Raw genomic sequence first — 56601 nt, 5'->3', positions numbered from 1 at the left:
GGGACTCCTCGCGCTCGCCGGCATCCACACCGCCAGCGTGATCCAGGTGGCGCTGGTGATCTCCGGGCTGGGCGCGCTGATCACCAGCCACCCGGCGGTGCTGTCGGTGCTGAAGTGGATCGGCGCGGCCTACCTGGTGTACCTGGCCGCGACGATCCTGCGCGGACTCTGGCTGGCCAGGCGGGAATCCGGCGCGCTCACCGCGCCGCCCGCGGATCCGGCCAGCCCCTACCTGCGCGGCCTGCTCAGTAACCTCACCAACCCGAAGATGCTGCTGTTCAGCCTGGCCTTCCTCCCGCAGTTCGTCGGTGCCGCGGCGCAACCCGCCCTCCAGCTCGTGCTGCTGGGCGCGGTGTTCCTGCTGCTGGCCGCCGCATGGGAGCTCACCATCGTGCTCGGCGCCGCGCGTATCACCGACCGCCTCCGGCACCCCCGCGTCGCCAGGTCGCTGGACGTGGTCAGCGCCGCGGCGTTCGTGACCATCTCGGTCGGACTGGTGGCGGGCTGACACCGAGGCGCAGGTCCGCCGCCCGGCCATCACCAGCGGTGGGGCCGTGAGGGCGGACAACAGGCTGCTGGGCCTGCCCTGCCCGAGCACATGCGTCCACTGTGGAGACCGCGCGCCAGCCACACCGCCACGCGCAACGACCCCACGTTCTCCGAGCGACGGTGCGGCCGGGGCGCGCGTGGCGCCGCGGCCGCACCGATCCACCTCAGGCGCCCAGCTGCGCCTGGACGTCATCGTGGTAGGTCGCCACGCGGGTGTAGATGCCCGGCGCGTTCGGCCGCGCGCACCCGTTTCCCGTGGAGACGATCCCGGCCAGCTTGCCGTCCACCACCAGCGGTCCGCCTGAGTCGCCCTGGCAGCTGTCCACGCCGCCCTGCGGCAGCCCAGCGCAGACCATGGCGTCCGCCCGGTACTGCGGATACGCCCGCTGGCAGTCCTGGTCGCTGACCAGTGGCACCTCCGCCTTCTGCAGGTTCTCCGACGCCTGGCCGCCTTCGGCGGTCGCGCCCCAGCCGAGCACCGTACTGTTCTTGCCCGGTTGGTAGAGCTGCTCATCGGCCTTCGAGGCGACCTCGAGCGGTTGCTGCTGGAGCTCCTGGTCGAGCGTGAGCACCGCGATGTCCGAGCCGCTGTTGGCGTTGTGGTAGCCGGGATGCACCCAGATCCGTGTCACCTTCGCGACCGTGCCGTCGTTGCTCTGCTTGCTCTCGCGCCCAGCGATCACCTGCACGCCCTCCGGCTCCTCACCGGAGACGCAGTGGGCCGCGGTGACGATCTTGTTCGCCTTCGCGATCGTGCCACCGCAGAACTGGTTGCCCTGCAGGTCCGTGAGGTACACGACCCACGGGAACTCGGTGATCTTCGCGGCCTGACCGCCCACGATGGGCGGCACCTTCGCCGAAAGCCAGTCCGGTTGGCTCGCGTGCGCCGTCGCCGCCAGCAACCCCGACGACAGCGCCGCCGCCGCAAGCATCCCGACCAACGACCGCCATCCACGCCGTGTTCCAGCCATCGTTGCCTCCTCCCCCGGGGCACCCGGCACGCCTTGCGAGCGCCAGTTGCCACGTCCGGCTCAACTCGAGTGTCCATGAGAAAGAGGGCGGAAACCCGTTTTCGGATACAGGCGGACCACACGCAGCCACACGAATGGGTGGAAGATTCCCCCGGATTACCACCCGTTCGGAGGAGTGAAGTGTCCTAAGGAGACAGACAGGTCAGTCCTCCAGCTCCCCCTCCAGCTCGAGGTACACCGAACGCAGTTCGTCGAGCGTCGAGGGGTCCGGTTCGGCCCACAGACCGCGGTCCGCCGCCTCCAGCAGCCGCTCCGCCATGCCGCGCAGCGCCCACGGGTTCGACTGCCGCAGGAACTGCTGGACCTGCTCGTCGAACACGTAGGACTCGGCCAGCTTCGCGTACATCCAGTCGTCCACCACCCCGGCCGTCGCGTCGAAGCCGAACAGGTAGTCCACTGTGGCCGCCAGTTCGAACGCGCCCTTGTACCCGTGGCGCTGCATGGCCGAGATCCACTTCGGGTTCACCACGCGGGCCCGGAAGACCCGCTTGGTCTCCTCCCCCAGGGTGCGCGTCCGCACCGCGTGCGGCACGGCCGAATCCCCCACGTACGCCGCCGGGTTCCGCCCGGACAGCGCCCGCACCATGGCCACCATGCCGCCGTGGTACTGGAAGTAGTCGTCGGAGTCGGCGATGTCGTGCTCGCGGGTGTCGACGTTCTTGGCCGCCACCTGGATGCGCCGGAACGCCGTCTCCATGTCGGTGCGCGCCTCGCGGCCGTCCAGGCCGCGGCCGTAGGCGTACCCGCCCCACGTCGCGTAGACCTCGGCGAGGTCGGCATCGCTGCGCCAGTTCCGGGCGTCGATCAGCGGCAACAGCCCCGCGCCGTAGGCCCCCGGCTTGGAACCGAAGACACGGGTCGAGGCGCGCCTGCTGTCGCCATGTTCACGCAGGTCGGCCCGGTAGTGGGCGGCGACGAAATTGTCCTCGTCCGGCTCGTCGAGCTCGGCGACGGTGCGCACCGCGTCGTCGACCAGCGCCACCACGTGCGGGAAGGCGTCCCGGAAGAAGCCGGAGATGCGCACCACCACGTCGATGCGCGGGCGGCCCAGCTCGCCCAGCGGCACGACCTCGAAGCCGGTGACCCGGCGCGAGGCGTCGTCCCACACCGGGCGGCAGCCCAGCAGCCACAGGATCTCGCCGATGTCGTCGCCCTGGGTGCGCATCGCCGAGGTCCCCCACACGGTCAGACCGACCGAGCGCGGGTACGCGCCGGTGTCCTCGCGGTGCCGCGCCAGCAGCGACTCGGCCAGCGCGGAGCCGACGTCGAAGGCGTTGCGGGACGGGATCGCCTTGGGGTCCACGGAGTAGAAGTTGCGGCCGGTGGGCAGCACCGAGATCAGCCCGCGGGTCGGCGACCCGGACGGCCCGGCGGGGACGAAACCGCCGTCGAGGGCGTGCAGGACGTGCTCGACCTCGTCGGTGGTGCGCGCCAGCCGGGGCACGACCTCGGTGCACGCGAAGCGCAGCACCCGCACCACGGAGTCCCCCGGTTCGCCGAGCACGTCCGCGACGACCGCCACGGCCCGGTCGACCTGCCACTCGGCGTCGGCGAGCGCCACGACCAGCCTGCGGGCGACGGCTTCCAGCAGATCCACGGCGTCGGAGGCGGACACGGCCGGGCCCTCGACGAGCCGCGTCAGCGCCCGCGGAACGGCGACCCGGGCTCCGGGCTCGGCCAACAGCGCCTGCTCATCGAGTCCGAAGTGGACGGCCAGTGCGGCGCGCAGACCCGGCAGCGCGCCGACGGTGCCGCCGAAGACCTGGCGCGCCCGCAGGATCGCCAGCACGTCGTTGACCAGCTCCTCGTCCCGCGGGGCCCGCCCCAGCACGTGCAGGCCGTCGCGGATCTGCACGTCCTTGATCTCGCACAGGTAGCCGTCGATGTGCATCACGAAATCGTCGAAGGACTCCGCGTCCGGCTGTTCCTCCTGGTGCAGGTCGTGGTGCAGCTGCGCGGAGGTGACCAGCTCCCAGATCTGGTTGCGCAGCGTGGGTTTCTTGTCCGGGTCGAGGTCGCTGACGACGGCGTACTCGTCGAGCAGCTGCTCCAGCCTGGCGATGTCGCCGTAGCTGTCCGCGCGCGCCATCGGCGGGATCATGTGGTCGACCACCACCGCGTGTCCGCGGCGCTTGGCCTGGGTCCCCTCGCCCGGATCGTTGACGATGAACGGGTAGACCAGCGGCAGATCCCCCAGCACCGCGTCGGGCGCGCAGTCGGCGGCCAGCCCCAGGCCCTTGCCCGGCAACCACTCCAGCGTGCCGTGCTTGCCCAGGTGGACCACCGCGTGCGCGCCGAAGTCCTCGGCCAGCCACCGGTACGCGGCCAGGTACTGGTGCGACGGCGGCAGATCGGGGTCATGGTAGATGGCGATCGGGTTCTCGCCGAAGCCGCGCGGCGGCTGGATCATCAGCACCACGTTGCCGAAGCGCAGCGCCGCGACGTAGACCGAGCCCTCGTCGTCGACGTAGAGGCTGCCCGGTGGGGCGCCCCAGTGCTCGGTCATCGCCTCACGTAACGGCTCCGGCAGCGCGTCGAACCACTCGCGGTAGCGCGGCGCCGGGATGCTGATCACCGCCTGCGCCATCTGGTCCTCGGTCAGCCACTCCACGTCGTGGCCACCGGCGGCGATCAGCCGGTGGATCAGCGTGTCGCCGTCCAGCTGAGACACGTCCAGGCTGCCGAGGTCGTAGCCCGCGGCCGCCAGCGCGCGCAGCAGCACCACCGCCGAGGCCGGGGTGTCCAGGCCGACGGCGTTGCCCACCCGGGAGTGCTTCGTCGGATACGACGACAGCACGATGCCGAGCTTCTTGTCCTTGTTGTCGACGTGGCGCAGCCGGGCCAGCGACACCGCAATCCCCGCCACCCGGCGGGCGCGCTCCGGGTCCGCGACGTACACCGGGATGCCGTCCGGGCCGGTCTCCTTGAACGAGAACGGCACGCCGATCAGGCGCCCGTCGAACTCCGGCACCGCCACCTGCATCGCGGCGTCCATCGGCGACAGCGCGGCATCGCTGTCCGCCCACGCCGCGCGGCTGGTGGTCAGGCACAAACCCTGCAGCACGGGGATGTCCAGCTCCGCCAGCGCGCCCGCGTCCCAGGAGTCCTCGTCACCGCCCGCGCTGGCGTCCGCAGCCACCGCACCGCCGGCCGCCAGCACGGTCGCGACCAGCGCGTCGCACCCGCTGAGCAGCTCGCGCAGGCCCGCGACGTCCGAGAGGCCGCGCAGCGAACCGCAGAACACCGGAACGGCGTTGGCCCCGGCGGCCTCGACCGCATCGGCGAGGGAGTCGACGAAGGCGGTGTTGCCCGCCAGCGCGTGCGCGCGGTAGAAGACGATGCCGACCGTGGGCCGCGACGGGTCGTGCGGCCGGGAACCATGGCGGCCGAACTCCGGGGTCTTCTCCGGCTCGGCGAAGCCCTCCCCGGTGAGAAGCACCGTGTCGGACAGGAACCGGGCCAGCTGCGCCAGGTTCCGTGGCCCGCCCTCCACCAGGTAGGCCAGCGCCTGCGTGGCGACCCCGGCGGGCACCGTGGACAGGGCCATCAGCTCGGCGTCCGGGGTGGCCTCACCACCCAGCGCGACGGTGGGGACGCCCGAGGCGAGCACCGCGTCCAGCCCCTCCTCCCAGGCCCGCCGACCGCCCAGCAGCCGGACCACCACCAGGTCCACGCCGGTAAGCAGGTCCGGCACCTCCTCGGCGGCGACGCGGGCGGGGTTGGCGACCCGGTAGCCGGCGTCGGCGGCGCGCGCGGCCAGCAGGTCGGTGTCCGCAGTGGACAGCAGCAGGATCCGGGTGCCGGTGTGGGCAGGCTCGCTCACGGGTGGTCCTCTCTCGGGGTGCGCGCCCCGGGTCGGTCACGGCGGCCGGAGTGTCCTGGCTCCCGGATCACCGCAGGTCCCCGCCTTCCCGCCCGCTCGGGCCGTGGCGCGTTGGGGGCTGCTCCCCGGTCACAGTGGCGCGACCGCCCCGGACTCGCACCGGGTTCCTCCGCGTCACCGCCGTCTGGCTCGCGCCATCCTAACGACAGATCAACCCGCCACCCCCGGGCGATGACCAGGCTCACCCGGCGTGATCCACCGGCCGGCGGCAAGGACGAGACGCACCGGGCCGAGCCGTCGCTGCGGGCGGTGGGGGCCGGCACCTCCACGGCGTCGATGCCCAGGTCCCAGGCCCGCATGGCGAGTTCGACGGTGCGCTGCGGGTCCATGCCGCGCAGGATCGCCATGACCGGGCCGGTGAACAGCTCGTCGGGAGAAACCCACCATCACCGATTTCTGCCGAAGCGCAGGCAGCGCCACTGCTGGTCGTCGCAGCCGAGCCAGCCCGCCACCGCGTCGCGGTCCGGCAAGGGCATGTGGTCCTCGGTGCTGAGCAGGCTGTGCGCGGCCAGGATGTGCCCGAGGCGCAGGCAACGGACGCGGTCCTCGCCGCGCAGCAGACCCGAAAGGTATCCGGCGGCGAAGGCGTCGCCCGCTCCCACGGGCTCGACCACGGCCACCTCCGGTGCGGGCACCGCCACGGTGTCCGCACCGAGGGCGTAGGCGGCGTTGGCCCCGTCCTTGACCACCACGGTGTCCGGCCGGTCCAGCATTTTCCGCACGCCATCAGGGGTTTCCACGCCCCACAGAGTGGCCGCCTCGTCCAGCCCGACGAAGACCACGTCGGCGAACTGGGCGAGCTCGCGCAGCCGCGGCGCGGCCTCCGCGACCGGCCACAGGGCGGGCCGGTAGTTGACGTCGAAGGTGACGCGGCAGCGGCGGGGGCGGGTCAGCAGGTGGCGGATCAGCCGGTCGCAGCCGTCGGACAGCGCCGGGGTGATGCCGCTGACGTGCAGCAGCCGCGGCGCGTCGAGCTGCTCGTCGGTGAGGAAGTTTTCGTCCATCGTGGACGCCGCGGACCCGGATCGGTAGTAATACACCGCGGTTCCGGCCGGGCCGGGGTCCTTGAAATAGACGCCGGTCGGGGCGTCGGCGCACACCTCGACCAGCCCGGTGTCGACTCCGGCCGCGGCGAGGGAGGCGACCATGCGGCGGCCGAGCGGGTCGTCGCCGACGCGGCTGGCCCAGCCGACCCGGTGGCCCAGCGCGGCCAGGTGGACGGCCACGTTGGACTCCGCGCCACCGGCGGAGAGGGTGAACGCCGGGGCCTGCTCCAGGGGCACCGGCGCGGCCGGGGCGACCAGCGACATCGTCTCCCCCAGACACAGCACTTCCAAGCCGCTGCTCGGCTCCGCCACGTCCGCCTCCTCGCCTCGCCGTCGCCGCAGAGCCTAACCGGATTGCGCTGCGAAATACACCATTCTGTTGCACGATGTGCAATAAGCGTTGCGGTGTTCACCACGTCCACCCGGCGTGCGCTGACTGGCCGGGAGCCCGGCGACCTCTAGGCTGGGTCACGCGGTGATCAGTCACCGCACGCCTGCCCTTCAGGAAGAGAGGATGCTCGATGAGCTTGGAGCGCCCGATCGATCCGGACCCGTACTCGCTGCTACCCGCGGTCCCGGCGTTCACGGTCACCTCCGACGACGTGGCCGACGGCCAGCCGATGCCGCAGGCGCACGCCTTCGACGGCATGGGCGCCGACGGCCAGAACCGCTCGCCGCACCTGCGCTGGGAGGGCTTCCCGGAAACCACCAAGAGCTTCGTGGTGACCTGCTTCGACCCGGACGCGCCGATCCCCGGCGGCTTCTGGCACTGGGTGCTGGTCGACGTGCCCGCCGACGTCACCGAACTGCCCACCGACGCGGGCAACCGCGACGGCAGCGGCATCCCGGCCGGTTCCTTCCACGTGGGCAACGACTTCGGCGAGCGGGCCTTCGGCGGCGCCGCCCCGCCGCCCGGTGACCGGCCGCACCGCTACTACTTCGCGGTGCACGCGGTGGACACCGAGAAGCTCGGCGTGGATGAGAAGGCCACCCCCGCGGTGGTGAGCTTCAACCTGGCGTTCCACACCGTGGCCCGGGCCGTGATCACCCCGACCTACCAGCGCTGACGTCCCGCGCGAGAAGCGCCCCGCCCGCATCAGGGCCGGGGCGCTTCGCCGTTCCGGGCGAGCATCCCCTGATCGAGATGTATCCAGATTGGCCCTTCGCACCTCTTGATGAGCGGGAGGTTTTCCGCCGACGACGAGAGGGGTTCGCATGAGCGCGTTGCCCGGCTGCTACGCCGCGCTGGTCGCCACCGGCCTGGCCGCGCTGCTGTTCGCGTCCTTCGTCGCCGCGGAGCACCGCCGCCACGGCGAATTCCGCCTGGGCACGGCGGTGCTGCGCTTCGTGGTGCTGCTCTACGCGCTCGGTCTGGCGGCCTACGTACTGTTCCCGTCGACGGCCGAGTGCCTTGCGCCGCAGTGGATTCCGCTCACAGCGCTGACCAGCGGGGCCATGCTGGCGCAGTTCGCCTGCAACATCGCGCTGTTCGTCCCGCTGGGCGCGCTCGTGCGGCGCGGGGTCGCGGCGGCCGTGATGGTCGGGGCCGGGGTGTCGGCGGTGATCGAGCTGACGCAACTCACCGGAACCTGGTTCGTCCACCCGTGCCCGCACCGGGTCTTCGACATCGACGACATCATCGCCAACACCATCGGCGCCGCGCTGGGCGGCCTGCTCGCCCCGCGGTTGCGGCACCTGCCCACCGGCGGCAGCGGCCGTCCCGCCAGCGAACCCAGACCGGTCACGGCAACACGACGACTGCTGGGCATGTGCTGCGACGCACTGCTGCTGTGGTGGCTCGGCCTGTGCTGCGCCCGCCTCGCCGAGGTGGTACTGCACCTCACCCGCACCGAACCGACCCGCTGGTGGCAGGCGACAGCACTGTGGTTCGCCCCGGCCGCCCTGCTGCTGCTCGCGACGGTCACCGCGCGCGGTACCTCGCCGGGGCAACACGCCGTGCTGCTGCGGGCGCGCGCCCCGAACCGCCGCCCCGTCCCGGCGGCCTTCGTCCGCTGGGCGGTTGGCTGCGGCGGGTTGGCGATCGGGCAGGGAGCGCTCGAGGTCACGACGGGGCACCCGAGCATCGCGGTGGCGCTGCTGTGGTGCGCCGCGCACGCCTGGGGCGTGACCAGCGGCCGAGATCACCGGGGAATCACCGGCCGCGCCGCCGGGTTGGACACGATCGACGCCCGACAAAGCCAGCGCGCACCGACCACGGCGCGCTCGACCTGAGGCAGGATGGACCCGTGCGGCACTTCGATCTGGTCATCATCGGTTCCGGCTCCGGCAACTCGATCCTCGACGATCGGTTCGCCGACTGGGACGTCGCCATCGTCGAGAAGGGCATCGGACCCAACGACGCCTACGGCGGCACCTGCCTCAACGTCGGCTGCATCCCGACGAAGATGTTCGTGCACACCGCGGACGTGGCCGCCGCCCCGTCCGGCGGCGCCCGGCTCGGCGTCGATCTGGACCTGCGGGGCGTGCGCTGGACCGACATCCGGGACCGGATCTTCGGCCGCATCGACGCGATCGCATCCGGAGGTCGCCGCTACCGCGCCGAGGACAACCCGAACGTCACGCTCCACGAGGGCGTTGCCCGGTTCACCGGGGTGAAGCGGCTGGTCGTGGACACCGCCGACAGGGCGGAGGAGATCACCGCCGACCGCATCGTGGTGGCCGCCGGCGGCCGGCCGGCGATCCCGGACATCCCGGGGCTGGACAAGGTCCGCTACCACACCAGCGACACGGTGATGCGGCTGCCCGAACTGCCTCGACGCATGATCATCATGGGCACCGGGTTCGTGGGCGCGGAGTTCGCGCACGTGTTCTCCACGCTGGGCGTCGAGGTCACCATGATCGGCCGCTCCGGCCGGGTGCTGCGCTCCGAGGACGTCGACATCTCGGCCCGGTTCACCGAGCTCGCCGGGCAGCGCTGGGACCTGCGGCTGAACCGCAAGGAGATCGCCGTCGAGCAGGACGGCGAGCTGGTGCGCCTGCACCTGGAGGGCCCGGAGGGCGCCGAGGTGGTGGAAGCCGAGGCACTGCTGATCGCCGTCGGCCGGGTGCCGAACACCGACCTGATCGACGCCGCGGCGGGCGGCCTGGAGCTCACCGAGGGCGGCAAGATCAAGGTCGACGCGACGCAGCGGACCTCCGTCGACGGGGTGTGGGCGTTGGGCGACATCAGCTCCGACTACGAGCTCAAGCACGTGGCCAACCACGAGATGCGCGTCGTGCAGCACAACCTGCTGCACCCGGAGAAACCGATCGAATCCGACCACCGGTTCGTGCCGCACGCGGTGTTCTCCGCCCCGCAGATCGCCTCGGTGGGCCTCACGGAGCAGGAGGCGCAGCAGCGCGGGATCGAGCACGTGATCTCGGTCCAGGAGTACGCGGGCATCGCCTACGGCTGGGCGATGGAGGACACCACCGGGTTCGCCAAGCTCCTCGCGGACCCCGGCACCGGCCGACTGCTCGGCGCGCACATCATCGGACCGCAGGCCCCGACCCTGCTGCAGCCGCTGATCCAGGCGATGCAGTTCGGCCTGGACGCCCGGACCATGGCCCGCGGCCAGTACTGGATCCACCCGGGCATGCCGGAACTGATCGAGAACGCCCTCCTCAACCTCCCCCTGGACTGACCCCGCCCCGGGGTGGCCGCGACTCTCCGAGCAACGCGAGCCACCCCGCCGCACCATCTTCCGGCCCCTTGATAAAGGGCCGTGGGAGGGCCCCGAGTCGGGGGTGGGGTCAGATGGTGCGGGGGCGTCCGGCGATGACGCCGAAGACCGCCTGGATCATGACGATCACCACAATCGCGACCAGCGACGCCGACCAGGCGCCGGTCACGTCGTGCAGGACACCGAACAGGAACGGGCCGAACGAAGCGATCAGGTAGCCGAGGCTCTGCGACATCGCCGACAGCGACCCGGTGTCGGCCGCGTTGGTCGTCCGCAGCGGGATGAGCACCAGCGCCAGCGGGAACGCGCTCATCCCGATGCCGATCGCCAGCGCCCACACCACCGGCAGGCTCAACGGCGCGAACATCAACCCGAACACGCCGACGAGGGTGAGCACCGCGAGGCCGATGGCCCAGCCGGACTGGCTGCGGGTCCTGGTCACCAGCGGCGGCAGGATCATGTTGATCGGCACGCCGATCAACAGCAGCAGGCCCAGCAGCATGCCAGCGGTGGTGCTGTCCATCCCGGCGCCCTTGTAGACCTCCGGCAGCCAGCCCATCACCACGTAGGCGACCAGCGACTGCAGCCCGAAATAGCCGGTGATCACCCAGGCGAGCGGGCTGCGGGCCAGCGAACGCCGCGGCCCGTTCGTCCCGGACACCTCGCGCGTCGAGGCCCGTCGAGCCGTGCCCGGGATCCAGACCAGCAGCGCGGCCAGCGCCACCACGGCCCAGGTGGCCAGCGCGAGCCGCCAGCTGCCGGTGGCGGTGTTCAGGTACGGCGTGAGCGCCGACCCCGTCGACCCGCCCGCGGCCATCGCCGTGGTGTAGAGGGCGGTGGCCATGCCGACGCGCGTCGGGAACGACTCCTTGACCACCACCGGGATGAGCACGTTGCACATCGCGATCGCGGCGCACACCAGGACGGTGCCGCCCAGCACCGTCCACGGACCGTCGACGACGCGCAGCAGCATCGCGGCCGTCAGCACGGCCAGCGACACGCCGATGACCTTGTTGATGCCCAACCGCCGCGCCAGCACCGGTGCCGCGATACCGGCGAGCCCGAAGCACAGCGTGGGCACCGACGTCACCACGCTCGCCCACGTGCTCGACGCGCCGAGGGAGTCGCGAACCTCACCGAGCACCGAGGCCAGGCTGGTGACCGCGGGGCGCATGTTCGCCGCCGCGAGCGCCACACCGGCGAGCAGCAACCCGCCGCCGGCCGCGGCGGCGCCCCGGTTCGGAGGAACGGTGGCACCGGCGTTCTCCCGGGTAAAGGCGTCCGGGTGCCCAGCTCGGGACAAACGGATGGCATGCTGGTCAGCCATATGGCCAGAGACGTACTGGGACCGTGACTCGGGAGACATCGCGACCTAGTATGTCAAACATAGGATGTTTGGACGAAAGGACCTGTCAGTGCCTTTGGTCACTGCCAAACGGACCGGGCTGGTCGACCAGGTCATCGCCCAGATCCGCGAGCTCGTCGCGTCCGGGGAATGGCCGCTGGGCGGCAGGATCCCGCCCGAGACCGAGCTCGTGTCGGCACTCGGCGTCGGGCGCAACACCGTCCGCGAGGCGGTACGCGCCCTCTCCCACGCCGGGCTACTGGAGGTGCGCCAGGGCGACGGCACCTTCGTCCGCGCCACCAACGAGATCTCCGGAGCGGTCCGCAAGCTGTGCGGACCCGAACTCCGCCATGTGCTCGAGGTCCGGCGCGCGCTGGAGGTGGAGGGCGCCCGCCTGGCCGCCGAGGCCCGCACCGAGGAGGACCTGCGCGAACTACAGGAGCAGCTCGCCGAGCGCGACGAGGCGGTGCAGCAGTTGGACCCGGCCCGCGTGGTCGCCACCGACGCCGAGTTCCACCGCAGGCTCGTCGCCGCCTCGCACAACCCGGTGCTGATTTCGCTCTACGAGGGCATCATCGAGGCGGTCGCCTCCAGCGTCGCGACGACCTTCAACCCGGAAATCCCGCCGGAGCAGCACATCTCGCATACCGCGCTGCTGGCGGCGGTGCGCGACGGCGACCCGCGGCGTGCCGCGGACGAAGCGGGAGCATTCCTGGACGAGCTGCTCGCCCAGCGCAGGAATCAGGCCGAGGGGACCCCGGATTCGGGCCAGTAGTCGGTTCCCACGTCGAACGCGTCACCGGCCGCCGGTGCCACCCACGCGGCCGCGATCACACCCGTGCCGAACCCGCGGGACGCACCCGCCTGCACCGGGGCCAACCGGACCGACGGCGCACCGAACCGGGTGATCACGATCTCCTCCCCCGATTCGGCGCGGTCCAGCAGCTCCACCAGCCGCTCGCGGGCTTCGTCAACGGAGAATTCGACAGCCATGGGGACGACGTTACCCGCATCACACTCGTCGTGTCGGCGATTCCCCACGGGCATCGCCGACGGCACCGCATCCCACCATTCCCGCGGACAGGACCGGAAGTCCGCCGGGCACTCCGCCGTCGAGCAGCCTGCGCAGGGCGTCGGTGTCCAGGTACTTCTCCACCAGGTCGCCGAGCAGGTCCAGCTGCGCCGCCCGCACCTCGGCGAACACCGTGTCCGCCGCCGGTTCGAAGCCGTCCCGCCCCGCGCGCTGCGCCGCCCAGCGCAGGAACGCCCGCCGGAACCCGTCGTTTTCGAACAGGCCGTGCCAGTGCGTGCCCACCACCGAACCGGAGACCGCGCCCTCGGCTGCGCCGTCCGGCAGCTCCACCAGCGGCGCCGCCCCGCCCCGCCGGACCGCGACGCCGTGGTGGATCTCGTAGCCCGTCACCAGCTCCCCGAACGACCGCCCGCTGGGGCGAGCCAGTGTCTTGCGCGGCGCGAACTCGATCTCCAGGTCCAGCAGACCGAGCCCGTCGACCACCCCGGCACCGGACTCCACCTCGTCGTGAATGCGCCGGGTCAGCATCTGGAAACCCCCGCAGATGCCAACCACCGGCAGACCCGCGCGGGCGTGCCCGAGCACGGCGTCGGCCAGCCCGGTGCGGCGCAACCAGTCCAGGTCGGCGGCCGTGGATTTGGAACCGGGCAGCACGACGAGATCGGCGTCGGCCAGCCGCGACGGCTCGGTGACGAACCGCACCGCGACTCCCGGCTCGGCGGCCAGCGCCTCGACGTCAGTGGCGTTGGAGATCCGCGGCAGCCGCGGCACCGCCACCCGTAGCCACTGCGCACCGCGCGGCGGCGCCGGCCGCCCGACCACCCCGTCCGCCACGTAGGACAGCGAGTCCTCGGCGTCCAGCCACAGCTCCTCGGCCCACGGCAGCACGCCGTGCACCGGCCGCCCGGTCAACGCCCGCAGCTGATCCAGGCCCGGTTCCAGCAGCGCGGGATCACCGCGAAACTTGTTGACCACGAACCCGGCCACCAGCGCCTGGTCAGCGGCGTCCAGCAGCGCGAGCGTGCCGAACAGCTGCGCGAACACCCCGCCCCGGTCGATGTCGCCGACCACCAGCACCGGCAGCCGCGCCGCCTGCGCCAGGCCCATGTTGGCGATGTCGTTGGCGCGCAGGTTGATCTCGGCGGGTGACCCGGCGCCCTCGCAGATCACGTAGTCGTACTCCGCGCGCAGACCTTCGAGCGTCGACACCGCGGTGTCCAGCAGGGCGGCCTTGCGGGCCCGGTAGGACATCGCGGTGACCTCGCCCCAGACCTGCCCCAGCACCACGACCTGCGACCGGCGATCGCTGCCCGGCTTGAGCAGCACCGGGTTGAACCGGACCGACGGCTCGACACCGCACGCGGCGGCCTGCAGCGCCTGCGCCCGACCGATCTCGCCGCCATCCGGGGTGACCACCGAGTTGTTGGACATGTTCTGCGCCTTGAACGGCGCGACCCGGGCCCCGCCGCGGGCCAACCACCGGCAGATCCCGGCGGTCACCACGCTCTTCCCGGCATCCGACGTGGTCCCAGCCACCAGCAGAGCGTTCACACCCCAGTCCTACCGCACCAGATCGCCCGGCCCGGCGCGCCCCTGGCGCACGTGATCAGCGGGTGCGCTCAGGGCAGGGTGAGGATCTCGTTGCCGTCCTCGGTGATCAGAATGGTGTGCTCGAACTGGGCGGTCCAGCTCTTGTCCTTCGTGGTCACCGTCCAGCCGTCGTCCCAGATGTCGTACTCGTGGGTGCCGAGGGTGATCATCGGCTCGATGGTGAAGGTCATGCCCGGCTCCAGGACGGTCTGCACCGACGGGTCGTCGTAGTGCAGGATGACCAGTCCACTGTGGAAGGAGCGGCCGATGCCGTGGCCGGTGAAGTCGCGGACCACCCCGTAGCCGAAGCGCTTGGCGTAGGACTCGATCACGCGGCCGATCACGTTGAGCTGCCGCCCCGGCTTGGCGGCCCTGATGCCACGCATCATCGCCTCGTGGGTGCGCTCCACCAACAGCCGCGCCTCCTCGGAGACGTCGCCCGCGAGGAAGGTCGCGTTGGTGTCGCCGTGCACGCCGCCGATGTAGCCGGTGACGTCGACATTGACGATGTCACCGTCCTCGATCACCGTCGAGTCCGGGATGCCGTGGCAGATCACCTCGTTGAGCGAGGTGCAGGACGACTTCGGGAACCCGCGGTAACCGAGCGTCGACGGGTACACGCCGTGGTCGCAGAAGAACTCATGCACCACCGCGTCGATGTCGTCGGTGGTGGCACCGGGCCGCACCGCCTTGCCCGCCTCGACCAGAGCCTGGGCCGCGAGCTTGCCCGCCACCCGCATCGCCTCGATGACCTCGGGCGGCTGCACGTAGGGGTCGGTGTTGCGCTTCGGGGCCGGTTTGTCGACGTACTCGGGACGCTCGATGTGCGCGGGGACTGGGCGACGCGGCGTCTGCACGCCTGGCTTCAACGGGGCTCGAACCGGCATGTCCCCCACTGTAACCGCGCTGCCGCCCCGGACTCTGGGCGGTGACCGCTGAACCACCGCTTCCTCCTGCGGAAGGCGGCAGGTCAGTTCGCCCCGGGCGAGGCGGTTGCCAGCCCCACCTCCTCGGCCGCCGCCAGCAGCGCCGGGTCGTAGGAGACGTAGGCCACCAGGCCGCTCTTGATCTTGCAGGCCGAGGCCAGGTGGATCGCGTCCACCGGGCCGACCTTGGCGCGTAGCTCGGTCGCCGCGTCCAGCACGTCCTGCTTCACCGGCAGCTGGTCGATCTTCGACACGATGATCGAGGCGAGGTCCTCGGCCGCCGGGCCGACGTCGCGGAAGCTGCGCAGCACGTCGACCTTCGACAGCGCGCTGGTGACCCGCGGATGCTCCCAGCGCTCGCGGATCCACTGGCTCAGCGCTCTGCTCTCCGGTTCGGGGGCGATCAGCTTGATCAGCGCGGAGGAATCGAAGTAGATCAAAGCCGCTCCTGTTCACGCCTGCGCAGCAGCCGGTCGGAGACGTTCGGGGTCGGCGCCGCGGGCAACGGGTCGGGGAACTCGCCACCGTCGCCCGGCACGAGGTCGCCGGACGCGATGAGCTCGTCGTAGAGGGTCTGGTCGCGGGTGGGCGGACAGAGCACCGCGACGGTCCGACCGCGGTCGGTCACCAGGATCGACTCCCCGGCCACGACCCGCCTCAGGTAGCGACTGGCGTGCTGCCGCAACTCACGGACTCCGATCCGCTCCATGAGCTACAACGTAGCACGAAGCTGACTGTCGGTGATCACCCGATCACGTGATGCGATCAGGAGCCGGCCAGGAACCGGCGCGCCACCTCCACCGCCGGACCCGACGAGCCGGCATCCGTCACCAGCACCGCGAACGCCACGTCACCGCGGTAGCCGACGAACCAGCCGTGGGAGTGCGTGCCGTCGCCGAACTGCGCGGTGCCGGTCTTGCCGCGGACGTCGCCCGACCCGGCCAGCGCGGTCGCGGTCCCGCCCGTGACGACCTCGCGCATCATCGTGCGGAGCTGGTCCAGGGTGCGCGGCGACGGCGGCTGCGGCGTGGCGTCGGCCCTGGTCTGCATGCCGCGGATCAGCGTCGGCACCGGCAGTTGCCCGCGGGCCACCGACGCGGTGACCAGCGCCATGCCGAACGGGCTGGCCAGGATCGTGCCCTGGCCGATACCGTTCTCCACGCGTTGCACCACGGAGTCCGCCGGCGGCGCCGTGCCGGTGATCGTGGTCGCGCCGGGCATCTCGAAGTCCACGCCGATACCGAGCCGCCGCCCGGCGTCGGTCAGCGCCTGCGCGGGAAGATCGACGGCGAGCTGCGCGAACGTGGTGTTGCACGACTGGGCGAACGCGGTGTGCAGCGGCACCGTGCCCAGGTCGAACTCGTGGTCGTTCGGCAGCACGCGGCCGTCGAAGGTCTTCCGCCCGGGGCACTGCACGGGGGTGTCGACGGTGACCGCGCCGCCTTCCAGCGCGGCGGTCGCGGTCACCGTCTTGAACGTCGAGCCGGGCGGGTACCGCCCGGACAGCGCCACCGGCCCCTGGGCGTCGGCCGGTGCGTTCTGGGCGACGGCCAGCAGCTCGCCGGTGGAGGGCTGGATCGCGACCAGCATCGCGGCCTGCGGCACGGGGTCCACGGCCTGTTCGGCGGCCCGCTGGGTGGCGTCGGAGAGGGTCACGGTGGTGGGCGCGACCGGCTTCGCGGCGACGCTGTGCAGCTCGGCGGTCTCGTTGCCCGCCGCGTCGAGTGCGACGACCCGCCACCCCGCGTTGGCGGCGACCTGCTGGTCGATCACCCGCGCCACCCCGGCCAGCACCTGCGAGCCGTAGCCGCGTTCGGCGGTGACCAACCTGGTCTGGGCCGGGAAACGCACGCCGGGCAGGTCGTAGATCTGCGACTTCACCCGCTCGTAGTCGCCCCGCCGCAGGGTGACGACCGCGTAGGGCCGGCCCGGCGGCGTGCGGCCCACTCCATCCACAATGGACTGCTGGGTGATCTGCGGGTCGATGCTGCGCAACGCCCCGGCCAGCGCGGCCGCCACGCCCCGCACGTCACCGGCTTCGGCCGGGTTGAGGCTCACGGTGATCAGCTGCTCCGGCCCCATGACCTGCCGGCCGTCACGATCCAGCACCGGCCCCGGGTCAGGCCGCTGCTCGCGGAAGGCCAGGGAGTGCGCGGCGCCGAGCCGCGGGTGCAGGACCGCGGGCGCCCAGTGGACCTTCCAGCCCTGCTCCTGCTCCACCAGCCGCAGCTCAGCCGGGTAGGCCCACACCCGACCGCTGCCGAAGTCCCACGACAGGTCGTACTTCGCGGTGGGCACGCCCTGCGCGTCCTCGACGACCTCGCGGACCGTCCCGCACACGGCGGCCGGGGACAGATTCCGCCGGGTGTCCTCGATCAGCTGCCGCGCCGGTCCGGGGGCGTCGGTGAGGTTCGCCGCGCCCACGGCGTCACCGGCCGCCACGGCGTTCACGAAGGACCGGGCGACGTCCTCCTCCGAGGGTCCGGTGCCGCAGGCCGCGACCGGAACGAGCAGGAGGGCGGCCAGCGCGCCCAAGATCCGCGAGGAAACCATGCCCGCGAGTATGCCGAAACCCCCGCGCCCGCCACACCTCTTTTCCCGCACCAGCACGCGGGGTGGCGGGCCTCCTGCACCAGCTGACATGACATGACCGACGGGCACCCCGCGGCGCGCGCCGCCGCGGCGTCCACAGTGGATACGAGGTGGACGCCTCAGAGCAGGACGGTGCCGAACGTCCCGACCTGGCGGAACCCGACCTTGCGGTACGCCAGTCGCGCGGCGATGTTGTAGTCGTTGACGTACAGGCTCGCGGTGCGCCCCAGGCCCCGCACCAGCCGGTCCGCGACCGCGGCGGTGCCGGCCGTGCCCAGCCCGGTGCTGCGCCGGTCCGGATGCACCCACACGCCCTGGATCTGGCCGACGGTGCGCGACAGCGCCCCGATCTCCGCCTTGAACACCACCTCGCCGTCCTCGAAGCGGGCGAACGCGCGGCCGCTGGCGATCAGATCCGCCACCCGCGCCCGGTAGCTGGCCGCACCGCCGTCGCGGGACGGGTCGATCCCGACCTCCTCGGTGAACATCGCCACCGCCGCGGGCAGGTAGCGGTCCAGTTCGTCCGTCCGCACCGTGCGCACCAGGGGGTCCGGTGGGACATGCGGTGCCTCGGACAGCACCATGAGCGGCTGGTCGGCGCGGATCTCCCGGGCCGGTCCCCACTCCCGCGCCACCTCGTCCCACAGGGCGAGCACCTGCTCGGCCGGGCCGACCAGGGACGAGCACACCCGGCGGCGGCGCAGCGCCCGGTCGGCGAAGGCGCGGATGGCGTCCGGGCCACCGCGCAGCGGGATGAGGTTCACGCCGGAGAAGCACAACCCGGTCAACCTGCTGCCGTAGCCCCACAACTCACCGCCGAGGCGGAGCGGGTGGAGGCCCGCCTCCTCGACGCGCGCGGCCACCATGCAGGCCGCGACCGGGGCGGAATCGAGCACGGAACGGACCAGCAGCGAATCCCGTTCCTCCAACAGCCGTGCACCGGCGAGCTTGAGCACCTGCCAAGACTGCCAGAAAGAGGGACCGGAGAGCCTTCTGACCGGGACGCACCACACGCACCCCGACCTCACTCACCCGAACGGAGTACCCCAGTCGGATGGACGACCGCGCGCCGTTGCGCCGCACCGCGTCGGGGACGCCCACAGCGACCACCGGCCGCACCCACAACCGGGACAGCCGGTGGCGCCAGATCAACCAACCGTGACGATCGGGGAGCCGCCGGACTCGCCGGGCTCCATGTCCTCGGCGATCCGCATGGCCTCCTCGATGAGGGTCTCCACGATCTTGTGCTCGGGCACGGTCTTGATGACCTCGCCCTTGACGAAGATCTGCCCCTTGCCGTTGCCCGAGGCCACCCCCAGGTCCGCCTCCCGGGCCTCCCCCGGCCCGTTGACCACGCAGCCCATCACGGCCACCCGCAGCGGCACCTCCATGTCCTCCAGCCCGGCGGTGACCTCATCGGCCAGCTTGTAGACGTCCACCTGGGCCCGGCCGCACGACGGACACGAGACGATCTCCAGCTTGCGCGGCCGCAGGTTCAGCGACTGCAGGATCTGGGTGCCGACCTTGATCTCCTCGACCGGCGGCGCCGACAGCGACACTCGGATGGTGTCTCCGATGCCCTGCCGCAGCAGCGCGCCGAACGCCACCGCGGACTTGATCGTGCCCTGGAACGCCGGGCCCGCCTCGGTGACACCGAGGTGCAGCGGGTAGTCGCACTGCTCGGCCAGGATCTCGTAGGCGCGCACCATCACGACCGGGTCGTTGTGCTTCACCGAGATCTTCAGGTCGTGGAAGTCGTGCTCGGCGAACAGGCTCGCCTCCCACAGCGCCGACTCCGCCAGCGCCTCCGGCGTGGCCTTGCCGTACTTCTGCAGCAGCCGCGGGTCCAGCGAACCGGCGTTGACGCCGATCCGGATCGGCGTGCCGTGGTCCTTCGCGGCCTGCGCGATCTCCTTGACCTTGTCGTCGAACTTCTTGATGTTGCCGGGGTTGACCCGCACCGCCGCGCAGCCGGCCTCGATGGCGGCGAAGACGTACTTCGGCTGGAAGTGGATGTCGGCGATGACCGGGATCTGCGACTTCTTCGCGATCGCCGGGAGGGCCTCGGCGTCGTCCGCGCTCGGGCACGCCACCCGGACGATGTCACACCCGGCTGCGGTCAGCTCCGCGATCTGCTGCAACGTGCTGTTGACGTCCGCGGTCACGGTCGTCGTCATGCTCTGCACGGAGATGGGGTGCTCACTGCCCACTCCGACCGATCCGACCTGCAACTGCCGGGTCTTACGCCGTTCCGCCAGCACCGGAGCCGGAGCCGCGGGCATGCCCAGATCGACGGTCATCGACACCTCTCCACCTCTTCTGGTGATCTTCGGACGGCTGCCACCGCCCGCGCACCACGATACCGGCGCAGCGTCATCCGGCTGGACGTCGCGGTCCCCGACGCCCTCACGCCGCGTGATCGCCATTGCGGATTCACCGCGCGTTCGCCCCACCGCCGCAGACCGGCCTGGCCCCATCGGAGCAGAGCCCGCCAACGCCCGCCCGAAGCCGCCGACGACACTCCCGCGCGCACGGCACCGATCAGCCGTCCGGGTGAATTCCTCAGAACAGCGTCACCGGGTTCACGATGTCGGCCACCAGGACCAGCAGCGAGTAGGCGATGAACACCAGGCTCACCGCGTACGCCAGCGGCATCAGCCGCGCGGTGTCGAAGGGGCCCGGGTCCGGCCGCCGCACCAGCCTGGCGAACCGGCGGCGGATCGACTCCCACAACGCGCCCGCGATGTGCCCGCCGTCCAGCGGCAGGACCGGCAGCATGTTGAACACGAACAGCGAGAGGTTCACGCCCGCCAGCAGGTTGAACATCATCATGATGCGGTCGTCCACGCCGACGCCGTCCGAGGCCAGCACCTCACCGCCCAACCGGCTCGCGCCCACGATGCCCACCGGCGAGTCCTGGTGGCGCTCCCCACCGAAGATCGCGTCCACCAGGTCCGGCACCCGCTCGGGCAGCTCGATGACCTTCTGCGCGGTCAGCGTCACGAAACCGCCGATGGTCCTCGCCACCCCGGCGAAGTCCTGCTTGACCAGCTCGGTGGTCGGGGTCAGGCCGAGGAAGCCGACCTTCTCGAACTCACGCGGCGAGTCCAGCTTCGGCCGGTCGGTCTGCATCAGGGTGGCCTGCAGGGTGACGCGCTGGCCGTCGCGCTCGACGACCACCGGCACCGTGCCCGCCGAACCCCGGATGGCCAGCTGCAGCTCCTCCCACGACCCGTAGTGCCGGCCGTTGAACTCCACGATCCGGTCGCCGGGCCGGAAGCCGGCCGCCGCGGCCGGGGACGGCAGCGCGTCGGGCGGGCAGTGCTCGGTGTCCGGGGCGGTTGCCGGCAGCACGCAGGCGCTGACCGAGGACACCGTCAGGGTCGGGGTGTTCAGGCCATGGCCCATCAGGATCGCGGTGAAGATGGAAACCGCCAGGATGAGGTTCATCACCGGCCCAGCCACCATCACGATGATCCGCTTCCACGGGCTGCGCTGGTAGAACTGCCGGTGCGCGTCCTCGGGCGCGACCTCCTCGGCGGACATCTGCCGGGCGTCCTCGATCATCGCCCGCCACGGCGCCGAGGACGCGGTGCGGCCGTACTTCTCGTCCTTCTTCGGCGGGAACATGCCGATCATCCGGATGTAGCCGCCGAACGGGATGAGTTTGAGGCCGTACTCGGTGTCGCCCTTCCTGCGGGACCAGATGGTGCGACCGAAGCCCACCATGTACTGGGTGACCTTGATCCCGAACAGCTTGGCGGCCGCCAGGTGCCCCAGCTCGTGCCAGGCGATGGAGAACAGCAGGCCGAGGAAGAAGATCACGATGCCCACGACGACCAGCATCTACTCCGCCTTCCCCTCGGCAACCAGCTCGCGAGCCCGGGTTCGCGCCCACTCCTCGGCGGCGAACACCTCGTCCAGGCCCGCCGGATCGCGCCGCCACTGGTCGGCCGCGGCGAGCACCTCACCCACAGTGTGCACGATCCCGGTGAAGCGCAGCCGCCCGTCGACGAACGCGGCGAGCGCCTCCTCGTTGGCCGCGTTGTAGATCGCCGGGAGGCACCCGCCGCCGCTGCCGGCCGCGCGGGCCAGCTCGACGGCCGGGAACGCCTCGTCGTCGACGGGTTCGAAGGTCCACTCCTGGGCCTGGCTGAAGTCCAGTGCCTGGGCGGCCCCGGGGACCCGGCTCGGCCAGTCCATGCCCAGCGCGATCGGGATCCGCATGTTCGGCGGGCTGGCCTGGGCGATCGTGGAGCCGTCCACGAACGTGACCATGGAGTGCACGATCGACTGCGGGTGCACCACCACGTCGATGCGGTCGTAGCCGATGCCGAACAGCAGGTGCGCCTCGATCAGCTCCAGGCCCTTGTTGACCAGGGTCGCGGAGTTGATGGTCACCACGTTGCCCATCGACCAGGTCGGATGCGCCAGCGCCTGCTGCACCGTGACATCGACCAGCTCGTCGCGCTTGCGGCCGCGGAACGGGCCGCCGGATGCGGTCAGCACCAGCCGCGCGACCTCGTCGGCGCGCCCGCCGCGCAGGCACTGCGCCAGCGCCGAGTGCTCGGAGTCCACCGGCACGATCTGCCCGGGCGCGGCCTGGTTCAGCACCAGCGGGCCGCCCGCGATCAGCGACTCCTTGTTCGCCAGCGCCAGTTGGGCGCCGGTGGCCAGGGCCGCGAGGGTGGGTTTGAGGCCGCGGGAGCCGTCCACACCGTTGAGGATCACGTCGGCCGGCGTGCATTCGATAAGTTCCACCACCGCGTCCGGGCCGGCCAGCAGGCGCGGCATGCGGAACTCGCCGGTCGCGTAACCGCGCTGCTGCGCCTCCGCGTACAGGGCGAGCTGGACGTCCTCCACCGCGGTGCCGCGGGCGACCGCGACGACGGGGACGTCGAACTCCAGCGCCTGCGCGGCCAGGGCCCGCGGGTCGCTGCCGCCCGCGGCCAGCCCGGCCACCCGGAACCGGTCCGGGTTGCGCCGGATCACGTCCAGGGCCTGGGTTCCGATGGAACCGGTCGAACCGAGCACCAGGACGGTGCGCGGACCGGCGTCGCTGTGGTTCGGCTTGTCGGCGTGCATCGCCGCCATTGTCCCCGAAGAAGGTGAGCCGCTTTCGCTCGCGGTGCGGGAACCACCGCCGACGGTCACGATCAGCGCGTACGAGGCCCGGTGGATCGCTGCTGCCGAGCGGGCCCCGCGCCTGGAGGCCACCGACGCGAGGAGTGCTGCCATGGGCATCATCGGATGGATCGTTCTCGGGCTGATCGTGGGAGCCGTCGCCAAGGCCGTCATGCCCGGCGAGGACGGGAGCGGAATTGTCGCCACCATGCTGCTCGGCGTGGTCGGCGCGTTCGTCGGCGGGCTGCTCGGGAACTCGCTCTTCGGGGTGGGCATCGACCAGTTCTGGTCAGTGAGCACCTGGGTGCTGGCCGTCATCGGCGCGGTCATCGTGCTCGGCGTCTACCGCGCGATCGTCGGCCGCAGGCAGGTCGGCGGCTAGCCGACCGCCGCCGGGGTGCCGCGGAAACCGGCTCCGCGGCACCTTTTTTCGCTGTTCGCGCCCGGATGCGGCGGATCGGCGCCGGACGGCGTGTGCGAGGATGGGGGCGCGGACCGAACTCGTGGCGGTCCGGCAGCAGTCTTGGCGGGCCCGCGCGGCGGGCGTGGCACAGGAGGGGAACGTGGCGAGCACCGAGCTGGAGAAGAAGCCCAGCCAGGCCATCGACCCGGCCGAGGAACCGTCGGTCGAGTGGGGCTGGCACGGCGGTTTCCCGAAGGGGACGCAGATCGCCGGGTGGTTCTCCGTGATCGCGGTCCTGGCCATGCTCATCGGCAACCACCAGGGCATCCTCAGCGGCGGCGAGCACTTCAAGACCGAGGACGCCTACCTGATCCTGACCGCGGTGATCCTGGCCGTCGGCCTGCTGATCGACCTGCGTCGCCGCAGGACCGCCTGGCGCCGCTGAAGCGCTGAGTTGACCGAACGCCGCTCCCGCACACTCGGCGGGGCGGCGTTTCGCATGCCCGGCGGCTGCCGCGTCGCCCCGGACGGCGGTTGCGGTGGACATCCGATCTCCACCGCAACCGCCCGGGTGTCCAGCGTCGTGGACCGCGGTTCCCGGTCGAACCGCGGTCCGGCCCGCGCGCGGCGGTGCCGCGGTCGTCACACGGCGATGCCGGTGAGGACGGTGACCTTCTCCTCGGTGAGGTCCAGCATCGCCGCGTGCACGCCCTCCCGGCCGATACCGGACTCCTTGACCCCGCCGTAGGGCATCTGGTCAGCGCGGAAGCTCGGCACGTCGCCGATCACCACGCCGCCCACCTCCAGTTCCGCGGACGCGCGGAACGCCACCTGCAGGTCGCGGGTGAAAATCCCGGCCTGCAGGCCGAAGCGGGAGGTGTTGACCTCGTCGAATGCCTGGTCGATCGAGTCGACCGGCGCGACGGTGAGCACCGGCCCGAAGACCTCCTCGCAGGAGACCTTGGCGTCCGCCGGCACGTCCGCCAGCACCGTGGGCGCGTAGGTGGCGCCGTCGCGGCTGCCGCCGGTGAGCACCCGGGCACCGGCGGCGACGGCTTCCGTGACCCACTGCTCCACCCGCTCGGCGGCGGCCACGTCGATCAGCGGCCCGACCCTGGTGGCCGGGTCCTTCGGGTCCCCGGTGCCCTGCGCCTGCACCGCCTTGACGACGCGGCCGACCAGGTCGTCGTGGATGGCGCGGTGGGCGTACACGCGCTGCACCGAGATGCACGACTGACCCGCCTGGTACATCGCGAAGGTGGCGATGCGCTCCGCCGCGTAGTCCAGGTCGGTCCAGTCGTCGTTGACGATCACCGCGGCGTTTCCGCCGAGTTCGAGGGTGACGTGCTTGCGCGGCGCCGCGTCGCGGATGCTCCAGCCGACCGGCCCGGAGCCGGTGAACGACACCACCGGCAGCCGCGGGTCCCGCACCAGCTCGGCGGCCTTGTCGTTGGTGGTGGTCAGCACCGACCAGGACCCGGTGGGCAGGTCCGTCTCGGCGAGGATCTCACCGAGCAGCAGCGGGGACAGCGGTGTCTTCGGGGCGGGCTTGAGCACGATCGGCGCGCCGACGGCCAGCGCCGGGGCGACCTTGTGCGCCACCAGGTTGAGCGGGAAGTTGAACGGCGAGATGCCCAGCACGGGACCGCGCGGCACGCGCCGGACCAGCGCCATCCGGCCGGTGGCGGCCGGGTCGGTGTCCAGCCGCTGCAGCTCGCCGGAGAAGCGGCGGGCCTCCTCGGCGCCCCAGCGGAAGGTCGAGACGGCGCGGCCGACCTCGGCGCGGGCCCAGGTGATCGGCTTGCCGTTCTCGGCGGTGATGAGCTGTGCGATCTCCTCGGCGCGCTCGGCGATCCGCCGGCTGACGTGGTCCAGCGCCGCAGCGCGCGCGTGGGCGGGCGACGCGGCGAACTCGCGCCGCACGGCGTGCGCGGCAGCGACGGCGCGCTCCACGTCGGCGTCGCTCGCGTAGCACGCGGTGGCGACCAGCGCGCCGTCGTGGGGGTGCCGAACCTCGAACGTCTCGTCGCTGGTGACTCGCTGCCCGGCAATCCAGTTCCCGGAAACCGACATCGCCTACCTCCTGTGCGAAGAACTCCTGCCGTGACGCTACGGACACACCCGGCCCACCGGGACTGCCAATCCGTCCAACCGTGGGGATCGCCACTGTCCTGTCCGGCACCCCGAGCGGTGCGCGGTGCCGTCTCCGTCACCCGCGGTCGAGGACCTGCAGGGCCAGCCACAGCTCGGCGCGCACGCCGGGGTGGTCGAGGTTGCGGCCGAGCAGGTCAGCGGCCTTGTGCACCCGGTTGCGCAGCGTGTGCCGGTGCACGCCCAACCGGTTCGCCGCGGGGTCCCACTGCCCGTGGTGTGCCAGCCATATCCGCAACGACTCCACGAGGACGTCCTGCCCGCGCAGGGGCGCCAGGATCGCTTCGGCGAACGCCCGCGCATCGTCGTCGGGGATCAGGTTGAGCAGCCCGTGCCCGGCCAGGTCCGCGAAGTACACGACGACGTCGCCGCGCGCGGCGGTCCGCGCCGCCTGCTGGGCCTGCCGCAGACCCTCGGGCAGGTCGGTGAGCTCGCACGGCTCGGACACGCCGACGGCCAGGCCCGGCTGGCCGGTGAGCCAGTCGAGGCCGGGGCCGTCGGCCACCAGGCCGACCACGGCGCCGTCGTACTCGGCCAGGTACACCGGCGCGCCCGGCTGCTCCGTCGCGAGCCGGGCCACCGCCTCATCGGCGTCGTGGGCCCCGGCCAGCACGACCACCCGGAACGGTTCGGGCGGCAGGTCGGCGCGCAGGTCGCCAAGCACGTCGCCCACCGGTTCGCCGCGCAGCATCAGTGCGAAGAAACCCGACCGCAACCGGCGGCGGACGGCACCGAGCGCCTCGACCTGCTCCAGCGCGAGGGTCAGCAGCGAGGCCGCCGAGTTGATCACGTGGTGGTCGGTGGTGGCGAACGGCCCACCGCGACCGACCACCAGGAAGCCGCGGGCCCGGCCGCCCAGCGCCTGCATGCTGACTTCCTGGTCGCCGAGCGAGAACCCGGCGGCCGCGAGCCCGCGCCGCGCCCGCAGTCTGTCCACTTCGGGCTCGATCTGCGCGACCCGGGAACCGGCCGCGACGGGCGCGCTGTGCAGGAGCCGACCGCCCGCGTCGAGCAGCAGCACCCACGCGTCCAGCAGCCGTGCCAGCTTGCGCACCAGAGCGGCCACGCCGTTGCTGGTACCGGCCGCCTGCGCCAGCTCGTGCTGCGCCTGGCTGGTCCGCCGCAGGCTCGCGTACTCGTCGGCCGCGATGGCGCGCGACACCGCCTTGCTGATCGCGATGAACGGGGTCGGGCGCGGCACCTCCAGCAGCGGCAGCCCGGCCGACCTGGCAGCCGCCAGCAGGTCGGCCGGCACGTCGTGGTGGCTCAGCCCCACGCCGAACCCCAGCCCGGCGACCCCGGCCTCGGCCAGCCGCTCGACGAAGGTCGCCGGATGCTCGGCACGCAGCGCCAGGCCGGTGGTCAGCAGCAGTTCGCCGCCCTCCAGAAACGGCGTCGGATCGGCCAGCTCGCTGGTGTGCACCCACGAGACCGGCCGGTCCAGCGCCGCCGGGTCGGCGTGCGCGACGAGCCCGAGCGCAGCGTCGGCGACCAGGTCGCGCAGCGTCAGTGGCACCGGTCAACCTCCTGACACTGTGGCGAATCAGCACCTCAGAGTTAACCAGATCGTCCACTCCCGTCCGAGGGGCTGCGGCGGCGAACCTGGTCGCGACGACCAGCGCAGTCCTCCCGGAGGTCCCCGTGACAGCCCCCCAGGTTTCCCGCCCGCAGGCCCGCGTGCTCCGCACCGAGATCCCCGGGCCGCGCTCCCGCGAGCTGCACCAGCGGCGCGCCACGGCGGTGGCGGCCGGCGTGTCCAGCGTCCTGCCGATCTACGTCGCCGAGGCGTCCGGTGGCGTGCTGCACGACGTGGACGGCAACTCGCTGATCGACCTGGGCTCGGGCATCGCGGTGACCAACGTGGGCAACTCCGCGCCGGAGGTCGTCGACCCGGTGCGCCGCCAGGTCGCCGAGTTCACCCACACCTGCTTCATGGTCACGCCCTACGAGAACTACCTGCAGGTCTGCGAGGAGCTGGCGGCGCTGACACCGGGCTCACACGACAAGCGCAGCGCACTGTTCAACTCCGGGGCCGAGGCCGTGGAGAACGCGGTGAAGATCGCGCGGCGGGCCACCGGGCGGCAGGCGATCGTGGTGTTCGACCACGCCTACCACGGCCGCACCAACCTCACCATGGCGCTCACCGCGAAGTCCGTGCCGTACAAGCACGGTTTCGGGCCCTTCGCACCGGAGATCTACCGGGTGCCGATGTCCTATCCGGCGCGGGACCGGCGCAGCGGTGCCGAGGCGGCGCGGGACGCCGTGGACCGCATCGAGAAACAGCTGGGTGCCGACTCGGTCGCGGCCGTGCTGATCGAACCGATCCAGGGTGAGGGTGGGTTCATCGAACCGGCCCGGGGCTTTTTGCCCGCGATCGCCGACTGGTGCCGCGACAACGGGGTGCTGTTTGTCGCCGACGAGATCCAGACCGGGTTCTGCCGCACCGGCGCCTGGTTCGCCTGCGAGCACGAGGACGTGGTGCCCGACCTGATCACCACCGCCAAGGGCATCGCGGGTGGGCTGCCGCTGGCCGCGGTCACCGGGCGCGCGGAGCTGATGGACGCGATGCCGCCGGGCAGCCTCGGCGGCACCTACGGCGGCAACCCGGTCGCCTGCGCGGCGGCGCTCGGTTCGATCCGCGCGATGCGCGACCGCGACCTGGCCGCCGCCGCGCGGGCGATCGGCGACCTCGCGTTCCCGCGCCTGCGCGCGCTCGCCGAGGAGACCGGCGTGATCTTCGACGTGCGCGGTCGCGGCGCCATGATCGGCATCGAGTTCACCAAACCCGGGACGGCCGAACCGGACCCGGAGCTGACCGCGCGCATCGCCCGGGCCTGCCACGCCCAGGGCGTCGTGATCCTCACCTGCGGCACCTACGGCAACGTGATCCGACTGCTGCCTCCGCTGGTGATCAGCCACCCGCTGCTCGACGAGGGCCTGGCCGTGCTGGAGTCGGCCGTCCGCGAGCACGCGCGGTGACGGGCCGGGCCGCGGGTGGTCCTGCCGGGTTCTCCGCGCCCGCGGCCCACCCTCACGCCGCTCGCCGGTAGTTCACCGGCCGCAGGTGCCGGTGACCGACGTGCCGCCGCGCCGGTTCGGCGGGCGGCCCCGACGTCGTCGCCCAGTGATCGCCCAGCACTTCCCGGGGCGACCACCGACGCTCACCGCGCTGCACGAGTAGCAACAGCACCAGTCCGGCCACCAGGAACACGTGGGAGAGCAGGCGGCTCACCGGCACCGCGCCGTGCACCAGGTCGAGCACGCTGAACCCGGTCAGCACCAGCAGGAACGCGGCCAGCACCGGCACCAGCCCGGCGGCCGTGCGCGTCCGCACCGCGCTGACCAGCAACCCCAGCCCCAACGCCAGGTTCCACGCGGTGCTCTCGTTGAACAGGTGGGTGCTCATGGACTCGCCGCCGTGGTGCGCGTGCCCGATCCCGGCCACCTGCGCGAGCCCCAGCAGGAGCTGGCACACCGCCACCCCGGCGAGCAGCCGCCGCGGCCACCCCACCGGCGGCGCGATCCGCACGTCCGGGATCGGCACGATCGGGCGGACCCGCAGCCACCGGGACAGCTCGACGGCGCGGTGCTCCCAGTCCCGGCACTCGGAGCATCCCGCCAGGTGCCGCTCCAGGTCCCGTTCCGGCACCGGAAGTCCCTCGCCGTCCAGGCGAGCCGACAGCGCCTCCCGGAAGGCCATGCAGTCCATGGCGTTTCGCTCGCCGCTCATCCGGCACCCGCCGACCGGCGCCGCTCCTCCCCGAGCAGCGCGTCGCGCGCCCGCGCCACCCGGGAGCGGACGGTCCCGATCGGGCAGCCGCACACCTCGGCGGTCTCCTGGTAGGAAAGCCCGAGCACCTGGGTGAGCAGCAGCGCCTCGCGACGCTCCGGGTCGAGCCCGTCGAGCAGCAGGTTCAGCTCGACGATGTCCTCGAACCCGGGCCGCTGCACCCGGTGCTCCTCCAGGGCGTCGACCGGCGACGTGACGTGCCGGGTCCGCTCCCGCCGGAGGTGGTCGGCGGCGACCCGCCGAGCGATCGACAGCAACCAGGTGCGGGCCGAGGACCGGCCTGCGAAGCGCGGCAGGCTCCGAAGCGCCCGCAGGTAGGTCTCCTGTGCGAGGTCATCGGCCCGCCGGGCGTCCAGCAGGTGGGCGAGGAACCGCCACACATCGCGCTGCGTGGCGCGGATGAACGCGTCCAGCGCACCCCGGTCGCCCCGACCCGCGACGAGCGCCAACTCGGTGAGCCGGGCGTCGTCGGCCGCGGAATGATCCATAACTTTGCACGCTACTCACCGCGCACCCGCCGAAGCCCGCCGCCACCACGGAAAAAAGGGACATTCCACCCACGATTGCGGTCAGGTCGCGGACGACCCCGCTCCGGTTCCCGCCCGATTCCGTGATCCACCCGACAGCGGAACCGGGGCGTCCGGCATCAACCGGGTCAGCCTTCGGCGGCGAGCTGGCCGCAGGCCGCCGCGATCTCCTGGCCCCTCGTGTCGCGGACCGTGCACGGCACGCCCGCTTCGCGGACGCGGCGGACGAACTCGCGCTCCACCGGCTTCGGGCTCGCGTCCCACTCGCTGCCCGGCGTCGGGTTCAGCGGGATCAGGTTGACGTGCGCGTACTGGCCGAGATGCTGGTGCAGCTTGCGGCCCAGCAGGTCGGCCCGCCACGGCTGGTCGTTGACGTCGCGGATCAGCGCGTACTCGATCGACACGCGGCGGCCGGTCCGTTCCGCATAGCCGCGGGCCGCCTGCAGCACCTCGCTGACCTTCCAGCGGTTGTTCACCGGCACCAGCGTGTCGCGCAGCTCGTCGTCCGGGGTGTGCAGCGACACCGCCAAGGTGACCTGCAGCCCCTCCTCGGTCAGCTTCCGGATCGCCGGGACCAGCCCCACCGTGGACACCGTCACCGAGCGCTGCGAGAGACCCAGCCCGTTCGGCACCGGGTCGCAGATCCGGTGCACCGCGTCGATCACCCGGCGGTAGTTCGCCAGCGGCTCACCCATGCCCATGAACACGACGTTGGACAACCGGCCCGGCCCGCCCGGGATCTCGCCGTCGCGCATCATCGCCGCCGCCGACCGCACCTGGTCGACGATCTCCGCGGTCGACAGGTTCCGCTGCAGGCCGCCCTGCCCGGTCGCGCAGAACGGGCAGGCCATCCCGCACCCGGCCTGGCTGGAGATGCACACCGTGGCGCGGTCCGGGTAGCGCATCAGCACGCTCTCCAGCAGCGTGCCGTCGTGCGCCCGCCAGAGGGTCTTGCGGGTCGCTCCCTTGTCGGTGTCCAGGTGACGGACCGGGGTCAGCAGTGGCGGCAGCAGCTTCTCGGCCAGCCTGGCGCGGCTGGCCGCCGGGATGTCGGTCATCGACTCGACGTCCGCGGTAAGCCGACCGAAGTAGTGGTGCGCGAGTTGCTTGGCGCGGAACGGCTTCTCCCCCAGCTCGGTCACCGCGACCCGCCGTTCGTCGGCGGAGAGATCGGCGAGGTGCCGCGGGGGCATGCTGTTCCTGCCTTGCCGGCGCGGCGCGTTGAAGACCAGCGGAAGGGAAGTCGCAGACATAGCGCCGTCCAGTGTCCCACGCGGCAAGCAGCGGGCAGCCCGCACCCGGGCACACCGCGAGATCCACCTCACCTTGGGGGCGGCCACCGCACGCGGTACAGTTTTCGTCGTGGCGAAAGTCCGCTCTGCACGTCACCGAAACATGTCTCTCGTCGTGGTGGCCGCGCTGGCCCTCACCGCGGCGTGCGCAACGGGCCTCAGCCAACCCGACGACGAGCGCAAGCGAGTCGTCACCACCTTCACCGTGATCGCCGACATGGCGCGCGCCGTCGCCGGTGACCGCATCGCCGTCGAATCGATCACCAAACCCGGCGCCGAGATCCACGAGTACGAACCCACACCCAGCGACATGCTGCGGGCCGCCAAGGCCGACCTGGTGCTGGACAACGGGCTCGGTCTGGAGCGCTGGTTCGACAGGTTCGTGCAGCGCAGCGAGGCCCGGCACGTGACCGTGACCGAGGGCGTGCCGCCGATGCCCATCCGCAGCGGCGAGTACCGGGGCAAGGCCAACCCGCACGCGTGGATGTCGCCGCGCACCGCGCGGACCTACGTCACCAACATCCGCGACGCGTTCGTCCGACTCGACCCGGCCGGGGCCCACGTGTTCCGCGCCAACGCCGAGGCGTACCTGCGGCAGCTCGACGAGATCGACCGCTACCTGCGCGACGAGCTCGCCACCCTGCCCGAGTCGCACCGGGCGCTGGTGACCTGCGAAGGCGCGTTCTCCTACCTGGCCCGCGACGCCGGGCTGCAGGAGGCGTACCTGTGGCCGGTCAACAGCGACTCGGAAGGCACCCCGCAGCAGATCCGGGCCACCACGCAGTTCGTCCGCGAGCACGGGGTGCCCGCGGTGTTCTGCGAATCCACCGTCAACGACAAGGCGCAGCAGCAGGTCGCCCGGGAGACCGGTGCACGGCTGGGCGCGACGCTCTACGTCGACTCGCTGTCCGGGCCCGACGGTCCGGTCCCGACCTACCTCGACCTGCTCCGCCACGACGCCCGGGCGATCGTCGAGGGCCTGCGCGGAGGTGCCCGGTGACCCAGGCCGTCAACGCCCACCACGTCACGGTCCGCTACGGCGAGACCCTGGCCCTCGACGACGTGTCGGTGGAGATCGGCACCGCCCGTGTCTGCGGGCTGCTCGGCATGAACGGCTCCGGCAAGTCGACGCTGTTCAAGGCGCTGACCGGACTGGTCCGGCCGGACCACGGCGAGATCCGGCTGCTCGGCCGCGACCAGCAGCAGGCCCGCCAGGAGGGCCTCGTCGCCTACGTCCCGCAGTCCGAGGCCGTCGACTGGACGTTCCCGGTCACCGTCGCCGACGTGGTCATGATGGGCCGCTACGGGCACCTCGGATTCACCCGGCGACCCCGCCGCGCCGACCGGGCCGCCGTCCACGCCGCTCTGGAGCGGGTGGGCCTCACCGACCTCGCCGGGAGGCCGATCGGCGAGCTGTCCGGCGGGCAGCGCAAGCGGGCCTTCGTCGCCCGCGGCATCGCGCAGGAAGCGCAGCTGCTGTTCCTCGACGAGCCGTTCGCCGGCGTGGACCGCAGGTCGGAGGCGACGATCAGCGACCTGCTGCGGTCCCTGCGCGCCGAAGGCCGCACGATCGTCATCTCCACGCACGACCTTTCCAGCGTCCCGGAGCTGTGCGACGAGGCGGTGCTGCTGCAGCAACGCGTCATCGCGCACGGCCCGGTCGAGGAGGTCCTGGCACCCGCCAACCTGGCCCGCACGTTCGGTGTCGAGACCGCCGCGGAACCGTCATGATCACCGAGGAGAGCCCGTGAACGACGTCATCCAGTGGTTGGTGGAGCCGGTGCAGTTCGGCTTCATGCAGCGGGCGCTGCTGGTGAGCCTGGTCGCCGGTGTCGTGTGCGCCGTGCTGTCCTGCTGGGTCACCCTGATCGGCTGGTCGCTGCTGGGCGACGCCGTCTCGCACGCGGTGCTGCCCGGCGTCGTGCTGGCCTACGTGCTGGCGGTGCCCTTCTCGGTCGGCGCCTTCCTGTTCGGCAGCCTCGCCGTCGGGCTGATCGCCGCGGTGCGCAGCAGCACCCGGTTGAAGGGCGACGCCGCGATCGGCGTGGTGTTCACCGGGTTGTTCGCACTGGGACTGGTGCTGGTCTCGCGCATCCCCAGCCAGGTCGACCTGAACCACATCCTGTTCGGCAACGTGCTCGGCGTCACCGACTCCGACATCCTGCAGGTGCTGGCGATCGGCGCGATCGTGCTCGCGGTGGCGCTGCTCAAACGGCGCGACCTCACCCTCTACGCCTTCGACCCCACCCACGCGCACGCCATCGGGCTCAACCCGCGGCGGATCAGCGCGCTGCTGCTGACGATGCTGGCCCTGACCGTGGTCGTGGCGCTGCAGGCCGTCGGCGTCATTCTGGTCACCGCGATGCTCATCACGCCCGGCGCGACGGCGTTCCTGCTGACCAGGCGGTTCCCGCGGATGCTCGCGGTGGCCGCGGCGCTGTCGGTGCTCAGCAGCGTGCTGGGCACCTACCTGAGCTTCCACCTGGACACCTCGACGGGCGGCATGATCGTGCTCTGCCAGAGCGGCGTGTTCGCCCTCGCCTATCTCGGCGCACCGCGGCAGGGTCTGATCCCGCGGGCGCTGCGGCGGCGGGCCGCCGCTCGCGGGCGCGCATCACCCGGTTCCGTCGCGGCCGTATCGTGAAAGCATGACGAGTATGGCCGAGCGCCCCTCGCCGTCGGTGGAGGACTACCTCCGGGCGATCTACGGGCTCAGCGAACGAGGCGTGCCCGTCACCAACGCCACCCTGACCCAGCGGCTCGGCCTGAGCCCGTCCTCGGTGTCCGGGATGATCAACAAGCTCGCGCAGCTCGGCCTGGTCACGCACGTCCGCTACCGCAGCGTCGAACTGACCCCGGAGGGGCGCCGCCTGGCCTACGACGTGCTGCGCCGCCACCGCCTGATCGAGCTGTTCCTGGTGGAGGAGCTGAACTACAGCTGGGACGAGGTGCACCGGGAGGCCGACGTGCTGGAGCACGCGGTGTCCGACGAACTCATCGCGCACATCGCCGCCAAGCTCGGTAACCCCACCCACGACCCGCACGGTGACCCGATCCCGACCGCGGACGGCACCGTGGAGCACCCGGCCACGAAACTGCTGGACCACGTCGAGCCCGGCACGGTGGGCACCATCGCGCGGGTGTGGGACACCGACTCGGAGCTGCTGCGCTACCTCACCCAGCACGGCATGACACTCGGCGCCCGGATCGAGGTGGTGGAACGCAAGCCCTTCGGCGGGCCGCTGGTGGTGCGGGTCGGGGAGCCGCCGAACACCGAGACGGAGTTCGTGGGCGGCGAGATCGCCACCGCGCTATCGATCAGCGTGCACGGGTGAGTGCTTCTCGCCGGTGAGCCGCGAGCTCACCGCGCGGGAGGTCACCACCGGCCTTTCCAGCGGGTCCGGCGTGGGGTCGTCGCCGTAGATCTGCTCGGTCACCAGTCGGGCGTGCAGTTCGTCGGTGCGGTGTGCGCCCAGCACCGCGAGCAGCAGGTCGAAGCGGCTGTCGGTGAGGGCCACCGCCACGTAGCAGAACCCGGCCAGGCCGGCGAAGACCATGCCGGACACCCACCACACGGAACCACCATGGACGAGCACCATCACCGCGAGGGCCAGCATCAACCCGGACGCGAAGGCCACGCCGCGGGCGATGGTGACCTGCTTGAGCAGCGCCCGGAACGCCGGGTACTGGTGGCACAGCTGCCGGATGATGCGGGCCCGTTCGCACCGGTCCAGCTGAGCAAGCCGACTCAGGCCCGCGGTGACCGGCTCCGCCGCGCGGTGCGCCATCGCTGCTCCTGTAACCGTGGTGGCTTGCACTTCCGGGGCGACGGCATGCGCGTACGCACACCGCGTGACCAGTACTAGTCGATCACGAGCACCGGGTGGGTATCAAGGCGTCATTCGGGGGCGTTCGCGTTGCGGAAAAGGCACCGAACAGTAACGCCACCGGAGGGCTGTTCCGCCGACCTTGATCGGCCACCCGGGTTTTTGCCCCGGGGGCTGCGGTCACCCTGTGAGAGCCGGGTCCGGTGCTGGGACCGCCGGACCGCTTGCGCGAGGAGGGAGCGATGGCCATTCCCGTGGGCGCGCCCGCCTGGGTGGACCTGGCGGCGGAGCAGATCGCCGAGGTCCGGGACTTCTACACCGAGCTGTTCGGGTGGCGGTGGATCAAGCGACCGGACTACAACATCGCCCTGAAGGACTCCACGCCGGTGGCCGGGGTGATGCCACCGGAGACCGACGCACCAGCGGCGTGGATGCTGTATCTGGAGTGCGGGTCGGCACGCCGTGCGGTGGAGCGGATCCGCGCACTCGGCGGCAAGGTGCTGGTCCCGCCGACGGAGACACCCGCCGACGAGACGTTCCTGGTCGCCGAGGACCCGTCGGGGGCGCCGATCGGGTTGTGGGAGTCGCCGCCCAACGCCGCGTTCGGCCGGGACCACCCGGGCATGTTGTGCTGGGCGGAGCTGCACACCCGCGACAGTTCCTCGGCCGATCCGTTCTATGCGGAGCTGCTGGGCTACCGCCAGGAGCAGATCGGCGAGCCGGGCGAGGGTTTCGACTACACCGTCTGGTACGTCGACGACCTGCCGACCGTGGGGCGGTTCGAGACAAGCTCGGCGCTGCCCGAGGACGTCCCGGCGCACTGGCAGCTGTACTTCCAGGTCGATCCTGCCGTGGGCACCGACGCGACCGCGGCCAAGGCCGCGGAGCTGGGCGGTGCGGTGCTCCGCGAGCCATCGGACTCCCCGCACGGCCGCCTGTCCCTGGTGCGGGACGTCGCGGGCGCCACCTTCTTCGTCATCGACACCAGCCAGCGCACCGGGGAATGAGGGTGCCGAGCCCGGCGGACACCGGGACCGGCGGCCACACCGGGCTCGCGCCGGGCACGTCGGCGTTCATGGTCCGCCCCCGTCAGAGCACCAGCCCGGCCGGTTTGGTGCGCGTCCGAAGGCGGTAGGCGACGGGAATCGTGCGGCCAGGCGTCTCGCGGGCCGCCCGGGCCGCGACCTTCGCGGAGAACTCGATGCCCAGGACCGCTTCGAGCGTCTCCCGGTCGTCGAAGCGCCACAGCGTGTCCACCGAGGTGCTCTCGAAGCCGTGGCGCTGGAAGAACGCCTCGATCCCGGCGGGATCGATCTGCGGCGCGTCCGCGCGCATCCACTCGCCATAGGGGGCCCGGGCCGTGTCCAGGTCGACGATCGCGATCACGCCGCCCGGGCGCAGCACCCGCTCCGCCTCGGCCAGTCCCGGCTCGCAGCCCGGCCCGAAGAAGTACGCCGTGCGCGCGTGCACCAGGTCGACGCTGGAATCCGGCAGCGGCAGCTGCTGCGCGGGCGCGACCCGGACATCCACCCCGGGCGTGCCCGCCATCCGCCGCCGCGCGCGCTCGGCCAGCGGCGGATGCGGCTCGACACCGATCACCGTGCCCGCCGTCGAGGCGAACAGCGGCAGGTGGAAGCCGTCCCCGCAACCGACGTCGACGACGTCCTTCCCGCTCCAGTCGCAGCGCTCGCGCAGCGCGCGCCACACGGCGCCGGTCACGTCCTGGGCACGGTTCTCCTTCTCGTAGAGCTCCGGCCAGTTCCAGATGTTGGGGCTCGGCGTGACCTGCTGACCAGCCCGCTTCCGCCAGGTGCGCATCAGCTCGGGAGCAGCCAGAACAGCATCATCCACGCCACCGCCGCCGACGGCAGCAGCGAATCCATCCGGTCCATCAGGCCGCCGTGACCGGGCAGCAGGTTCCCCATGTCCTTGATGCCGAGATCGCGCTTGATCAACGACTCCATGAGGTCGCCCAGCGTCGCGCTGACCACCAGCGCCGCCCCGAACAGCGCCCCCTGCCACCACTGGCCGTCCAGCATCAACGTCACCGACAGGACCCCGGCGACCACACCGACCAGCATCGACCCGGCGAAACCCTCCCAGGACTTCTTCGGGCTCACCGTCGGCGCCATCGGATGCCTGCCAAACAGCACCCCGAACGCGTAACCACCGGTGTCCGAGGCGACCACGCCGATCATGAAGCACAACGCGCGGTACGCGCCGTCCTCCGGGCGCACCAGCATCGCCGCGAACGCGGCGAACAACGGCACGTACGCCGCGGTGAACACCGAGGCCGTGACGTCCCGCAGGTAGCCGTCCACGCCGTGCCGGAACCGCCACGCCAGGCAGGCCAGCACGGTGATCGCGAACGCCACCAGGATGCCGCGCAGCCCGAACAGCCAGGACAACCACACCATCGCCTGGCCGCCGAGCAGCACCGGCACCAGCGAGACCCGGATCCCGGCACCGCGCCGCAGCGCATTGGCCAGCTCCACCGACGACACCGCCACGGCGGCGGCCACGATGCCGATGAACACGAACCGCACCATCAGCAGCGACAGGATGATCGCGGCACCGAGCACCACCCCGACGCCGATGGCGGCACGGAGGTCGCGTCCGGCCCGGGAAGGAGGCGAAGGCGGGTCCGGGCTGTCAGCGGGCATCCTGGACTCACCTTCGCACTGGCCGGCCGTCACCACTCAGACCTCGAGCAGCTCTGCTTCCTTGTGCTTGACCAGCTCGTCGATCTGGGCGACGTAGCGGTGGGTGAGGTTCTCCAGTTCCTTCTCACCGCGGGTGCCCTCGTCCTCGCCGGCCTCGCCGTCCTTGACGATCCGGTCGATCTCCTCCTTGACCTTGCGGCGGATGCCCCGCACGCTGATCTTGCCTTCCTCGCCCTTGTGCTTGGCGAGCTTGACCATCTCCTTACGGCGCTCCTCGGTCATCTGCGGGATCGCCACCCGGATGAGCTGGCCGTCGTTGGAGGGGTTCACGCCGAGATCCGAGTCCCGGATGGCCTTCTCCATCGCCGCGAGCTGGCTGCTGTCATACGGCTTGATGACCACCAGCCGCGCCTCGGGCACGGTGATGCTGGCCAGCTGGTTCAACGGCGTCGGTGAACCGTAGTACTCGACGAGGATGCCAGAGAACATCGCGGGGTTCGCGCGGCCGGTGCGAACGGTGGCCAGCTCCTCCTTGGTCACCTCCACCGCCTTTTGCATCTTCTCCTCGCCTTCGAGAAGAGCTTCGTCGATCACGGCTGCTCCTTAAGTCTGCCGACCGGTGGACATTGCAAGTGTCGCCTGCTACGCGGCGCGGCCCCAGGTCGGGCCCACCACGGATCAGCATCCAGCATGCTCAGGCCGACGGGGTGGCCGGGGTGCTGACCAGCGTGCCGATCTTCTCACCACCCACCGCGCGCGCGATGTTGCCTTCCTGCAGCAGGTTGAACACCAGGATCGGCATGTTGTTGTCCATGCAGAGGCTGAAGGCGGTCGCGTCGGCGACCTTCAGCCCCCGTTCCAGTACCTCGCGGTGCGTGATGCTCTCGAACAGCTTGGCGTCCGGGGTGGTCCTCGGGTCGGCGGAGTAGACGCCGTCGACCGCCTTGGCCATGAGCACCACCTCGCAACCGATCTCCAGGGCGCGCTGCGCCGCGGTGGTGTCGGTGGAGAAGTACGGCATGCCGGTACCGGCGCCGAAGATGACCACGCGTCCCTTCTCCATGTGGCGCATGGCGCGCCGCGGGATGTAGGGCTCGGCGACCTGGCCCATGGTGATCGCCGTCATCACCCGGGTGTCGATGCCGTGCTCGCGCTCCAGGAAGTCCTGCAGGGCCAGACAGTTCATCACGGTGCCCAGCATCGCCATGTAGTCACCGCGCGCGCGTTCCATGCCGCGCTGCTGCAGTTCGGCACCGCGGAAGAAGTTCCCGCCGCCGATCACGATGGCCACCTCGACCCCGTCGGCGACGACCTCGGCGATCTGCCGGGCGACCGTGCCGACCACGTCCGGGTCGATCCCGACACTGCCCCCGCCGAACATCTCCCCGCCGAGTTTGAGCAGCACCCGGCCATATCCACGCTGCGATGGGCCGTCGTCGGTCACGGATTCCTCCCGCGATCTTCTACAGTTCTCGATCGGTTTGCTTGGCTGGTCGCCCGGTGGGTGCACCACCGCCGTAGGGGCACCGGGGGTCGCCCGGCGGCGTCCGGTCGGCTTTCCCATTCTGCGCGACCCGAGACAGATTGCTGGTTGCCGACAACGACATCGCAATCCTCGCGAAAGCGCCCCGCCCTGCATGCGCAGGCGGGGCGCCGAAGCCGCGGTCCGCGGCCGCCGGGCCGACCGATCCCCGAGTCGGGGACCGGACGCACCACCCACCGGTGCCCGGCCCGGCCGGCCGCCGAACGGTGTTACCCGGTCGGCTCGCATGAGCATGGCACGACAGTGCCGCTCATGACGCCTCCGCAGCCGGTCAGGGCTGGCCGACCTCGAACCGGACGAAGCCGGTGACCGTCACGCCGGCCTCGTCCAGCAGGGCCTTGACGGTCTTCTTGTTGTCCTGCACCGAGGGCTGGTCCAGCAGCGCGTTCTCCTTGAAGAACCCGTTCAGGCGACCCTCGACGATCTTCGGCAGCGCCTTCTCCGGCTTGCCCTCGGCCTTGGCGGTCTCCTCGGCGATGCGCCGCTCGTTGGCGACGATGTCCTCCGGGACGTCGTCGCGGCTGAGGTACTTCGGCTTGAGCGCGGCCACCTGCATCGCGGCGGCGCGCGCGGCCTCGGCGTTGTCACCGGTGTACTCGACCAGCACGCCGACCGCCGGGGGCAGGTCCGCCGAGCGGCGGTGCAGGTAGGTGGCCACCGTGCCGTCGAACTTGGCGACCCGGCGCAGCTCCAGCTTCTCGCCGATCTTCGCCGACAGCTCCTGGATGACCTCGGAGACCGTCTTGCCGTCCAGCGGCGCGGCCAGCGCGGACTCCAGGTCACCGGCACCGGCGGCCTTGACCGCGGCGACGACCTTGTTGGCCAGCTCGATGAACTCCTCGTTCTTGGCGACGAAGTCCGTCTCGCTGTTCAGCTCGATGAGCACGCCGCCCTCGGCGGCGACCAGGCCCTCGGCGGTGGCTCGCTCGGCGCGCTTGCCCACGTCCTTGGCGCCCTTGATGCGCAGGTTCTCGACGGCCTTGTCGAAGTCGCCGTCGGTCTGCTCAAGAGCCTTTTTGCAGTCCATCATGCCGGCGCCGGTCAGGTCGCGCAGACGCTTGACGTCGGCCGCACTGAAGTTCGCCATCGTGCGTTATCCGTCTCTCTTCGTACCCAGCTTCGAAGGTCGTGCTCCACGGGCAGCCCCGGGTGGCGTTCGGCCAGCTCAACGGGGGTGCATGCCCGGCTCGGGTGTCACAGCTGCAAGTGTGACAAGCGGGCAGCCGGACCGCGCTTTCGCGCCCGCCGACCGGGCGGGCGCGAAAGCAGGCGGACTCAGGACTGCGCGGACTGCTCGCCGCCCTCGGCGGCCTGGCCGGAACCGGCCAGCAGCTCCTTCTCCCACTCGGCCAGCGGCTCGCCGCCGGCCGGCTTCTCCTCGCCCTCCGGGGCACCGTTGGCGCGGCCGCTGCGGGCCATCAGACCCTCGGCGACACCGTCGGCGACCACGCGGGTCAGCAGGGCGGCGGAGCGGATGGCGTCGTCGTTGCCCGGGATCGGGTAGTCGACCTCGTCCGGATCACAGTTGGTGTCCAGGATCGCCACCACCGGGATGCCCAGCTTGCGGGCCTCGCCAACGGCGATGTGCTCCTTCTTGGTGTCCACGATCCACACGGCGCTCGGCACCTTGTTCATGTCGCGGATACCGCCGAGGGTCTTCTCGAGCTTGTCCTTCTCGCGGGTCAGCATCAAGATCTCCTTCTTGGTGCGACCCTCGAAGCCCCCGGTCTGCTCCATGGTCTCGAGTTCCTTGAGACGCTGCAGACGCTTGTGCACGGTCTGGAAGTTGGTGAGCATGCCGCCCAGCCAGCGCTGGTTGACGTACGGCATGCCGACCCGCTGGGCCTGCTCGGCGATGGCCTCCTGGGCCTGCTTCTTGGTGCCGACGAACAGGATCGTCCCGCCGTGCGCGACCGTCTGCTTGACGAAGTCGAAGGCCGCGTCGATGTAGGACAGGGTCTGCTGCAGGTCGATGATGTAGATGCCGTTGCGCTCGGTGAAGATGTAGCGCTTCATCTTCGGGTTCCAGCGCCGGGTCTGGTGCCCGAAGTGCACGCCGCTGTCGAGCAGCTGCTTCATGGTGACGACGGCCATGGCCTGGTTCGCACCTCGTGGGTCGGGCGCGCCGGGTGGCGCGCGATTCGGTTGCCGCGACGAGCCGGGTGACCCGCCGCCCTGGTACCCGCTCCGGCCGCCCCCACCCGGACTCGATGACGAGTGCGGGACCACGAGGACGCCGGCCCACTCCGCTGGGCGCAGCACTGCCCGAGGTTGTGAACTCGGTGCTGTTCCCGGTGGCCGGCCGGTGGCCGGTCGACCTGCGCAGGTGTGGCGTGCGGATACGCGAAGTCGGTCCGCGCGGACACGAAACCGCGCTGACAGTGTACTGGACGCGACCGACCACTCGATCGTGGACCGCGAGTTGTCCACAGCCACCCGGTTTGTCCACAGATTCCCGCAAGCCCCTGGTCACGGCGCGACGGCTGCGGTCCCCTTCCACCATGCGACTGTTGATTTCCGCGCTGCTCGGCGGCCTGGCCGCCGCCTCGACGTTGCTCGGGGCGACCGCCCCGGCTGCCGTCGTCCCGACGACGCCCGCCGCTGTGCGCGTGCCGCCCCGGTTCGATTGGCCGATGACGCCGCCGCCTGGGGTCGCTCGGCCGTTCGAAGCGCCGGAACACACGTTCGGCCCTGGTCACCGCGGTGTCGACCTGATCGGCGACGTGGGACAGGAGGTGCTGGCGGCCGGCGAGGGGCGGGTGCTTTACGCGGGGTGGCTGGCCGAGCGCAATCTGGTGTCGATCGAGCACCCGGGTGGCCTGCGGACCACCTACGAGCCGGTCACCCCGCTGGTGACGGTCGGCGACCAGGTCGCCCGCGGCCAGGTGATCGGCCACCTCGACCCCGGGCACCCGGGCTGCTCCGCACCACCGCCCCGGGCGTGCCTGCACTGGGGCGCCCGGCGACGGGCGGACTACCTGGATCCGCTGCGTCTGCTCGGCGGCGGCCACGTCCGGCTGCTGCCCTGGACCGACCCGCCCGACTGAGCCGGACCGCGGTGCCGCCGCCGCACCGCCACGCGGTCAGTTCTGCTCGGTGAGCTTCGCGCGCAGCCGCAGGACGGCCCTGGTGTGCAGCTGGCAGACGCGGGACTCGGTCACGCCGAGCACCTTGCCGATCTCGGCGAGCGTGAGGTTCTCGAAGTAGTAGAGCGTCACGACCACGCGGTCGCGCTCGCTGAGCCGCTCCACCGCCTCGGCCAGCTGCCGCCGGCTGTCCCGGTCGACCAGCGCGGCCACCGGGTCCTCCGCCCGTTCGTCGGGCAGCGTCTCGGCCAGCGACGCCTGCGCGGTTCCGGCGCCGATGAGGTCGTCGAGCGCGATCACGCTGGTCATCTGCAGCTGCGCGAACAGGTCGCGCAGCTCGTCGACGCTGAGGTCGAGCTCGGCGGCCAGCTCCGCGTCCGTGGCGGTGCGCTGCAGCTTCGCCTCCAGCCGCTCCAGGGCGCGCTCCACGTCGCGCGCGCGGCTGCGCACCGACCTCGGCACCCAGTCCTGGGCCCGCAGGTCGTCCAGGATCGCGCCGCGGATGCGCTGCATCGCGTAGGTCTCGAACTTCAGGCCGCGTTCCGGCTCGAACTTCTCGATCGCGTCGACCAGGCCGAAGATGCCCGACTGGATCAGGTCCGAGACCTCGACGTGCGAGGGCAGCCCGGTGCCCACCCGACCGGCCACGTACTTGACCAGCGGCGCGTAGTGCAGCACCAACCGGTCCCGTAGTTCCTGGTCGCGGCGCTCGCCGAACGCCTGCCACAACGCCACGATGCCCGCCTCGACCTCGTCGGCGCTGCGCTGGTCGGCGACCGGGTCGTCGTCGGTCGGCTCGACGGTCGCCAGCGACGCCCCGCGCCGCCGTCCGCGGTCGTGGACCCGGCCGTTGGCCGAGCCGCCCTGATCACGGTGGGTCACCTGTGCCGAGGTCGATGTCGAGGTCGATCTCGCGGCCGCCGTGTCGGCGCCGCCCCCGGCGTGGTCAGGTACGGGGGTGGGTTCGGTCATGGATCGCCTTCAGCCGTTCAACGGTCACGTGGGTGTATAGCTGGGTCGTTGCGAGCGTAGCGTGACCAAGCAACTCCTGAACGCTACGGAGGTCCGCGCCGCCCTCCAGCAAATGCGTCGCGGCCGAGTGCCGCAAAGCGTGCGGCCCCACGTCCGGTGCCCCCGGAACCGCTCCGATCGCGTCGTGCACGACGCGGCGCACCGCGCGCGGATCGAGCCGTCCACCGCGAACACCCAGGAACAACGCGGCGCCGGAATGGAGTTGAGCCAGTTTGGGCCGACCGTCGGAGAGCCACCGACCGAGGGCCTGATCCGCTGGAACACCGAATGGCGCAACGCGTTCCCTGTCACCTTTACCGATCACGCGGATCACCCGCCGCTCCCGGTCGACGTCGTCCACGTCCAGTCCGCACAGCTCCGCCACCCGAACCCCCGTGGCGTACAGCAGTTCCAGCAGCGCGTGGTCCCGCAACGCCACCGGATCCCCCTGTTCGGCGCCTGCTGCGGACGCCCGCATGGCGGCACCCACCTGGTCAACGCGCAGCACTGCGGGCAGTTTCCGCTGCTTCGACGGCGCGGCGAGCCGCGGCCCCGGATCGGCCGACAGCAGGCCGTTCCGGAAAGCCCACCGGGTGAACGTGCGCGCTGACGCGGCCCGGCGGGCGAGCGTGGCCCGTCCCGCGCCGTCGGCATGCTGTCGCGACAACCAGTCCCGCAGCACCAAAACGTCCAGCTCAGCAAGGGATGCGGGGTCCGCATCACCCGCCAGGTGCGCCAGCAGCGACACGACGTCACCCACGTAACCGCGAACCGTGTGGGTGGACAGCCCCCGCTCCACGGCGAGATGCCGCTCGAACCGGTCGACCGCGTCGCCCAGCGCCGCGGGCAGTGCCGACCGGACCGCGCGCAGATCCGGCCGTCGTGATCCGGTGGAACGGGGGCGGGCCATACCCCGACGCTCGCCGCTGCACCGCCAGTGGTCAAGCATCGCCACGCCGAAGCATGATCACAGGCGTACCGGAGTACCGCGAAGAACTCGTGCGGTGAGCCACAACTTTGGCGTTCCGCTCAGCTCCGCTTCACCGACCACCCCCCTTCGGACCGGATCGCGAGACCGGACAACTCCAGTTCCGGCAGCAGCGCACGCACCCTGCCCAGCGGCAGGCCGCAGTCCCGGGCGAGTTCGTCGGCGCTGGCGCCGTCCATGCCGCTCAACGAGTCGTGCAGACGGCGAGCGTCCGGATGCAGGCCGTCGGTACGGCGCATCGGACGCGGCACCTCCGCGGACGGCCGCGCGCCGAGCGGATTGATCACCTCCAGCACCTCCTCCGTGCTCGTGACCAGGACAGCCATCCCCGATCGGACCATCGCGTGGCACCCCACCGAGTTCTGCGCGGTCACCGGGCCCGGCACGGCGAGCACGGGCCGCCCCAGGGCATCCGCGGTGTGCGCGGTGTTCGCGGCCCCACTGCGCGGCCCCGCCTCGACCACCACGGTGGCCCGGCCGGATGCCGCGATCAGCCGGTTCCGCGCCAGGAAGCGGTGTTTGCGCGGCGCCGCGCCCGGCGGGTACTCGCTCACCACGGCGCCGGTTTCAGCGATCGCCCGCAGCAGCCTGCTGTGCCCGGCGGGATAGTCGACGTCCACCCCGCAGGCCAGGAACGCGACCGTCGGCCGCGGCGCCCCGAGCGCGCCCCGGTGTGCCGCGCCGTCGATGCCGTACGCGGCACCGGACACCACGGTGAAGTCCGCCGCGGCCAGTCCGTGGCCGAACTCCGCGGCCACGTGCTCGCCGTAGCCCGAAGCCGCTCTCGCTCCCACAACCGCCACCGCCTGCTCCAGGAGCCCGCCCAGCCCGGCACGACCGCGAACCCACAGCGCGATCGGCTCCGCGAGCCCCGACAATCCCACCGACCGCGCCCCGGACAGAGCGTCGAGCACCTCGCCCGGCCATTCGGGGTCCTCCGGAACCACGAGACGCGCACCCACCTCCTCGGCAGCCGCGAGCAGCGCTTCTCCGGACACGTGCTCGCGCCGCGCGTCCACCTCGGACATGACCGCCGGAGGTGCATTGCCCCGCCGGACGATCGCCGCTGCCCGGCACGCGCCCTGCGCCGCGACGAATCCCGCCAGCGCCGGAGCCGGGGGCTCGGCCACGGCGGCCAGATAGGCCCGCGCCAGCAGCAGTTCTTGTTGTGCCCTGTCACCCATCGCCACCCTCCCGTCGATCAGGCCACCCGCCGGTCACGAAACTCCAACGCCGCCGCGACGTGCTCGGCGTCGGGAACGGTCCGCCCGTCCAGGTCGGCGAGCGTCCAGGCCACGCGCAGGCACCGGTCCGCGCCACGAGCCGTGATCGCGCCGACCTCGAGCGCTCTGTCCAGCAACGCGGTGCTGCTGCCTGGCAGCGCGAACTCGCGGCGCAGCACCGGTCCGGGCACCTCGGTGTTGGTCTGCCAGCCGTGGTCGGCCCAGCGCTCCCGCGCCGCGGCCCGCGCGTCCGCCACGCGTTCGCGCACCACAGCGGTGCATTCCGGTCCGGCACCACTGTGGACGGTCATCGCGGTGATCGGCCGCATCCGCACCCGCAGATCCACCCGGTCCAGCAGCGGGCCGGACAACTTGCCCAGGTAGCGCCGCCGGACCTGCGGCGGGCACTGGCAGTCCACCTCCCGAGCCGGTGCGCACGGGCAGGGGTTGGTAGCCAGGACCAGCTGGAACCGCGCCGGGTAGCGCAGCGTGCCGTCCCGCCGCGCCAACCGGACCTCGCCTTCCTCCAACGCCGTTCGCAGCGCCTCCAGGCGCTTGGGCCCCAGTTCGCATGCCTCATCGAGAAACAGCACCCCGCGGTGCGCCCGGCTGACCGCGCCGGGCCGCGCCCAGCCGGTGCCGCCGCCGATCAACGCGGAAATCGACAGCGACGAATGCGGGGCCACGAACGGCGGTGTGCGGATGAGCCCGGCCGATGCCGGTAGGTCCCCGGCCACCGAGCGGATCGCCGTGACCTCCAGCGCCTCCTGCCGCGTGAGCGGCGGCAACAACCCGCACAGCCGTTTCGCCAGCATCGTTTTGCCGGTGCCCGGCGGCCCGACCATGAGCAGGTGGTGACCGCCTGCGGCGGCGACCTCCAGCGCCCACCTCGCTTCCGGTTGCCCGAGCACGTCCGCCAGGTCGGGGACGTCCTCCTCCTGGTCCGCCGTCGTTGGAGGCGGACTTCGGTCGAGGTCGCCGAGCTCGCGCAACCAGGCCACCACCTCGCGCAGGTGCGCCGCACCCAGTACCTCGATGCCGTCGACCAGGTGCGCCTCCGCCAGGCAGTCCGCAGGCACGATCGCCCGCGCCATCCCGGCCCTGCGCGCGGTCAGCAGCGCGGGCAGCAACCCGGTGACCGGGCGGATCCGGCCGTCCAGCGCCAGTTCGCCGAACAGCACGGTCCCGGTCAACCGGTGCGGCGGCACCAGTTCCGCACCGGCCAGCACCGCGCACGCCAACGCCAGGTCGTAGGAGGTCCCGGCCTTGGGCAGCGCAGCCGGGGACAACGCCAACGTCACACAGCTCGCCGGCCAGTCCTCGCGGCAGTTCTGGATCGCCGCCCGCACCCGGTTCTTCGCTTCCTGCAACGCCGTGTCCGGTAAACCCACGAGCTGCAGTGACGGCAGGCCACCCTTGCGCACATCCGCCTCAACCTCGACGAGCACGCCGTCCACCCCGAACAGCGCCACCGCCCAGGTCCGCCGCAACACCATCTAGAACACCCCTTCCAGGTGCCTGATGCGCGCTCTTCGGCCCGGCGGCCACAGCACCGCGACCACGTCGAACCGCACCGGGCAGCCCACCAGGGCGCGTTCGGCCAGCCAGGCGCGGGCCGCGCCGCGGATGCGGTTGATCTTCTCCGGGCCGATGGCGTGGAGCGGCCCGCCGTAGTCCACGCCGGAACGGGCCTTGACCTCGCAGCACACCACGGTGTCGCCGTCGGTGGCGATGATGTCGAGTTCTCCTTGCGGGCACTGCCAGTTCCGCTCCAACACGGTCAGGCCGCGCTGTTCCAGGACCGCGGCGGCCAGCCGCTCGCCCTCGATGCCGAGGGCGTGCCTGCGCCCCTTGGCGTCGCTGTCGGACAGGGGACAGGTGATCGGTTTGCGGTGCATGGTTGTCCTCCGCGGGTCTGGTTCGGGTACCCGCGCTCGTATCCGCCGCGGTTCACGAACGCAGTTCGCGAGTGCGCCGGCGGATGGGAGCGCGGTGGATGCCTCCACGGTGCCCGGCCGCAGAATCGATCACCACCAGCCAGCGGAAATTTGTGGATAAACCGGTCCCCTGTGGACAACTCGGATCACTCAGATGCATGGGGACAATTCAAAAAATGACCGAAAAGCGTGACGAAAGCAGAAAAAAGCTCGGGTGGTCGTCACCGACCACCCGAGCTGCCGTATCGCAGATCAGGAACCGAACGGCCCGCTCTCGGGCAACCGGAGGTCCGGCTTGTCCAGTTCCTCCACGTTGACGTCCTTGAACGTGATCACCCGCACGTTCTTGACGAACCGCGCCGGACGGTACATGTCCCACACCCACGCGTCCGACATCGCCACCTCGAAGTAGACCTCCGAGTCGGAGTTGCGCACCTGCACGTCCACCGCGTTGGCCAGGTAGAAGCGCCGTTCGGTCTCCACGACATAGGTGAACTGCCCGACGATGTCGCGATACTCCTTGTAGAGCTGCAGCTCCATCTCGGTCTCGTACTTCTCGAGATCCTCGGCGCTCATCGCTGTGCGAGCCCTTCTGCGTTGCCGTTCGGACTACAACTCCTCATTGTCCACCACATCCCCCTCCGCAGCATCGAACAAGCCGGGCTTGCTGGTCACCGCACGCGGCGAGCGCATCCCGTGCCGCCGGGCCGCCGCCACCACGTTCGCGTACGACCAGCGGTGCTCGACGCAGGGGCCGAACCGGTTCAGCCGCGCCGAGTGCAGCGGCGTGCAGTAGCCCTTGTGCTCGTCAAACCCGTAGTCCGGGAAGCTGACGTGCAGCTGCTCGGTCATCAGGCGATCCCGGGTGACCTTGGCCAGCACCGACGCCGCGGCCACGCACGCCGCCACCAGGTCGCCCTTGACCACCGCCACGCTCGGCGTGGCCAGGCCCTGCACCCGGAAGCCGTCAGTGAGCACGTAACCGGGGTGCGGCGTCAGCTGTGCCACCGCCCGCCGCATGCCCTCCAGGTTCGCGACATGGATGCCCAGCGCGTCCACGTCCTCGGCCGGGATCACGATGGTGGACCAGCTCAGCGCCCGCTCCACGATCCGGTCGAACAGGCGTTCCCGGTCGGCTTCCGAGAGCGCCTTGGAGTCCGTCAGCCCTTCGAAGCGGCGGCCGTCACCCGGTTTGAGCACGCACGCAGCGACCACGAGCGGCCCGGCGCACGCGCCGCGCCCAGCCTCGTCCACGCCTGCCACCGGCCCAAGTCCGCGGCGGTCCAACGCGCTCTGGAGGGCCCAGTTACCACTACTGCGCCGGATCACCGACCGCGGCGGCCGGAACTCCGCCACCGTCACGTCAACGCCGCTCCACCGACCGTCGCTCACCCATCACACCGACGAGCCTACGACCCAGCCAGACCACGGGGAACGCGGCGGCGAACCCCACGCCCAGCGGCAACCCGGACTGCCAGCTCGGCGCGCCCAGCGCGGTGGCCTGCGGGTTCGGCTCCGGGATGGCCTGCCAGCGCGTCGGCGGCAGCACGATCACCTGGGCCTTGCCGATCACGTTCTCCACCGGCACGGTGCCATTGATGCCGCCACCGCCCTGCACCCGCGAATCCGCCGAGTCGTTGCGGTTGTCGCCCATTACCCACAGGTGGCCTGGCGGCACCGTCACCGGCTCGAACTCGTCCTGGCCGACGCCGCGGCCCGGCTCCCAGTACAGGTACGGCTCGTTGAGCGGCTTGCCGTCGACCAGCACCCGGTTCTGCGCGTCGCAGCACTCCACGGTCTGGCCACCGACAGCGATCACCCGCTTGACGAAGTCCTTCTCGTCCGGCGCGCCGAAGCCCAGCAGCGAGGCGACGCTCTGGAAGAACCCGACCACCGGGTTACTCGGCTCCTCGGTCTGGAACTCGTTCTGCACCCACGCCTGCGGTCCGCGGAACACCACGACGTCACCGGGCTCGGGGTCACTGAACCGGTAGGTGATCTTGTCAACCAGCACCCGGTCGTTGTTGCAGCCGGTGCACCCGTGCAGGGTCTGCTCCATCGACTGCGACGGGATCACGTACACCCGCGCGACGAACGCCTGGATGAGGACCGTCAGCACCAGCGCGGTGACGATCAGGATCGGCAGCTCGCGCCAGAACGAGCCCTTCTTCTTCTCCCTGGGCTTGCGGCGAGGGGAGTTGTCTCCCGAGTCGCCCCCCGGGGCACCGCTACGGTGCTCCTCGTCCTGGGGGTCTTCCGCTGATCCGCTGGAGCGCATGACGTCGGCCACCCGGCCAGGCTACTGGAACCGGCGGCGGCACCGTCGCGCTCCCCCGGCTCGTGGCGTCCCGCCGACCGCCCGGACGGCCCGCTGTGACGTGCGCTTTTCCGGTACAGCCGGGTGGCCGGACGCGAGGCCGGACACCCGGCACCCACCTTGATCACCCGAAGGTGGACACCGGTCGCTGTCCGCACGGACGCGAACGGCCCAGGTGCAGCGCACCCGGGCCGTCCGGTGGTTCCACGAGGGACGTCGATCAGGAAGCCGACGCGGTGGTCTCCCGCTTCTCCTTGATCTTCGCCGCCTTGCCGCGCCGGTCGCGCAGGTAGTAGAGCTTGGCCCGCCGGACGTCACCGCGGGAGACGACCTCGATCTTGGCGATGTTCGGGGAGTGCACCGGGAAGGTGCGCTCCACGCCAACACCGAAGGAAACCTTGCGCACGGTGAAGGTCTCCCGGATGCCACCGCCCTGCCGGCGGATGACCACGCCCTGGAAGACCTGGATCCGCTCGCGCGAACCCTCGATGACGCGGACGTGAACCTTCAGCGTGTCACCGGGCCGGAAGGCCGGGATGTCGGAACGCAGCGACTGGGCGTCCAGTGCGTCCAGGGTGTTCATCGGTGGTCCGTCCTCATCCGTGTCGAAGGCACCCGTGTTCTTGCATGTCGATGGCCCGCCCTGCTGGTGGGGCACCGCTGGCGACACGGGATGAACTTGCTTCTGGGCACGCCGAACCTGCCGTTCGGCTGCAACAACCGTTCCAGTGTGCCAGATCCGCTTTCCGGTGTCGGAAGCACCCCCCGCCGAACGAGGTCAGCGGGGTGCGTCTCCGGCGTTCCGGGACTCGTCGGATCGCTCCGACTCCCGGAGTTTATCGAGCACTGCGAGATCGGCTGCGTCCAGGGTCCCGTCCGGCAGCGCGGCCAGCAGTTCCGGGCGCCGCTCGTAGGTGCGGGCCAGGGCCTGGTCGCGCCGCCAGCGGGCGATGGCGGCGTGGTTGCCGGAGCGCAGCACGTCCGGCACCGCCCGCCCGCGCCACACCTCGGGCCGGGTGTAGCACGGCCCCTCCAGCAGTCCGTCGGAGAAGGAGTCCTGCTCGGCCGACATCGGGTTGCCCAGCACACTTGGCAGCAACCGGACCACGGCCTCCACCATCACCAGCACCGCGGCCTCGCCGCCGACCAGCACGTAGTCGCCGATGGAGACCTCCTCCACCGGCATCCGCTCCGCGGCGTCGTCGATGACCCGCTGGTCGATGCCCTCGTAGCGGCCGCACGCGAAGACCAGCCGCGGCTCGGCGGACCAGCGGACGGCGGTCTGCTGGGTGAACGGCCGCCCCGCCGGCGTCGGCACGACCAGCCGCGGCGTCGGCCCCGTCCCGCACACGGCGTCCAGTGCCTCGCCCCAGACCTGCGGTTTCATCACCATGCCGGGGCCGCCGCCGTAGGGGCTGTCGTCCACGGCCCGGTGCACGTCGTGGGTCCAGTCCCGCAGGTCGTGCACCGCGACCTCGATCCGCCCGCGCTCGATGGCCTTGCCCAGCAGTGCCTCGCGCAGCGGGTTGAGGTAGTCCGGGAAGATCGTGATGACGTCGATGCGCATGGGCCCTCGAAGCGAGAAGCCCCCGCCGCGGACGGCGAGGGCGGCGTGGTTCGTGTCGTTCTATCCGAGCAGACCCTCTGGCGGATCGACGACCAGGCGTCCGGCCTCGAGATCGACCTCGGGCACGATCTCGGCCACGAACGGCACCAGGGTCTCCCGGTCGTCGGCGGTGCGCACGGCCAGCAGCTCGCCGGCCGGGGTGTGCACCACCTCGTGCACCTCGCCCACCTCCGCACCGGAGGTGTCCACGACCCGCAGGCCGACCAGCTCGTGGTCGTGGAACTCGTCGGGGTCCTCGGTCGGTTCGAGCTCGTCGGAGCTGACCGTGAGCAGCGCGCCGCGCAGCTCCTCGGCCGCGTCCCGGCCCTCGACCCCCTCCGCGCGCAGCAACAGCCGCCCGGCGTGCGGCCGGGCGGCTGTCACGGTGAGGTTCTCCGCGCGCTCGGCCCCGCGTCGCTGGAGGCCCAGCACCGAGCCGGGCGCGAAGCGCAGCTCCGGGCTGTCGGTGAGCACCTGGACAACGAGCTCCCCCCGCACACCGTGCGGCCGGACGATGCGGCCCACGGCGAGGGTTTCCGGCTCTCGTTCGCCCATGGTGGTGCTCAGCGGTCGGTGTCCACCACGTCGACCCGGATGCCGCGCCCGCCGATGCCGGACATGACGGTGCGCAGCGCGGTCGCGGTGCGCCCACCGCGACCGATGACCTTGCCCAGGTCATCCGGGTTCACATGCACCTCGAGGGTGCGACCGCGCCGGGTCGTGAGCAGCTGGACGCGGACGTCGTCGGGGTTGTCGACGATGCCGCGCACCAGGTGCTCAAGTGCGTCCGCGAGGACCGTCACGCCTGACCTTCCTCGGACTTCTGCTCCTCGGCCTTCTTGCCACCCTTCTTCTTCGGGGTGGTGGCCTCGACGGCCGGCTCCTCGTTGGCGGCGGCCAGGGCCGCCTCGAACAGCTCCTTCTTGCTCGGCTTCGGCTCGGCGACCTTCAGCCGGCCCTCGGCACCCGGCAGGCCCTTGAACTTCTGCCAGTCGCCGGTGATCTCCAGGATGTTGCGCACCGGGTCGGTCGGCTGCGCACCGACGCTGAGCCAGTACTGCACCCGCTCCGAGTTGACGATGATGCCACTCGGGTTCTCCTTCGGGTGGTACTGCCCGATCGTCTCGATGGCCCGGCCATTGCGGCGGGTGCGGGCGTCGGCGACGACGATGCGGTAGTGCGGCTCGCGGATCTTGCCGATCCGCGCGAGCTTGATCTTCACAGCCACGGGTGCTGGTGCTCCTCAGACTCTCGTTCGTGCTCCGGTGAGCATGCCAAGCCGTGTGGGGCAGCGGAGTGGAATGCTCGTTCCTCAATCGGCCACAAGCGGTGAGAGGGACCCCTCGCGGCGAACAACAATTGTGCCAGATGCCCCACGTCGGGGATGCACGGGGCGGCGGGCCACCCCACCTCAGGACGGCATCAGGCCCAGGGAGATCAGCAGGAGCCCGAGCGCGGGCAGGAAGTTGTTCACCTGGTGGGCCACCACGCTGGCGGTCAGGCGGCCCGTCACCATACGGGCCACGCCGATCGGGATGGCGACCACCAGCAGCAACGCGGTCCGCTCCGGTTCCAGGTGCCCGATCGCGAAGACCGCGGTGCTGAGCACGAACACGTGCAGCTGGCTCCACCGCAGCCGTTCCATCGCACCCCAGAGCAGGCCCCGGTAGATCAGCTCCTCACAGAGCGGGGCGATCAGCCACACGTGCAAAAAGATCACCACCGCCAGCGCCGGGGGCAGCTGCACGCCGTCGAGCAGGCTGCTCACCGTGGACTGCCCCTCCTGCGGACCCATCCACCGCACCCACAGCGTGGTGGCGATCGTGGTGGTGACCAGGCCGATGCCGCCGATGGCCAGCCCGGTGGTCACGTCCGACCAGCGCCACTCCAGGCCGAAGTCCAGCCGCGGACCGTTGCCGCGGACCAGCGTGATCAGCACCGCCACCGCACCGGCCAGCACGGTCGGCAGCACCAGCATCGCGACCAGGGCCAGCGCGTCCGGGCTGCTCAGCGCGGCGGCGAGGACGACCGACACCAGCACGAACACGGCCTGGGCGAAGAAGAACGCACCGAGCCCCCACCGGTGGGTCCGCGTGGGTGGGGGCTCGGTCGGGACGAGCGGTTGCGATGTGCTCACGGGCGCCTCCGTGGTGCCGGTCGGCGGCCGGGCATTTCCCGTCCCGGCTCACGCGTGGTGACGTCGGCGTGCGGACACCGGCGGAGCCGCCAGGTTACCTCCGTCTGATCAACGGGCGGCAGCTGCTGTTCACCCCGCCACGGTGAACAGCAGTAGTGCGGGCAGGAAGTTGTTGGTCGCGTGCGCGACCATGCTGGCGGCCACCCGGCCGGTGATCATCCGCGCCGCGCCGATGGCCAGGCCGCCGACGAACAGCACCGGGGTCCGCCACACCTCCTGGTGAATGAGGGCGAAGATCATGGCCGTCAGCACCAGGATCGCGTAGCGCGGGATGCGGTAGTGCTCCAGCGCGCCCCAGAGCGCGCCGCGCACGAGCAGCTCCTCGGTCAACGGCGCGCCGAGGAAGGCGAACAGCGCGAACAGGAACAGCCAGATGGTCCGTTCGCCCTGCATGAGCCTGGCCAGGTCGGTCTCCGGTGGCGGTCCGCTGACGGCGATGATCACCAGGGACAGCGTCCAGGAGCCCAGCAGGGCGCACAGCCCGCAGACCAGGCCCACCCTGACATCGCGCCGGGTGGGCCGGATGCCGAAGTCCGAGCGCAGCCCGCGCCCGCGCCACCAGGAGAACACCGCGGGCACCAGCCCGAGCAGGATGTTCGGTGCGAAGGCGAGCAGCAGCAGTGGCCCGGTGTTCGGCGGCGTGGCCGGGTCGAACCCACCCCGGCGACCCGGGTGCACCGCGTTGAGGATCAGCACGGTCAGGTAGTAGCCGCCGTAGCCGAGGAAGAACGCGGCGAACCCCCACGCCAGCGAACCGCGGCGGGCGGCCTCGAGCTGGGCCTCCCAGAACCGCGGGCGCAGGTCCCGGTCGCTGGTGCCCGGTGCCGGTTCCCCGGGCGGCTGCGAGCCCCGCTCGGGCTGTTCCCCCACGCCTGCTCCCCTCAACAGCACGCACCCCGGGTGCGCCGGGGTGCGTGTCGACGATTCCGCAACGGCATCCCGGACGCCGCCGCTGGTTCCACGCTAAGCGTTCACCAGCCAAACCGCTGGTCCCCTGATCGTGGGAGCTGGGGGTCAGCGGACGACGGCGCCCCGCAGGATGACCCGCTTCGGATCGCGGAGCGCGGCCAGGTCCTTGCGCGGGTCGGTGTCGTAGCACACCAGGTCGGCCGGGGCGCCGTGCTCCAGCCCGGACCAGCCCAGCCACGTGCGGGCCTCCCAGGAGGCCGCGCCCAGCGCCTGCTCGGTGGACATCCCCACCCGGTACAGCGCCAGCACCTCCTCGGCGAGCAGGCCGTGCGCGATGCCACCGCCCGCGTCGGTGCCCGCGTACACCGGGATGCCCGCCTCGATGGCCTTGGCGACGGTGCGGTCGGCGCGCGCGTAGAGGTCGGTGATGTGGGCGGCGTAGGCCGGGTACCTGGTGGCCGCGGCCGCGAAGGACGGGAAGTTCTCGATGTTGATCAGTGTGGGCACCAGGGCCGTGCCGTGTTGCACCATCAGCTCGATGGTGTCGTCGGTGAGTCCCGTGCCGTGCTCGATGCAGTCGATACCCGCCGCGATCAGGCCGGGCAGCGCGTCCTCGCCGAAGACGTGCGCGGTGACCCGGGCGCCCATCCGGTGCGCCGTCGCGATCGCCTCGGCGAGCACGTCGTCGCTCCACAGCGGCGCCAGGTCGCCCACCGACCGGTCGATCCAGTCGCCGACCAGCTTGACCCAGCCGTCGCCGCGGGCGGCCTGCTCGGCGACCGCCGCGGGCAGCTCAGCCGGGTCCTCCAGCTGGTCGGCGAGGTGCGGGAGGTAGCGCTTGGGGAGGGCCAGGTGCCGCCCGGCGCGGATGATCCGCGGCAGGTCCTCGCGCTCCTGCAGCGGCCGGGTGTCAATCGGCGCGCCGCAGTCGCGGATCAGTAGCGTCCCGGCGTCGCGGTCGGTCGCCGCCTGTGTGGCGGCCTCGTCGAGCTCGACCGGCCCCTCCGCGCCGATGCCGACGTGGCAGTGCGCGTCCACGAGGCCGGGCAGCGCGTAGCCGCCGTCGAACACGGTCTTGGCGTCGGCGACCGGCTCCAGGCTGATCCGGCCGTCGTGGATCCAGATGTCGCGGTGCACGCCGTCGGGCAGCACGACGGCGCGCAGGTGCAGCGCGCTCACTTCTTCTTTCCGAACTTCAGCTTCGAGGGGTCGAACCCGGCGGGGAGATCGTTCAGGCCGCTCTCGATCTTGGACAGGTCCGGGCCCATGCCGGGCGGCAGGCCGCCCGGGGGCAGGCCGGGGAAGCCGCCCGGCAGCCCGCGCATGCCCTTCGGTGGCGTCGGACCGCGCCCCTTCTTGCCCTTCTTCCCCTTCTTGCCCTTGCGGCTCTTGCTGCCGCCCCCGCCGAAGCCGCCGAACTGGCCGGCCATCTGCTGCATCATCTTGCGGGCTTCGAAGAACCGGTTGACCAGGTCGTTGATCTCGGTGACGGTCACCCCGGAGCCGCGTGCGATGCGCTGACGACGGGAGGCGTTGATGATCTTCGGATCGGCCCGCTCGGCGGGCGTCATGCCGCGGATGATCGCCTGGATGCGGTCCAGGTGCTTCTCGTCGAAGTTGGCCAGCTGCTCCTTGATCTGGCCCGCGCCCGGCAGCATGCCCAGCAGGTTCTGCAGCGGGCCCATCCGGCGCACCGCCTGCATCTGCTCGAGGAAGTCATCCAGGGTCAGCTGGCCGGTGCCCAGCTTCGCCGCGGCCTTCTCAGCCTGCTCCTGGTCGAACGCCTGCTCGGCCTGCTCGATGAGGGTGAGCAGGTCGCCCATGCCCAGGATCCGGTTGGCCATCCGGTCAGGGTGGAAGACGTCGAAGTCCGCCAGCTTCTCGCCGGTGGAGGCGAACATGATCGGCTGGCCGGTGACCTCGCGGACCGACAGCGCGGCACCACCGCGGGCGTCGCCGTCGAGCTTGGTGAGCACCACGCCGGAGAACCCGACGCCGTCGCGGAACGCCTCGGCGGTGTTCACCGCGTCCTGACCGATCATCGCGTCGAGGACGAACAGGATCTCGTCCGGGGTGATGGCGTCCCGGATGTCGGCGGCCTGCTTCATCATCTCTTCGTCGATGCCCAGCCGGCCGGCGGTGTCAACGATGACGACGTCGTGCTGCGCCCGGCGGGCCTCGTCGAGGCTGCGGCGGGACACCTCCACCGGGTCGCCGACGCCGTTGCCCGGCTCCGGGGCGAACACCGGCACCCCGGCGCGCTCGCCGACCACCTGCAGCTGGTTCACCGCGTTCGGGCGCTGCAGGTCGCAGGCCACCAGCAGCGGGG

At 71.5% G+C, this 56601-nt stretch carries 57 protein-coding genes and 1 riboswitch (2 of these 58 only partly in view); of the genes, 14 read left to right on the top strand and 43 right to left on the bottom strand.

All coding sequences use genetic code 11. The features are described 5' to 3' along the window. On the top strand, nt 1-508 hold the 3' portion of the coding sequence (locus IEY17_RS04475) for a LysE family translocator (RefSeq protein ID WP_188985737.1). It extends 119 nt beyond the left edge of the window; the window shows 508 of its 627 coding nt (coding positions 120-627); the start codon falls outside the window, past its left edge; its stop codon occupies nt 506-508. Between the two features lie 205 nt (nt 509-713). Here the strand turns inward: IEY17_RS04475 and IEY17_RS04470 are convergent, their stop codons facing one another. The 3 genes from IEY17_RS04470 to IEY17_RS04460 form a co-directional block, all read right to left on the bottom strand. Next, nucleotides 714-1520: a S1 family peptidase gene (locus IEY17_RS04470; RefSeq protein ID WP_188985735.1), complete on the bottom strand. Its 807-nt coding sequence runs from the start codon at nt 1518-1520 to the stop codon at nt 714-716. A 202-nt stretch (nt 1521-1722) separates the two neighbouring features. Next, nucleotides 1723-5403 (bottom strand): cobaltochelatase subunit CobN, encoded by a 3681-nt coding sequence (gene cobN / locus IEY17_RS04465; RefSeq protein ID WP_188985733.1) that lies wholly within the window; start codon nt 5401-5403, stop codon nt 1723-1725. A 49-nt stretch (nt 5404-5452) separates the two neighbouring features. Continuing rightward, nucleotides 5453-5572: riboswitch (cobalamin riboswitch) on the bottom strand. Between the two features lie 277 nt (nt 5573-5849). Further along, a complete protein-coding gene (locus IEY17_RS04460) occupies nt 5850-6821 on the bottom strand; it encodes a sugar kinase (RefSeq protein WP_188985731.1) in 972 nt (323 codons plus the stop codon). Nucleotides 6822-7030: 209 nt separating this feature from the next. On the opposite strand from IEY17_RS04460, the gene IEY17_RS04455 reads away from it, so the two are divergent. The 3 genes from IEY17_RS04455 to IEY17_RS04445 all read left to right on the top strand — a co-directional run bounded on the left by IEY17_RS04455 (nt 7031) and on the right by IEY17_RS04445 (nt 10153). Next, a complete protein-coding gene (locus IEY17_RS04455) occupies nt 7031-7576 on the top strand; it encodes a YbhB/YbcL family Raf kinase inhibitor-like protein (RefSeq protein ID WP_188985729.1) in 546 nt (181 codons plus the stop codon). Between the two features lie 148 nt (nt 7577-7724). Continuing rightward, nucleotides 7725-8741 carry a VanZ family protein gene (locus tag IEY17_RS04450; protein ID WP_188985727.1) on the top strand — a complete coding sequence of 339 codons (1017 nt, stop codon included), beginning with the start codon at nt 7725-7727 and terminating at the stop codon, nt 8739-8741. A 14-nt stretch (nt 8742-8755) separates the two neighbouring features. Continuing rightward, a complete protein-coding gene (locus IEY17_RS04445) occupies nt 8756-10153 on the top strand; it encodes a mycothione reductase (RefSeq protein ID WP_188985725.1) in 1398 nt (465 codons plus the stop codon). Nucleotides 10154-10262: 109 nt separating this feature from the next. Here IEY17_RS04445 and IEY17_RS04440 read toward each other — a convergent pair whose 3' ends face one another. Then, nucleotides 10263-11519 carry a CynX/NimT family MFS transporter gene (locus IEY17_RS04440; protein WP_188985723.1) on the bottom strand — a complete coding sequence of 419 codons (1257 nt, stop codon included), beginning with the start codon at nt 11517-11519 and terminating at the stop codon, nt 10263-10265. Between the two features lie 88 nt (nt 11520-11607). Here IEY17_RS04440 and IEY17_RS04435 point away from each other — a divergent pair, with 88 nt between their 5' ends. Then, on the top strand, nt 11608-12312 hold the full coding sequence (locus IEY17_RS04435; protein ID WP_188985720.1) for a FadR/GntR family transcriptional regulator: 705 nt from the start codon (nt 11608-11610) through the stop codon (nt 12310-12312). On the opposite strand, the gene IEY17_RS04430 is transcribed toward IEY17_RS04435, so the two are convergent. From IEY17_RS04430 to dxr, 10 genes are all read right to left on the bottom strand, one after another. After that, a complete protein-coding gene (locus tag IEY17_RS04430; RefSeq protein WP_188985718.1) occupies nt 12279-12530 on the bottom strand; it encodes a type II toxin-antitoxin system Phd/YefM family antitoxin in 252 nt (83 codons plus the stop codon). The two genes, IEY17_RS04435 and IEY17_RS04430, sit on opposite strands and share 34 nt — an antisense overlap. Nucleotides 12531-12549: 19 nt before the next feature. Further along, the gene (locus IEY17_RS04425) at nt 12550-14121 is read right to left on the bottom strand and encodes a cobyric acid synthase (protein ID WP_188985716.1); all 1572 of its coding nucleotides are present in this window, start codon (nt 14119-14121) and stop codon (nt 12550-12552) included. Nucleotides 14122-14189: 68 nt separating this feature from the next. Then, on the bottom strand, nt 14190-15047 hold the full coding sequence (map, locus tag IEY17_RS04420) for a type I methionyl aminopeptidase (RefSeq protein WP_188985714.1): 858 nt from the start codon (nt 15045-15047) through the stop codon (nt 14190-14192). 83 nt (nt 15048-15130) lie between these two features. Further along, nucleotides 15131-15526, bottom strand: a complete 396-nt coding sequence (locus IEY17_RS04415) for a type II toxin-antitoxin system VapC family toxin (RefSeq protein ID WP_188985712.1) — start codon at nt 15524-15526, stop codon at nt 15131-15133. Beyond that, nucleotides 15523-15795, bottom strand: a complete 273-nt coding sequence (locus IEY17_RS04410) for a type II toxin-antitoxin system Phd/YefM family antitoxin (protein WP_188985710.1) — start codon at nt 15793-15795, stop codon at nt 15523-15525. The genes IEY17_RS04415 and IEY17_RS04410 overlap by 4 nt, the downstream gene beginning before the upstream one ends. 56 nt (nt 15796-15851) lie before the next feature. Continuing rightward, a complete protein-coding gene (locus IEY17_RS04405; RefSeq protein WP_188985708.1) occupies nt 15852-17639 on the bottom strand; it encodes a penicillin-binding transpeptidase domain-containing protein in 1788 nt (595 codons plus the stop codon). 158 nt (nt 17640-17797) lie between these two features. Further along, the gene (locus tag IEY17_RS04400) at nt 17798-18634 is read right to left on the bottom strand and encodes a GNAT family N-acetyltransferase (RefSeq protein ID WP_188985706.1); all 837 of its coding nucleotides are present in this window, start codon (nt 18632-18634) and stop codon (nt 17798-17800) included. Nucleotides 18635-18826: 192 nt separating this feature from the next. Beyond that, nucleotides 18827-19978, bottom strand: a complete 1152-nt coding sequence (gene ispG, locus IEY17_RS04395; protein ID WP_188985703.1) for a flavodoxin-dependent (E)-4-hydroxy-3-methylbut-2-enyl-diphosphate synthase — start codon at nt 19976-19978, stop codon at nt 18827-18829. 262 nt (nt 19979-20240) lie between these two features. After that, nucleotides 20241-21524 carry a M50 family metallopeptidase gene (locus tag IEY17_RS04390; RefSeq protein ID WP_188985701.1) on the bottom strand — a complete coding sequence of 428 codons (1284 nt, stop codon included), beginning with the start codon at nt 21522-21524 and terminating at the stop codon, nt 20241-20243. Next, nucleotides 21525-22772 carry a 1-deoxy-D-xylulose-5-phosphate reductoisomerase gene (gene dxr / locus IEY17_RS04385; protein WP_188986277.1) on the bottom strand — a complete coding sequence of 416 codons (1248 nt, stop codon included), beginning with the start codon at nt 22770-22772 and terminating at the stop codon, nt 21525-21527. A 142-nt stretch (nt 22773-22914) separates the two neighbouring features. Here dxr and IEY17_RS04380 point away from each other — a divergent pair, with 142 nt between their 5' ends. Together IEY17_RS04380 and IEY17_RS04375 are read left to right on the top strand one after the other, a co-directional pair. Further along, on the top strand, nt 22915-23184 hold the full coding sequence (locus IEY17_RS04380; protein ID WP_188985699.1) for a GlsB/YeaQ/YmgE family stress response membrane protein: 270 nt from the start codon (nt 22915-22917) through the stop codon (nt 23182-23184). Nucleotides 23185-23365: 181 nt separating this feature from the next. Beyond that, nucleotides 23366-23650 (top strand): DUF2631 domain-containing protein, encoded by a 285-nt coding sequence (locus tag IEY17_RS04375; RefSeq protein WP_188985697.1) that lies wholly within the window; start codon nt 23366-23368, stop codon nt 23648-23650. 197 nt (nt 23651-23847) lie between these two features. Here the strand turns inward: IEY17_RS04375 and IEY17_RS04370 are convergent, their stop codons facing one another. Beyond that, the gene (locus IEY17_RS04370; RefSeq protein WP_188985695.1) at nt 23848-25278 is read right to left on the bottom strand and encodes an aldehyde dehydrogenase family protein; all 1431 of its coding nucleotides are present in this window, start codon (nt 25276-25278) and stop codon (nt 23848-23850) included. A gap of 136 nt (nt 25279-25414) precedes the next feature. Then, entirely contained in the window at nt 25415-26872 is a 1458-nt protein-coding gene (locus IEY17_RS04365) for a PucR family transcriptional regulator (RefSeq protein WP_188985693.1), read from the bottom strand. 125 nt (nt 26873-26997) lie between these two features. Between IEY17_RS04365 and gabT the strand changes: the two genes are divergently transcribed. Then, the gene (gene gabT, locus IEY17_RS04360) at nt 26998-28335 is read left to right on the top strand and encodes a 4-aminobutyrate--2-oxoglutarate transaminase (protein WP_188985691.1); all 1338 of its coding nucleotides are present in this window, start codon (nt 26998-27000) and stop codon (nt 28333-28335) included. Nucleotides 28336-28387: 52 nt separating this feature from the next. Here the strand turns inward: gabT and IEY17_RS04355 are convergent, their stop codons facing one another. The 3 genes from IEY17_RS04355 to rlmN form a co-directional block, all read right to left on the bottom strand. Beyond that, a complete protein-coding gene (locus IEY17_RS04355) occupies nt 28388-29086 on the bottom strand; it encodes a zf-HC2 domain-containing protein (RefSeq protein WP_188985689.1) in 699 nt (232 codons plus the stop codon). Continuing rightward, the gene (locus IEY17_RS04350; protein ID WP_188985687.1) at nt 29083-29634 is read right to left on the bottom strand and encodes a sigma-70 family RNA polymerase sigma factor; all 552 of its coding nucleotides are present in this window, start codon (nt 29632-29634) and stop codon (nt 29083-29085) included. Before IEY17_RS04350 ends, IEY17_RS04355 begins: the two co-directional genes overlap by 4 nt. Nucleotides 29635-29801: 167 nt before the next feature. Beyond that, entirely contained in the window at nt 29802-30926 is a 1125-nt protein-coding gene (gene rlmN / locus IEY17_RS04345; RefSeq protein WP_188985685.1) for a dual-specificity RNA methyltransferase RlmN, read from the bottom strand. A 142-nt stretch (nt 30927-31068) separates the two neighbouring features. Here rlmN and IEY17_RS04340 point away from each other — a divergent pair, with 142 nt between their 5' ends. The 4 genes from IEY17_RS04340 to IEY17_RS04325 are packed head-to-tail and all read left to right on the top strand — an operon-like array spanning nt 31069 to nt 34300. Then, nucleotides 31069-31965, top strand: coding sequence for a metal ABC transporter substrate-binding protein (locus IEY17_RS04340; protein WP_188985683.1), 897 nt, complete (start codon nt 31069-31071; stop codon nt 31963-31965). Beyond that, entirely contained in the window at nt 31962-32696 is a 735-nt protein-coding gene (locus tag IEY17_RS04335; RefSeq protein WP_188985680.1) for a metal ABC transporter ATP-binding protein, read from the top strand. The genes IEY17_RS04340 and IEY17_RS04335 overlap by 4 nt, the downstream gene beginning before the upstream one ends. Before the next feature lie 16 nt (nt 32697-32712). Beyond that, nucleotides 32713-33609, top strand: coding sequence for a metal ABC transporter permease (locus IEY17_RS04330; RefSeq protein ID WP_229679837.1), 897 nt, complete (start codon nt 32713-32715; stop codon nt 33607-33609). Between the two features lie 13 nt (nt 33610-33622). Next, nucleotides 33623-34300, top strand: a complete 678-nt coding sequence (locus tag IEY17_RS04325) for a metal-dependent transcriptional regulator (RefSeq protein ID WP_373289846.1) — start codon at nt 33623-33625, stop codon at nt 34298-34300. On the opposite strand, the gene IEY17_RS04320 is transcribed toward IEY17_RS04325, so the two are convergent. Continuing rightward, a complete protein-coding gene (locus IEY17_RS04320; protein ID WP_188985676.1) occupies nt 34277-34753 on the bottom strand; it encodes a hypothetical protein in 477 nt (158 codons plus the stop codon). The genes IEY17_RS04325 and IEY17_RS04320 overlap by 24 nt on opposite strands. Before the next feature lie 281 nt (nt 34754-35034). Here IEY17_RS04320 and IEY17_RS04315 point away from each other — a divergent pair, with 281 nt between their 5' ends. Next, nucleotides 35035-35799, top strand: coding sequence for a VOC family protein (locus IEY17_RS04315; protein ID WP_188985674.1), 765 nt, complete (start codon nt 35035-35037; stop codon nt 35797-35799). Between the two features lie 82 nt (nt 35800-35881). On the opposite strand, the gene IEY17_RS04310 is transcribed toward IEY17_RS04315, so the two are convergent. From IEY17_RS04310 to rpsB, 6 genes are all read right to left on the bottom strand, one after another. Beyond that, nucleotides 35882-36610, bottom strand: a complete 729-nt coding sequence (locus tag IEY17_RS04310; protein ID WP_188986275.1) for a class I SAM-dependent methyltransferase — start codon at nt 36608-36610, stop codon at nt 35882-35884. Beyond that, nucleotides 36610-37455, bottom strand: a complete 846-nt coding sequence (locus IEY17_RS04305; RefSeq protein WP_188985672.1) for a phosphatidate cytidylyltransferase — start codon at nt 37453-37455, stop codon at nt 36610-36612. Before IEY17_RS04305 ends, IEY17_RS04310 begins: the two co-directional genes overlap by 1 nt. Nucleotides 37456-37491: 36 nt before the next feature. Further along, nucleotides 37492-38049, bottom strand: coding sequence for a ribosome recycling factor (gene frr / locus IEY17_RS04300; protein WP_188985670.1), 558 nt, complete (start codon nt 38047-38049; stop codon nt 37492-37494). A gap of 100 nt (nt 38050-38149) precedes the next feature. Further along, a complete protein-coding gene (pyrH, locus tag IEY17_RS04295) occupies nt 38150-38899 on the bottom strand; it encodes a UMP kinase (RefSeq protein WP_188985668.1) in 750 nt (249 codons plus the stop codon). A 370-nt stretch (nt 38900-39269) separates the two neighbouring features. After that, entirely contained in the window at nt 39270-40085 is an 816-nt protein-coding gene (gene tsf, locus IEY17_RS04290; protein WP_188985666.1) for a translation elongation factor Ts, read from the bottom strand. Nucleotides 40086-40273: 188 nt separating this feature from the next. Then, a complete protein-coding gene (gene rpsB, locus IEY17_RS04285; protein ID WP_188985664.1) occupies nt 40274-41092 on the bottom strand; it encodes a 30S ribosomal protein S2 in 819 nt (272 codons plus the stop codon). A 407-nt stretch (nt 41093-41499) separates the two neighbouring features. Between rpsB and IEY17_RS04280 the strand changes: the two genes are divergently transcribed. Beyond that, a complete protein-coding gene (locus IEY17_RS04280) occupies nt 41500-42045 on the top strand; it encodes a M23 family metallopeptidase (RefSeq protein WP_188985662.1) in 546 nt (181 codons plus the stop codon). 36 nt (nt 42046-42081) lie between these two features. On the opposite strand, the gene whiG is transcribed toward IEY17_RS04280, so the two are convergent. From whiG to ffh, 17 genes are all read right to left on the bottom strand, one after another. Then, nucleotides 42082-43056 carry an RNA polymerase sigma factor WhiG gene (whiG, locus tag IEY17_RS04275; RefSeq protein WP_188985660.1) on the bottom strand — a complete coding sequence of 325 codons (975 nt, stop codon included), beginning with the start codon at nt 43054-43056 and terminating at the stop codon, nt 42082-42084. Beyond that, nucleotides 43031-44005 (bottom strand): tyrosine recombinase XerC, encoded by a 975-nt coding sequence (locus IEY17_RS04270; protein ID WP_188985658.1) that lies wholly within the window; start codon nt 44003-44005, stop codon nt 43031-43033. Before IEY17_RS04270 ends, whiG begins: the two co-directional genes overlap by 26 nt. A 119-nt stretch (nt 44006-44124) precedes the next feature. Further along, nucleotides 44125-45267 (bottom strand): DNA-processing protein DprA, encoded by a 1143-nt coding sequence (dprA, locus tag IEY17_RS04265; RefSeq protein WP_188985657.1) that lies wholly within the window; start codon nt 45265-45267, stop codon nt 44125-44127. 17 nt (nt 45268-45284) lie between these two features. Beyond that, a complete protein-coding gene (locus IEY17_RS04260) occupies nt 45285-46802 on the bottom strand; it encodes a YifB family Mg chelatase-like AAA ATPase (RefSeq protein WP_188985656.1) in 1518 nt (505 codons plus the stop codon). Then, on the bottom strand, nt 46803-47204 hold the full coding sequence (locus tag IEY17_RS04255) for a YraN family protein (RefSeq protein ID WP_188985655.1): 402 nt from the start codon (nt 47202-47204) through the stop codon (nt 46803-46805). It abuts the gene before it with no gap. A gap of 291 nt (nt 47205-47495) precedes the next feature. Continuing rightward, nucleotides 47496-47819 carry a DUF2469 domain-containing protein gene (locus IEY17_RS04250; RefSeq protein ID WP_009943624.1) on the bottom strand — a complete coding sequence of 108 codons (324 nt, stop codon included), beginning with the start codon at nt 47817-47819 and terminating at the stop codon, nt 47496-47498. Nucleotides 47820-47852: 33 nt separating this feature from the next. Continuing rightward, a complete protein-coding gene (locus IEY17_RS04245) occupies nt 47853-48605 on the bottom strand; it encodes a ribonuclease HII (RefSeq protein WP_188986273.1) in 753 nt (250 codons plus the stop codon). A gap of 1 nt (nt 48606) precedes the next feature. Continuing rightward, nucleotides 48607-49533 (bottom strand): signal peptidase I, encoded by a 927-nt coding sequence (lepB, locus tag IEY17_RS04240; protein ID WP_229679836.1) that lies wholly within the window; start codon nt 49531-49533, stop codon nt 48607-48609. A 247-nt stretch (nt 49534-49780) separates the two neighbouring features. Then, a complete protein-coding gene (rplS, locus tag IEY17_RS04235) occupies nt 49781-50143 on the bottom strand; it encodes a 50S ribosomal protein L19 (protein ID WP_188985654.1) in 363 nt (120 codons plus the stop codon). Between the two features lie 195 nt (nt 50144-50338). Next, a complete protein-coding gene (gene trmD / locus IEY17_RS04230; RefSeq protein ID WP_188985653.1) occupies nt 50339-51127 on the bottom strand; it encodes a tRNA (guanosine(37)-N1)-methyltransferase TrmD in 789 nt (262 codons plus the stop codon). Between the two features lie 60 nt (nt 51128-51187). Further along, on the bottom strand, nt 51188-51721 hold the full coding sequence (rimM, locus tag IEY17_RS04225; RefSeq protein ID WP_188985651.1) for a ribosome maturation factor RimM: 534 nt from the start codon (nt 51719-51721) through the stop codon (nt 51188-51190). An 8-nt stretch (nt 51722-51729) separates the two neighbouring features. Then, nucleotides 51730-51969 carry an RNA-binding protein gene (locus tag IEY17_RS04220; protein WP_010305954.1) on the bottom strand — a complete coding sequence of 80 codons (240 nt, stop codon included), beginning with the start codon at nt 51967-51969 and terminating at the stop codon, nt 51730-51732. After that, entirely contained in the window at nt 51966-52394 is a 429-nt protein-coding gene (rpsP, locus tag IEY17_RS04215; protein WP_188985649.1) for a 30S ribosomal protein S16, read from the bottom strand. Before rpsP ends, IEY17_RS04220 begins: the two co-directional genes overlap by 4 nt. Nucleotides 52395-52577: 183 nt before the next feature. Continuing rightward, nucleotides 52578-53303: a CPBP family intramembrane glutamic endopeptidase gene (locus IEY17_RS04210; protein WP_188985647.1), complete on the bottom strand. Its 726-nt coding sequence runs from the start codon at nt 53301-53303 to the stop codon at nt 52578-52580. A gap of 129 nt (nt 53304-53432) precedes the next feature. Continuing rightward, the gene (locus IEY17_RS04205) at nt 53433-54233 is read right to left on the bottom strand and encodes a CPBP family intramembrane glutamic endopeptidase (protein WP_373289842.1); all 801 of its coding nucleotides are present in this window, start codon (nt 54231-54233) and stop codon (nt 53433-53435) included. Nucleotides 54234-54377: 144 nt separating this feature from the next. After that, nucleotides 54378-55451 carry a metal-dependent hydrolase family protein gene (locus IEY17_RS04200; RefSeq protein ID WP_188985645.1) on the bottom strand — a complete coding sequence of 358 codons (1074 nt, stop codon included), beginning with the start codon at nt 55449-55451 and terminating at the stop codon, nt 54378-54380. Beyond that, nucleotides 55448-56601 carry the 3' portion of a signal recognition particle protein gene (gene ffh, locus IEY17_RS04195; RefSeq protein WP_188985643.1) on the bottom strand. Its footprint extends 388 nt past the window's final position, so 1154 of the gene's 1542 nt are visible here — the last part of the coding sequence; its start codon lies off the right edge, out of view; the stop codon is at nt 55448-55450. Before ffh ends, IEY17_RS04200 begins: the two co-directional genes overlap by 4 nt.

It is taken from the genome of Saccharopolyspora thermophila, from assembly GCF_014646075.1.
In the GTDB taxonomy this organism is placed as follows: domain Bacteria; phylum Actinomycetota; class Actinomycetes; order Mycobacteriales; family Pseudonocardiaceae; genus Saccharopolyspora; species Saccharopolyspora thermophila.
This window is presented reverse-complemented; position numbering and strand designations above follow the sequence as displayed.

Bases quoted from the DNA above. Each gene is read 5' to 3' on its own strand.
- IEY17_RS04470 (WP_188985735.1), bottom strand. From the start codon at position 1,520: ATGGCTGGAACACGGCGTGGATGGCGGTCGTTGGTCGGGATGCTTGCG.
- IEY17_RS04455 (WP_188985729.1), top strand. From the start codon at position 7,031: ATGAGCTTGGAGCGCCCGATCGATCCGGACCCGTACTCGCTGCTACCC.
- IEY17_RS04450 (WP_188985727.1), top strand. From the start codon at position 7,725: ATGAGCGCGTTGCCCGGCTGCTACGCCGCGCTGGTCGCCACCGGCCTG.
- IEY17_RS04440 (WP_188985723.1), bottom strand. From the start codon at position 11,519: ATGGCTGACCAGCATGCCATCCGTTTGTCCCGAGCTGGGCACCCGGAC.
- IEY17_RS04430 (WP_188985718.1), bottom strand. From the start codon at position 12,530: ATGGCTGTCGAATTCTCCGTTGACGAAGCCCGCGAGCGGCTGGTGGAG.
- map (WP_188985714.1), bottom strand. From the start codon at position 15,047: ATGCCGGTTCGAGCCCCGTTGAAGCCAGGCGTGCAGACGCCGCGTCGC.
- IEY17_RS04410 (WP_188985710.1), bottom strand. From the start codon at position 15,795: ATGGAGCGGATCGGAGTCCGTGAGTTGCGGCAGCACGCCAGTCGCTAC.
- IEY17_RS04405 (WP_188985708.1), bottom strand. From the start codon at position 17,639: ATGGTTTCCTCGCGGATCTTGGGCGCGCTGGCCGCCCTCCTGCTCGTT.
- ispG (WP_188985703.1), bottom strand. From the start codon at position 19,978: ATGACCGTCGATCTGGGCATGCCCGCGGCTCCGGCTCCGGTGCTGGCG.
- IEY17_RS04390 (WP_188985701.1), bottom strand. From the start codon at position 21,524: ATGCTGGTCGTCGTGGGCATCGTGATCTTCTTCCTCGGCCTGCTGTTC.
- dxr (WP_188986277.1), bottom strand. From the start codon at position 22,772: ATGGCGGCGATGCACGCCGACAAGCCGAACCACAGCGACGCCGGTCCG.
- IEY17_RS04380 (WP_188985699.1), top strand. From the start codon at position 22,915: ATGGGCATCATCGGATGGATCGTTCTCGGGCTGATCGTGGGAGCCGTC.
- IEY17_RS04370 (WP_188985695.1), bottom strand. From the start codon at position 25,278: ATGTCGGTTTCCGGGAACTGGATTGCCGGGCAGCGAGTCACCAGCGAC.
- IEY17_RS04355 (WP_188985689.1), bottom strand. From the start codon at position 29,086: ATGAGCGGCGAGCGAAACGCCATGGACTGCATGGCCTTCCGGGAGGCG.
- IEY17_RS04350 (WP_188985687.1), bottom strand. From the start codon at position 29,634: ATGGATCATTCCGCGGCCGACGACGCCCGGCTCACCGAGTTGGCGCTC.
- rlmN (WP_188985685.1), bottom strand. From the start codon at position 30,926: ATGTCTGCGACTTCCCTTCCGCTGGTCTTCAACGCGCCGCGCCGGCAA.
- IEY17_RS04340 (WP_188985683.1), top strand. From the start codon at position 31,069: ATGTCTCTCGTCGTGGTGGCCGCGCTGGCCCTCACCGCGGCGTGCGCA.
- IEY17_RS04325 (WP_373289846.1), top strand. From the start codon at position 33,623: ATGGCCGAGCGCCCCTCGCCGTCGGTGGAGGACTACCTCCGGGCGATC.
- IEY17_RS04320 (WP_188985676.1), bottom strand. From the start codon at position 34,753: ATGGCGCACCGCGCGGCGGAGCCGGTCACCGCGGGCCTGAGTCGGCTT.
- IEY17_RS04315 (WP_188985674.1), top strand. From the start codon at position 35,035: ATGGCCATTCCCGTGGGCGCGCCCGCCTGGGTGGACCTGGCGGCGGAG.
- IEY17_RS04310 (WP_188986275.1), bottom strand. From the start codon at position 36,610: ATGCGCACCTGGCGGAAGCGGGCTGGTCAGCAGGTCACGCCGAGCCCC.
- IEY17_RS04305 (WP_188985672.1), bottom strand. From the start codon at position 37,455: ATGCCCGCTGACAGCCCGGACCCGCCTTCGCCTCCTTCCCGGGCCGGA.
- tsf (WP_188985666.1), bottom strand. From the start codon at position 40,085: ATGGCGAACTTCAGTGCGGCCGACGTCAAGCGTCTGCGCGACCTGACC.
- rpsB (WP_188985664.1), bottom strand. From the start codon at position 41,092: ATGGCCGTCGTCACCATGAAGCAGCTGCTCGACAGCGGCGTGCACTTC.
- IEY17_RS04280 (WP_188985662.1), top strand. From the start codon at position 41,500: ATGCGACTGTTGATTTCCGCGCTGCTCGGCGGCCTGGCCGCCGCCTCG.
- whiG (WP_188985660.1), bottom strand. From the start codon at position 43,056: ATGACCGAACCCACCCCCGTACCTGACCACGCCGGGGGCGGCGCCGAC.
- IEY17_RS04270 (WP_188985658.1), bottom strand. From the start codon at position 44,005: ATGGCCCGCCCCCGTTCCACCGGATCACGACGGCCGGATCTGCGCGCG.
- dprA (WP_188985657.1), bottom strand. From the start codon at position 45,267: ATGGGTGACAGGGCACAACAAGAACTGCTGCTGGCGCGGGCCTATCTG.
- IEY17_RS04260 (WP_188985656.1), bottom strand. From the start codon at position 46,802: ATGGTGTTGCGGCGGACCTGGGCGGTGGCGCTGTTCGGGGTGGACGGC.
- IEY17_RS04255 (WP_188985655.1), bottom strand. From the start codon at position 47,204: ATGCACCGCAAACCGATCACCTGTCCCCTGTCCGACAGCGACGCCAAG.
- IEY17_RS04250 (WP_009943624.1), bottom strand. From the start codon at position 47,819: ATGAGCGCCGAGGATCTCGAGAAGTACGAGACCGAGATGGAGCTGCAG.
- rplS (WP_188985654.1), bottom strand. From the start codon at position 50,143: ATGAACACCCTGGACGCACTGGACGCCCAGTCGCTGCGTTCCGACATC.
- trmD (WP_188985653.1), bottom strand. From the start codon at position 51,127: ATGCGCATCGACGTCATCACGATCTTCCCGGACTACCTCAACCCGCTG.
- rimM (WP_188985651.1), bottom strand. From the start codon at position 51,721: ATGGGCGAACGAGAGCCGGAAACCCTCGCCGTGGGCCGCATCGTCCGG.